The organism is Advenella sp. EE-W14 (assembly GCF_012923605.1).
GTDB classification, from domain to species: domain Bacteria; phylum Pseudomonadota; class Gammaproteobacteria; order Burkholderiales; family Burkholderiaceae_B; genus Advenella; species Advenella alkanexedens.
The window spans coordinates 17701-75371 of sequence record NZ_JAAVNG010000004.1 but is presented as its reverse complement, the minus strand read 5'-3'; the positions used below and the strand labels follow the sequence as shown (position 1 = coordinate 75371).

Annotated in this window: 56 protein-coding genes (1 of these 56 running past the window's edge); 16 read left to right on the top strand and 40 right to left on the bottom strand. The window is 50.9% G+C overall.

Annotation, left to right across the window (positions count from 1 at the left end; translation table 11 throughout):
- The 23 genes from HCX92_RS01285 to tssJ form a co-directional block, all read right to left on the bottom strand.
- Positions 1-296: the 5' portion of a pentapeptide repeat-containing protein gene (locus HCX92_RS01285; RefSeq protein ID WP_169293109.1), read on the bottom strand. Its footprint begins 772 nt before the window's first position; only the first 296 of its 1068 coding nucleotides appear in the window; its start codon is at positions 294-296; its stop codon lies off the left edge, out of view.
- A gap of 2 nt (positions 297-298) precedes the next feature.
- Positions 299-2974, bottom strand: coding sequence for a DUF2169 domain-containing protein (locus HCX92_RS01280; protein WP_169293108.1), 2676 nt, complete (start codon positions 2972-2974; stop codon positions 299-301).
- Positions 2975-3011: 37 nt separating this feature from the next.
- Complete coding sequence (locus HCX92_RS01275) at positions 3012-3494, bottom strand: hypothetical protein (protein ID WP_169293107.1); 483 nt, start codon at positions 3492-3494, stop codon at positions 3012-3014.
- A gap of 138 nt (positions 3495-3632) precedes the next feature.
- On the bottom strand, positions 3633-3836 hold the full coding sequence (locus HCX92_RS01270; protein ID WP_169293106.1) for a hypothetical protein: 204 nt from the start codon (positions 3834-3836) through the stop codon (positions 3633-3635).
- A gap of 36 nt (positions 3837-3872) precedes the next feature.
- Entirely contained in the window at positions 3873-4376 is a 504-nt protein-coding gene (locus HCX92_RS01265) for a hypothetical protein (RefSeq protein WP_169293105.1), read from the bottom strand.
- A 12-nt stretch (positions 4377-4388) separates the two neighbouring features.
- Complete coding sequence (locus HCX92_RS01260; protein WP_169293104.1) at positions 4389-4610, bottom strand: hypothetical protein; 222 nt, start codon at positions 4608-4610, stop codon at positions 4389-4391.
- A 205-nt stretch (positions 4611-4815) separates the two neighbouring features.
- Positions 4816-5313 carry a hypothetical protein gene (locus tag HCX92_RS01255; RefSeq protein WP_169293103.1) on the bottom strand — a complete coding sequence of 166 codons (498 nt, stop codon included), beginning with the start codon at positions 5311-5313 and terminating at the stop codon, positions 4816-4818.
- Positions 5314-5414: 101 nt separating this feature from the next.
- A complete protein-coding gene (locus tag HCX92_RS01250; protein WP_169293102.1) occupies positions 5415-5906 on the bottom strand; it encodes a hypothetical protein in 492 nt (163 codons plus the stop codon).
- A gap of 13 nt (positions 5907-5919) precedes the next feature.
- Positions 5920-8331 carry a type VI secretion system Vgr family protein gene (locus HCX92_RS01245; RefSeq protein ID WP_169293101.1) on the bottom strand — a complete coding sequence of 804 codons (2412 nt, stop codon included), beginning with the start codon at positions 8329-8331 and terminating at the stop codon, positions 5920-5922.
- Between the two features lie 119 nt (positions 8332-8450).
- On the bottom strand, positions 8451-9104 hold the full coding sequence (locus tag HCX92_RS01240) for a DUF3540 domain-containing protein (protein WP_169293100.1): 654 nt from the start codon (positions 9102-9104) through the stop codon (positions 8451-8453).
- 26 nt (positions 9105-9130) lie between these two features.
- On the bottom strand, positions 9131-11098 hold the full coding sequence (gene tssF, locus HCX92_RS01235) for a type VI secretion system baseplate subunit TssF (protein WP_169293099.1): 1968 nt from the start codon (positions 11096-11098) through the stop codon (positions 9131-9133).
- Positions 11098-11631: a type VI secretion system baseplate subunit TssE gene (tssE, locus tag HCX92_RS01230; protein ID WP_169293098.1), complete on the bottom strand. Its 534-nt coding sequence runs from the start codon at positions 11629-11631 to the stop codon at positions 11098-11100. Before tssE ends, tssF begins: the two co-directional genes overlap by 1 nt.
- A 27-nt stretch (positions 11632-11658) precedes the next feature.
- Entirely contained in the window at positions 11659-12492 is an 834-nt protein-coding gene (locus tag HCX92_RS01225; RefSeq protein WP_169293097.1) for a type VI secretion system accessory protein TagJ, read from the bottom strand.
- Positions 12493-12587: 95 nt separating this feature from the next.
- On the bottom strand, positions 12588-13073 hold the full coding sequence (locus tag HCX92_RS01220) for a type VI secretion system tube protein Hcp (RefSeq protein ID WP_169293096.1): 486 nt from the start codon (positions 13071-13073) through the stop codon (positions 12588-12590).
- 65 nt (positions 13074-13138) lie between these two features.
- Positions 13139-14638 (bottom strand): type VI secretion system contractile sheath large subunit, encoded by a 1500-nt coding sequence (tssC, locus tag HCX92_RS01215; RefSeq protein WP_169293095.1) that lies wholly within the window; start codon positions 14636-14638, stop codon positions 13139-13141.
- Between the two features lie 18 nt (positions 14639-14656).
- Positions 14657-15205: a type VI secretion system contractile sheath small subunit gene (tssB, locus tag HCX92_RS01210; RefSeq protein ID WP_169293094.1), complete on the bottom strand. Its 549-nt coding sequence runs from the start codon at positions 15203-15205 to the stop codon at positions 14657-14659.
- 54 nt (positions 15206-15259) lie between these two features.
- Positions 15260-16288, bottom strand: a complete 1029-nt coding sequence (gene tssA, locus HCX92_RS01205) for a type VI secretion system protein TssA (protein WP_169293093.1) — start codon at positions 16286-16288, stop codon at positions 15260-15262.
- A 177-nt stretch (positions 16289-16465) separates the two neighbouring features.
- Positions 16466-18268, bottom strand: a complete 1803-nt coding sequence (locus HCX92_RS01200; RefSeq protein ID WP_169293092.1) for a hypothetical protein — start codon at positions 18266-18268, stop codon at positions 16466-16468.
- Positions 18269-18280: 12 nt separating this feature from the next.
- Complete coding sequence (gene tagF, locus HCX92_RS01195; RefSeq protein WP_169293091.1) at positions 18281-19048, bottom strand: type VI secretion system-associated protein TagF; 768 nt, start codon at positions 19046-19048, stop codon at positions 18281-18283.
- Positions 19049-19054: 6 nt separating this feature from the next.
- Positions 19055-22663, bottom strand: coding sequence for a type VI secretion system membrane subunit TssM (gene tssM / locus HCX92_RS01190; RefSeq protein WP_169293090.1), 3609 nt, complete (start codon positions 22661-22663; stop codon positions 19055-19057).
- Entirely contained in the window at positions 22663-23961 is a 1299-nt protein-coding gene (locus HCX92_RS01185; RefSeq protein ID WP_169293089.1) for a DotU family type VI secretion system protein, read from the bottom strand. Before HCX92_RS01185 ends, tssM begins: the two co-directional genes overlap by 1 nt.
- A gap of 6 nt (positions 23962-23967) precedes the next feature.
- Positions 23968-25308 carry a type VI secretion system baseplate subunit TssK gene (gene tssK / locus HCX92_RS01180; RefSeq protein WP_169293088.1) on the bottom strand — a complete coding sequence of 447 codons (1341 nt, stop codon included), beginning with the start codon at positions 25306-25308 and terminating at the stop codon, positions 23968-23970.
- Positions 25309-25322: 14 nt separating this feature from the next.
- Positions 25323-25856 carry a type VI secretion system lipoprotein TssJ gene (gene tssJ, locus HCX92_RS01175; RefSeq protein WP_169293087.1) on the bottom strand — a complete coding sequence of 178 codons (534 nt, stop codon included), beginning with the start codon at positions 25854-25856 and terminating at the stop codon, positions 25323-25325.
- A gap of 213 nt (positions 25857-26069) precedes the next feature.
- Here tssJ and HCX92_RS01170 point away from each other — a divergent pair, with 213 nt between their 5' ends.
- Together HCX92_RS01170 and HCX92_RS01165 are read left to right on the top strand one after the other, a co-directional pair.
- Positions 26070-26519 carry a TssQ family T6SS-associated lipoprotein gene (locus tag HCX92_RS01170; RefSeq protein WP_169293086.1) on the top strand — a complete coding sequence of 150 codons (450 nt, stop codon included), beginning with the start codon at positions 26070-26072 and terminating at the stop codon, positions 26517-26519.
- A gap of 42 nt (positions 26520-26561) precedes the next feature.
- A complete protein-coding gene (locus HCX92_RS01165; protein WP_169293085.1) occupies positions 26562-27395 on the top strand; it encodes an FHA domain-containing protein in 834 nt (277 codons plus the stop codon).
- On the opposite strand, the gene tssH is transcribed toward HCX92_RS01165, so the two are convergent.
- The gene (gene tssH, locus HCX92_RS01160) at positions 27392-30058 is read right to left on the bottom strand and encodes a type VI secretion system ATPase TssH (protein ID WP_169293084.1); all 2667 of its coding nucleotides are present in this window, start codon (positions 30056-30058) and stop codon (positions 27392-27394) included. The two genes, HCX92_RS01165 and tssH, sit on opposite strands and share 4 nt — an antisense overlap.
- A 325-nt stretch (positions 30059-30383) precedes the next feature.
- Here tssH and tssG point away from each other — a divergent pair, with 325 nt between their 5' ends.
- Positions 30384-31490, top strand: a complete 1107-nt coding sequence (gene tssG, locus HCX92_RS01155; protein WP_169293083.1) for a type VI secretion system baseplate subunit TssG — start codon at positions 30384-30386, stop codon at positions 31488-31490.
- A gap of 23 nt (positions 31491-31513) precedes the next feature.
- Here the strand turns inward: tssG and ggt are convergent, their stop codons facing one another.
- The 3 genes from ggt to HCX92_RS01140 form a co-directional block, all read right to left on the bottom strand.
- Positions 31514-33277, bottom strand: a complete 1764-nt coding sequence (gene ggt / locus HCX92_RS01150) for a gamma-glutamyltransferase (protein ID WP_169293082.1) — start codon at positions 33275-33277, stop codon at positions 31514-31516.
- Positions 33278-33514: 237 nt separating this feature from the next.
- Positions 33515-33910, bottom strand: coding sequence for an RNA-binding S4 domain-containing protein (locus tag HCX92_RS01145; RefSeq protein ID WP_169293081.1), 396 nt, complete (start codon positions 33908-33910; stop codon positions 33515-33517).
- Positions 33897-35117 (bottom strand): MFS transporter, encoded by a 1221-nt coding sequence (locus tag HCX92_RS01140; RefSeq protein ID WP_169293080.1) that lies wholly within the window; start codon positions 35115-35117, stop codon positions 33897-33899. The genes HCX92_RS01145 and HCX92_RS01140 overlap by 14 nt, the downstream gene beginning before the upstream one ends.
- A 98-nt stretch (positions 35118-35215) precedes the next feature.
- On the opposite strand from HCX92_RS01140, the gene HCX92_RS01135 reads away from it, so the two are divergent.
- Entirely contained in the window at positions 35216-35707 is a 492-nt protein-coding gene (locus tag HCX92_RS01135) for a CreA family protein (RefSeq protein ID WP_169293079.1), read from the top strand.
- 77 nt (positions 35708-35784) lie between these two features.
- Positions 35785-36627 (top strand): DUF3025 domain-containing protein, encoded by an 843-nt coding sequence (locus tag HCX92_RS01130; protein WP_169293078.1) that lies wholly within the window; start codon positions 35785-35787, stop codon positions 36625-36627.
- Positions 36628-36739: 112 nt separating this feature from the next.
- On the opposite strand, the gene HCX92_RS01125 is transcribed toward HCX92_RS01130, so the two are convergent.
- The 5 genes from HCX92_RS01125 to HCX92_RS01105 form a co-directional block, all read right to left on the bottom strand.
- Positions 36740-37567: a sulfite exporter TauE/SafE family protein gene (locus HCX92_RS01125; protein ID WP_246587322.1), complete on the bottom strand. Its 828-nt coding sequence runs from the start codon at positions 37565-37567 to the stop codon at positions 36740-36742.
- On the bottom strand, positions 37567-38334 hold the full coding sequence (locus tag HCX92_RS01120; protein WP_169293077.1) for an ABC transporter ATP-binding protein: 768 nt from the start codon (positions 38332-38334) through the stop codon (positions 37567-37569). Before HCX92_RS01120 ends, HCX92_RS01125 begins: the two co-directional genes overlap by 1 nt.
- Before the next feature lie 7 nt (positions 38335-38341).
- On the bottom strand, positions 38342-39052 hold the full coding sequence (hisM, locus tag HCX92_RS01115; RefSeq protein ID WP_211182217.1) for a histidine ABC transporter permease HisM: 711 nt from the start codon (positions 39050-39052) through the stop codon (positions 38342-38344).
- Between the two features lie 20 nt (positions 39053-39072).
- Positions 39073-39762: an ABC transporter permease gene (locus HCX92_RS01110; RefSeq protein ID WP_169293076.1), complete on the bottom strand. Its 690-nt coding sequence runs from the start codon at positions 39760-39762 to the stop codon at positions 39073-39075.
- Positions 39763-39855: 93 nt separating this feature from the next.
- Complete coding sequence (locus HCX92_RS01105) at positions 39856-40659, bottom strand: ABC transporter substrate-binding protein (RefSeq protein ID WP_211182210.1); 804 nt, start codon at positions 40657-40659, stop codon at positions 39856-39858.
- 248 nt (positions 40660-40907) lie between these two features.
- On the opposite strand from HCX92_RS01105, the gene HCX92_RS01100 reads away from it, so the two are divergent.
- Together HCX92_RS01100 and HCX92_RS01095 are read left to right on the top strand one after the other, a co-directional pair.
- Positions 40908-41561 (top strand): GNAT family N-acetyltransferase, encoded by a 654-nt coding sequence (locus HCX92_RS01100; protein WP_169293075.1) that lies wholly within the window; start codon positions 40908-40910, stop codon positions 41559-41561.
- A 75-nt stretch (positions 41562-41636) separates the two neighbouring features.
- Positions 41637-42554 (top strand): lysine exporter LysO family protein, encoded by a 918-nt coding sequence (locus HCX92_RS01095; protein WP_169293074.1) that lies wholly within the window; start codon positions 41637-41639, stop codon positions 42552-42554.
- Here HCX92_RS01095 and HCX92_RS01090 read toward each other — a convergent pair.
- The 5 genes from HCX92_RS01090 to HCX92_RS01070 form a co-directional block, all read right to left on the bottom strand.
- On the bottom strand, positions 42551-43576 hold the full coding sequence (locus tag HCX92_RS01090) for an ABC transporter ATP-binding protein (RefSeq protein WP_169293073.1): 1026 nt from the start codon (positions 43574-43576) through the stop codon (positions 42551-42553). The two genes, HCX92_RS01095 and HCX92_RS01090, sit on opposite strands and share 4 nt — an antisense overlap.
- On the bottom strand, positions 43564-45267 hold the full coding sequence (locus tag HCX92_RS01085; RefSeq protein WP_169293072.1) for an iron ABC transporter permease: 1704 nt from the start codon (positions 45265-45267) through the stop codon (positions 43564-43566). The genes HCX92_RS01090 and HCX92_RS01085 overlap by 13 nt, the downstream gene beginning before the upstream one ends.
- 66 nt (positions 45268-45333) lie before the next feature.
- Positions 45334-46308: an ABC transporter substrate-binding protein gene (locus tag HCX92_RS01080; RefSeq protein WP_169293071.1), complete on the bottom strand. Its 975-nt coding sequence runs from the start codon at positions 46306-46308 to the stop codon at positions 45334-45336.
- 129 nt (positions 46309-46437) lie between these two features.
- On the bottom strand, positions 46438-46887 hold the full coding sequence (locus HCX92_RS01075; protein ID WP_169293070.1) for a hypothetical protein: 450 nt from the start codon (positions 46885-46887) through the stop codon (positions 46438-46440).
- Positions 46887-47591 carry a hypothetical protein gene (locus HCX92_RS01070; RefSeq protein ID WP_169293069.1) on the bottom strand — a complete coding sequence of 235 codons (705 nt, stop codon included), beginning with the start codon at positions 47589-47591 and terminating at the stop codon, positions 46887-46889. The genes HCX92_RS01075 and HCX92_RS01070 overlap by 1 nt, the downstream gene beginning before the upstream one ends.
- A 204-nt stretch (positions 47592-47795) precedes the next feature.
- On the opposite strand from HCX92_RS01070, the gene HCX92_RS01065 reads away from it, so the two are divergent.
- From HCX92_RS01065 to HCX92_RS01045, 5 genes are all read left to right on the top strand, one after another.
- Complete coding sequence (locus HCX92_RS01065) at positions 47796-48680, top strand: EamA family transporter (protein ID WP_169293068.1); 885 nt, start codon at positions 47796-47798, stop codon at positions 48678-48680.
- Positions 48681-48860: 180 nt separating this feature from the next.
- Positions 48861-49109, top strand: coding sequence for a GlsB/YeaQ/YmgE family stress response membrane protein (locus HCX92_RS01060; RefSeq protein ID WP_169293067.1), 249 nt, complete (start codon positions 48861-48863; stop codon positions 49107-49109).
- A gap of 118 nt (positions 49110-49227) precedes the next feature.
- On the top strand, positions 49228-49512 hold the full coding sequence (locus HCX92_RS01055; protein WP_211182216.1) for a YkvA family protein: 285 nt from the start codon (positions 49228-49230) through the stop codon (positions 49510-49512).
- 38 nt (positions 49513-49550) lie between these two features.
- Positions 49551-50927: a DUF2868 domain-containing protein gene (locus HCX92_RS01050; protein WP_169293065.1), complete on the top strand. Its 1377-nt coding sequence runs from the start codon at positions 49551-49553 to the stop codon at positions 50925-50927.
- Positions 50927-52318: a GTPase/DUF3482 domain-containing protein gene (locus tag HCX92_RS01045; RefSeq protein ID WP_248289969.1), complete on the top strand. Its 1392-nt coding sequence runs from the start codon at positions 50927-50929 to the stop codon at positions 52316-52318. Before HCX92_RS01050 ends, HCX92_RS01045 begins: the two co-directional genes overlap by 1 nt.
- A 169-nt stretch (positions 52319-52487) precedes the next feature.
- On the opposite strand, the gene HCX92_RS01040 is transcribed toward HCX92_RS01045, so the two are convergent.
- Genes HCX92_RS01040 through HCX92_RS01030 form a run of 3 tightly spaced genes read right to left on the bottom strand, consistent with a single transcriptional unit; the run spans position 52488 to position 54515 of the window.
- Positions 52488-52985 carry a TPM domain-containing protein gene (locus HCX92_RS01040; protein WP_343212400.1) on the bottom strand — a complete coding sequence of 166 codons (498 nt, stop codon included), beginning with the start codon at positions 52983-52985 and terminating at the stop codon, positions 52488-52490.
- Positions 52975-53889 (bottom strand): YgcG family protein, encoded by a 915-nt coding sequence (locus HCX92_RS01035; protein ID WP_248289968.1) that lies wholly within the window; start codon positions 53887-53889, stop codon positions 52975-52977. Before HCX92_RS01035 ends, HCX92_RS01040 begins: the two co-directional genes overlap by 11 nt.
- Positions 53889-54515 carry a LemA family protein gene (locus HCX92_RS01030; protein ID WP_169293064.1) on the bottom strand — a complete coding sequence of 209 codons (627 nt, stop codon included), beginning with the start codon at positions 54513-54515 and terminating at the stop codon, positions 53889-53891. Before HCX92_RS01030 ends, HCX92_RS01035 begins: the two co-directional genes overlap by 1 nt.
- A gap of 235 nt (positions 54516-54750) precedes the next feature.
- Here HCX92_RS01030 and HCX92_RS01025 point away from each other — a divergent pair, with 235 nt between their 5' ends.
- The 4 genes from HCX92_RS01025 to HCX92_RS14835 all read left to right on the top strand — a co-directional run bounded on the left by HCX92_RS01025 (position 54751) and on the right by HCX92_RS14835 (position 57595).
- Entirely contained in the window at positions 54751-55350 is a 600-nt protein-coding gene (locus tag HCX92_RS01025) for a tetratricopeptide repeat protein (protein ID WP_169293063.1), read from the top strand.
- 400 nt (positions 55351-55750) lie between these two features.
- The gene (locus tag HCX92_RS01020; RefSeq protein ID WP_169293062.1) at positions 55751-56230 is read left to right on the top strand and encodes a hypothetical protein; all 480 of its coding nucleotides are present in this window, start codon (positions 55751-55753) and stop codon (positions 56228-56230) included.
- A 113-nt stretch (positions 56231-56343) separates the two neighbouring features.
- Complete coding sequence (locus tag HCX92_RS01015; RefSeq protein WP_169293061.1) at positions 56344-56976, top strand: LysE family translocator; 633 nt, start codon at positions 56344-56346, stop codon at positions 56974-56976.
- 385 nt (positions 56977-57361) lie between these two features.
- The gene (locus HCX92_RS14835; RefSeq protein ID WP_248289967.1) at positions 57362-57595 is read left to right on the top strand and encodes a hypothetical protein; all 234 of its coding nucleotides are present in this window, start codon (positions 57362-57364) and stop codon (positions 57593-57595) included.
- Positions 57596-57671: the final 76 nt, after the last annotated feature.

The following is a 57671-nucleotide window of genomic DNA, read 5'->3' as shown; positions in this document are numbered from 1 at the left end:
ACCACCATGATTTCTTTGCAATCAGCCTGTACAAACCGGCATTCATCCAGCAGGGCACCCTGAAAGGTCGTCTTGTAAAGATTGCTGCCATTGAAGACCGCCCGCTCAAAATTACATTGAATGAAAACCGCTTCCTGCAAATTGGCCTGATTGAAAACAACCCCGGAAAAATCCACTTTCTCGAACATGCCCCCTGAAAGATCCTGTCCGGAAAAATCCATACCGGCAAAAGACACCTCCCTGAAAGCCTCTCCCTGCCGGATATCCTGCGCCACCTGTTGTGAATTAAAACTCATGTTCATGCTCCTTTCGCTTCAGGGAAACGCTTGACCTGTTCGGCATAAATGCCGTCAAAAACCGTTTCCCGATCGGCCATAAGTCCGGAAACATCAGCCCTGAACAGGTTGGCACGATACAGATTGACTTCTTTCATGACCGACTTTTGCAGATTGGCGCCAATCAAGCTGCTGTATTGCAAAGATACTTTCTCAAAAAAGGTTCTGACGAACAGGGTTTGCGGAAAGCGGGCATGCTCCATCATGCAAAGGGAAATTTCCGCCTCGGAAAAATCACAATTCTCGGCCAGAGCCTGTTTAAAATCACACTGTTCCATATGCGTCTGGCGAAAATTGCACGTCCTGATCTGGCTTTGCCTGAATGTGCAACAGTTCAGCTTTACCCCTTGGGTAAACACAATATTCTTGAGCCAGGCTTGATCAAAAGAAAGCTGCTCAAGACCGCACTGGTAAAAAACGCCCCCCTCCACCTCACTGCGTTCAAAACTGACATGGGAAAGCGGGCAATCGGAAAATGCCAACTGCTTTAATTGCGCCTCAATAAAGCCTACCCTGTCCAGCACAACCTCATGAAAAGCCACCTGTTCAAAACTGGCCCCGGTCAGGTCAACCTGTTGCAGTTTGCCCTGATAAAACTGGCAAGTCTTGAAACGCGCCCCCGTCATCTGTACCTGTTCAGCTTCAAGCCCAAACAAAATGGCGTGATCAAAGCAGGCCTGTTCAAATGTGCTGTGTTCAATCCGGGCCTGCGATAAATTACTGTTAGCCAGATTGGCGTCTTTGAAAGAGCTACCTGAGATTTTTGCCCGGGCCAGCACGGCATGCGTCAAATTGGCATGATCCAGCCTGACGTTGTGCAATATCGCCCCTTCCAGCATGGCCCCCTGCAAATTGGCGCCACGCAAATCCATATCAGACAGATCAATACCGGTCAGGTCCAGGCCGGCCAGGTTTTTATCTTTCAGGTAGGCATGACGCACGGCCTCTTGCATTTGTTCCATGCGGTGCGGGCCGGCTACCGGTGCCTCCCCCAGGAACTGCACCGAATACAGATAGAGTTTGTCCATTTTTTTTTGAGCATGCTTCATGAAATCATGATCCAGCAGGGGTGCCCCGGTAGATTTGCTTTCCAGCTTGCCGCCCTCACGTAAAACTTTGCGTTCCTGGTGCAATTTTTCAAGTGCCTGCGCCAGTTTTCCATCCCGATCGATCTTCAAAGGGCCATGATTTTCGGCTGTTATTGGCATGCCACCAATTTTCAGGGAATCCTCAAAATCAAGCGGACCTCCTGCCTGAATACGCCCTTCTTTTTTCAGTTTTGTCAGACTGGAAAGCGCCTCACCCCGAACCTGCTTTTCAATGGTTTCACGATCAGGGACATGCTGCTGCAAACGCTCAAATATTTCAGGCAATTCAGAAAAAGACAAAGGCTTGTTCGGCCCCACAAATTCCGGTGCCACGAAAACAGCAGGGTCATGGCCCAATTCACGCAAACGCTGACGTGCCTTTTCCCTTTCAGCCTCAGACCGGTTCTGCTGGTTGCGCACAAAGGCACTGGTCTGCAAAGGGTCGGGGATGTCCCCGAAAGACAGCAGCATGGTCTCTGGCACCTGAATCAATTGCTCATCTTTCAGGGCATATAAAGCTGCCTTTTTATGATCCATGCGAATGCCAAACACTGACCGGTAATAATCAAGGTCACGCTCATACCCGCCCAGTTCCAGCCCGGCCATCACACATTCCACATCCCATCCGTCTTCTTCGGCAATGGGGCAACTGCCATGAAACATCATGATGCATTGGGTTGTATGAGGCACAAACCAGACCGTACTGGCTTTCATGTCAATTTCCAACAGGTCCGCTTCAGCCATCTGCTTTAACCGGACAAAAGCCCTTGCCTGTAAGTCGGGCAAGATACCCGACCAGCAGGATAACTGAGGATGCATATTGTAAAAACTGAAGGGCATTGCCCGGGGCAGGCTGTCATGACCACGCCAGCGCTGGTCTGCCGAAGCTGCATTGAAGATGGCCGGATTCATGTCTGCAAAAAAACCCGGAAACTCGTGCTGGCGCCATTGCTCGGAATACGTGCCCACGAGGGAAAACCGCTGCGGCCATGTGATATTAATTGCGCCAAACCCTTCCGGTTCATACTGTTTGCGTGAATCACTGACCCGGTTACGCAAGCCTTCAATATTGGGCAAACGCTGTACCAGGGTGCCATTAAACGGCTCTGGTGCCGCTCCCTTGCCCTCGGGATTACGCTCAAAAGACGGGCCGCCAAACGCATTGGCCCAGTTGATACGCATGGACTCGAAGGGCTGGGGACGGCTTATTTCATTGTTAACCCAGAACCGGTCCCCAAACACCAGCAAGTCTTTTTCAAGCTCACCGACCCGTGCCTTGACAGCGCATTGCCGCTTTTCTTCCTGAAACGCGGTATAGGCCTGCCCGGACACCAGAAACTCGGGTTCAGGCTTGGGCATGGCCAGGTCAAGCACACCCCCTGCATCCAGCTCTTCCTGCACCAGTTTCCATAGATTTTGCTCGCTATCCAGCCGGACACTGCCCTGGCTGTAATCAAGCAGGGCATAAACACCCAGCCCCAAACGGGTTTGCCCGCGCCAGGCATACGGTCTGGGCATTACACTTAGCCGAATGGGTTTAATGATTTTCATGAAAATACGCTGGTTAATATATGCAATTGGACGGCACTCATTTCACCAGCCCTGCCATTTTCTTTTCTTTTTCCTGACGATATCTTTGCTGCAATTCATCAAAATTTTCCTCTTTTAATACCACTTTTTCAGGCTTCTCACGGCTTCTCACTACTTCAATTGTTTTTTCTGGTTGATATTTTGGCAAATCCGCCAAGTCTATGTAAACCTTAAGGGTTGCCTCACTGGAAGCACCACCTTGCCCATGAACCAGCAGACGCATACGAATTTCAGGCTTGTTATTAAGCCAATAACCCGTTGTTTCAACTGACCGTACAGTCGCCTGGCATAACTCACCATTCAAATTGACACTTATGCCGTTCCACATCCTATAAACAACACCCCCAAAAAGTCCTCCTAACAGCACGACTAAAAAAATAGCCGTCACGCCATAAATAACTGTTTTATCACTTCCTCCAAAATACGTAGCAACAACTCCCCAAAAAATCGCGAGTGCCAATGCCATAAAAAAAACTTTCATTGTTAATATCCTAATCCATTAATATTAAAGAATATCGTTTTAATTTTTTATCCATTTTGCCCTCAATTTTTTTTACAAAAAAATTTATGAAAATAATGATTTACACAAAATTTAAATTTGAGAGAAACAATAAAACCCTTATATTTTTAAATGTATTACAGCTGCAATTGAAATAGCAGCCACCGTTTTTTTCATATGCAATCCAGCATCATTAAATGAAATACCATTATTTTTTGAAACAATACCTGCATAATCACATTTAATCCCAGTGAATGAAGCACTAACGCCATAAGCATTAACCTGCGCTCCAACCGCTACTATTTTCAGACCATCCATGCTCATGGAAAAACCGAGTTAATATATGCAATTGGACGGCACTCATTTCACCTGCCCTGCCATTTTCTTTTCCTGCTTTGCCTGTTTTTTTGCCATATCCTTGCGGTGCTTTTCCTGCAATTCTTTAAAAAACCGATGTTTAAACACGACTTGTTCCCGATCTTCCCGATCCCGAACCACTTCAATTTTTTTACCCGGCTGGTAAGCTGCCAACTCAACCAATTTGACAGTACCCCTGATTACTGCCCTATAAGTCGAATCATCCGGCTCTTGTATCCGAACATCCACAATGACTTCTGGGTCAGGCCCATCAAAACAATTGGTTTGTTTAATGGACATCACGGTTGCCTGAATCAGCTCACCGGACTTATTGATACGGAGCATTTTATTTGTACTTTGAACCGTCACCCCGAAAGTCAACGTAATAACCGTCACCATAAAAAGAAGGATAAACATCCCGAGAAAACCTTCCCAGGCAACATCAAAAAAAACAATGCTGATGAATGCCACCAAAGCATAAATACAAACACCAATTATTATTTTCATAATTTAAAATCCTTAAATAGCAACATATAATCCACGGATGGCAGTTTTAAACATACCCAGTTGAATCGCTGCTACAAAATCCCCAAATTTATTCACTTCTTTTTTATGGACAATAGAAGCGTAATCAAATTTAACAACCGAATATTCTGCCTTCACGCCATAAGCCATCGTCTGTAACCCAACAGCACCAATCTTTGCACCATCGAATAGGAAACTAATACCAGAGACTTTCATATGTTTTGCAAAAAAATTGTCTGAGCTGGCCGGTCACTTCTGCAGGCACGAAACGGGATGTTATCGGGCAAGGCATAAACACCCAGCCCCAAACGGGTTTGCCCGCGCCAGGAATAAGGTCTGGGCATTACACTTAGCCGAATGGGTTTAATGATTTTCATGAAAACACGACAATTTAATTAAAAAAAGATGCAATTGGCAGCACTCACTTCACTTGCCCTGCCATTTTCTTGTCAAGCCTTGCTTTTTTAATTTCCCGAAGTTTCCGGTGCAATTCCTGTGTTTTTTCAAAGTCCGGGTCTTTCAAAACAACTTGATACCGGTCTTGCCGGTCTCGTACTACTTCAATTTGCTTGCCTGGTTGATAGGCAGGTATATCAACCAATTTAACAGTGCCCCGGACTGTTGCCTGATAAGAAGAACCGTTCACTTCCTGCACCCTGATTGCCATAATCACTTCAGGATCTTCGCCGTTGTAAATATTGGTCTGTTTAATGGAAAGCACGGTAGCCTGGACCAATTCACCTGTTTCATTCAGACGAATCGTTTTCATATCACTTTTAAAAGAATCCTTGAAACCATAATAAAAAATACTACCCATGAGTATAAGAAAGCTTATAACAGCAACAGCTAACCAATCAAAATTAAAAAAAATCAGGCAGGCAACAGAAAACAACAAATAAAAGACAACGAAAATTTTCATAAACTTTGCCTGTTTACCTATAAAAATGGATGGTAGTTGCTAATTCAGTCGATGCTACTATCGTTCGAATTTTGAAACCTGCTTGCTTGGCAGCACTCACTTCACCTGCCCTGCCATTTTTTTTCCTGCTTTGCCTGTTTTTTGGCCATATCTTTGCGGTGCTTTTCCTGCAATTGATCAAAGAATCTGGATTTGAGTACTATTTTCTCCAGGTTATCGCGATCCTGTACTACCTCAACCACGGATTGTGGCTGATAGACAGATAAATCATTCATGGGGATGTACTCCTTGATGCAAGCCTCTTGCGATAGGCCCTCAACCCGCATACGGATTCTTACCTCGGGATAGCTGTTTAACCATTTATTGGTCTGTTGAATAGAAAGGACTGTCGCTTTGCGAAGCTCCCCTGTCTTGTTAATTCGAAGCGACTCCCTTTCATTCGAAACATCGCCTTTAAAAACAAAAAAAAGTATTAAAGCAATACATAAAAAAATAACAAAAATGGTCACTATCGTTTCAAAAGAAATATTAAAAATGAAGAAACCACCCATCACAAATAAAAGCGCAATACCAGCTGCAATCAATATTTTCATTATCAAGTTTTCCTTATATCGCAACAAACAAACCTCTAATTGCCGTTTTGATCATGCCTAATTCAATTGCAGCTCCAATGTCCTTGAACTTGGCTCCTTCACCTTTTTTAACTACTGTCGCGAAATCACATTTAACAACCGAATATTCTGCCTTCACGCCATAAGCCATCGTCTGTAACCCAACAACACCAATCTTTGCACTATCAAATAAGAAACTAATACCAGAGACTTTCATATGCTTCGCAAAAAAATTGTCTGAGCTGGCCGAGTCTGTCTGGGTAAATTTTGGTGTATCAATCACCACCTCAGGTGCCGTCATGGTAATTTTGGTGCCCGACTTGAAATTCATGTCCATGGAAGAGTTCCGGTCTATCTGTCCCGTAATGTCCTCAGTCACATTGGCCTTATAAGTGTGCGTGGAAACGCCCCCTGCCTCATAAGTGACAGTGCCGGATACGGTTTCTTGCTTGGTGGCGTTGTAGGTTTGCGTCACGGCACCGTCCACGGTGTCATTCAGGGTTCCCGTGATGTAACGCTGCATCGTGCTGTTAACAGTCTGGTCATAAGCACTGTTATAGGTTTCACTTAACGTGCCATCCACGGTCATGTTCCGGCTACCGGTCACATGCTCGGTTTCCGGGCCATCCACCGTAACCTTGTTATCGCCCGTTAAATGGTAGGTATTGCCACCTGTCACGGTTGTATTCACCCCGTCGGCAATCGTATCTTTCAGGCCGGTTGAGGTAATGTTGCGGGTCACGCCGGTATTGAAGGTTTCATCTTCGGCACCATCAATAATCACGGTGCGGGTACTCAATACATGATGCTTTTCGGTGTTGTCCACCCTTGTATCCAGGTCATTGCCCACCCTTACCGTCAGGTTGCGGTTGGCCTCTATCAGCATGTCCAGCTGGGCCTTCATGTGCAACAGTTCCTGTCCCAGCTTGTCTTCAAAGATCAACATATTCGCCATATCGGGGTCACCGTACACCGAATGGCTCCTGAAACCGCTTTGGGTCGCCATGGCGGGCAGCTCTACGGGTGGCATGTTGGATGCGTTATAAACCCGCCCCAGCACCACTGGCCGGTCCGGGTTGCCGCCAATAAAATCCACCACTACTTCATCATTAATGCGTGGCAATTGCAAGCCGCCAAAACCGGTTCCCGCCCAAGGGCTGGACACCCGTACCCAGCTGGAACTGTTTTCATTATGCTGGCCATAACGGTCCCAATGAAATTGAACCTTGATACGCCCATATTGATCAGTCCAGATTTCCTGCCCGGCAGGGCCCACCACTTTGGCCGTTTGCGGACCATGCGTGCGCGGTACGGGCGTCAGCCTGCGGGCACGAAACGGGATGTTATCGGGCAAGGCACTAAAAACCACTTCAAAGCTGTCTTCCCGGTTTGTACCCGAGGTATAACCGGCAATACTCATCCGGTAATGGGCGGAAACAATCATGTAAGCACGGTTTTCTGCCATGCGCGGATGGTTTTTCAGGGTAAACAGATAACCGGGAGCCATCCCCCTTACATTGGTCACCCCCTGGATCTGTTCACGGCTGGCTTGCAATTCCTCAAGACGAATCCGTGAGTAACTTTCTCCGTGATCAATTTCCTGATAACCGCCCTGCCACTCATAGACTTCCAGTCCCATCGGCTGGCCACTGGATTCTCCCCTGGACATCGCGTCAAGACTGACCCTGGGTTTGCGAAAATCGTAATCAACGGTTGCATAACTGTCCGGTGTAATCTGGGCCTGTACATTCCAGTCAGACACATATTCACGGTTTGCGCCCAAATGGCGATTACCGTCAATATAAGGAATCGCACCATAGCCAGGCATATCGGAATGGGCTGAAACATCATCGCAAATAACCAGGGTATGCTGGCCGTTTTCATGACGGAACCAGTAATAAATGCCTTCATGCTCCATCAGACGACTGACAAAATCAAAATCGCTTTCCTGGTACTGGACGCAATACTCCCAGTTTCGGTAAGTATTCAATAATTTATACTCCACCGGAAAACCATACTCCCCAAGCACTTCCCGCAATACATCCGGAACGGTTTTATCCTGGAAAATCCTGTTGTCGGTCGTTTGGGTCAAATACCACATTGAAGGGCGCACCGTAGCCCGATAAACGAAATAATCGGAAGAGTGGTTTTCCCGGCCCACCAGCACGCATTTAACAATCTGGCCATTCAAAAACCGCGGAGCGCCAGAGGTTTCAATCTCCAGCGTCAGGGGCTGGCCCAGCAATGATTTGAGATCAAGGGAAATCGTGGTGGCAATCAGTTCTACATCAAACTCAAATAAATGTGATAACTGCTCATGCCCCGTCATGCTGGCAAAACCGAGAATACCCGGCAAGGGTGTATGGGCAACAATGGGACGTTCGTCAATCAGATCCAGCAAGTTCATTTCTCATCCTTTGGGTTCAAAGTAGAACACTTGTCGTCATTATCCAAAACGGATATATCAATAAAATTACACTTCATAAAGTGAGTAAATAAAATACTCCTTCCCTTTTACCTGCCCAATTACCCCATGTGGATCTGTTTGCCATCAACCTTGATCAGGTCCTCAGCCGTTACCACGGTATATTTGGAATGCACGCGGGCGGTTTTTTCCGCTTCATAATCAATCATGCCGGCCCGTACCTGCTCAACCCCTTCGGTTACCTTGAAAGAAGAGCGGGACATTTGGGAGAGCCGGTCAACAATGGATTCGTACACATTGCCAATGAAATGAAAAAAGCCAACAGTGGATTGCACTTGTTTACCTACGTATTCCATCTCATTGACCAGGCACATGCCTTTGTCAGACTGCACCCTCAGGTTTGCGCTGTTCAGGTCAAGCGCCTGCGCACTTGTCAGGCGGGTATTCTCACGGCTTTCAATGGCCACATTGGCTGCGGTTACGCGCAAATTGCCGGGCACCGCCAGCAAAGAAGCGGCCGGATCGGCCTGCTCAATAACAGCCAGCAAATACACCCGCTGATGATCAGGGCCGCTAAGCAATACCGTATCCCCCACCGCCGGCATAAGCATGCAGCTTGCCGCCCGCCGGCATGGCCAGACGTAACCGTCGCAACACACACTGTAACTGCCATCATCATGAATGGTTTCCACAGTGCCAAGCAGGTGAACCGGGTCATACACGGGGCTGTTTTGCATTCTTGAAGCCAAAGACATGGTTAAATTCCTTTAATATTCAAATACTATACAGAAGGCCGGGATCCCATCCTGGGTTTCCAGCGGGCAATTTCCCCACGCTGCAGGGAAGACAGCACCAACTCCGACATCATGTTGATGGAGACATGTCGCGCAAAAAACTGTTCAATCACGGCACCAAACAAATACGGACTGGCACCTGAAAATGCGGTTTCATCCACCTCCAGATGGATTCTGGCCCCCCGGCCAAACACAATCGGGCCGGGTACCGGCAGCCGGTGGTGCACCGGTTCAACACGCACATGGCGAACGCCGTCAATTTGCCGGGCAATGGCCGGGTCGGCAATATTGGCGTATATACGCAGCATTTCCCGCAAGGTTTGGGCACCCTTTTCCTGGTCAAGGTCCGTTAAGCCAAGGTAGTTCAGACCTAAATGACTGATCAGGTGCCAGGCCTGGGCATCTTTGGCCAAGGCCGGGCGAGGCCTGCTGGGGCCGCGCAGTATGCGGATACCGGCGACCGGTGCAGACACTTTCATGGCGAAGTCATGGCTGCTGCCAAAGGGGATTAGCATGGGCAAATCCCGGTTGGTGCACATGACTTCAGCCCCCAGGTGGCGGATATTTTCTGAATAAGGCGCCTGATGCTGGTCTACCAGTGACATGAACACTTCGCTGCCACCATAAGCAGTGCGGGTGCCATTCAGGCGCGCCACTTCAGATACAACCCGGGGCTCGCGGCGCAGGGAATAGTAGGCGCCATAATCACCCTGGTCCTGGCCCAGAGAGGCATAAAATGACCTAAATTCCTGTTCGCGGTGCTTTGCCGAGTCCGAATAGGCCAGCAGCCGGGTAATGCTGAATACTTCATAATCCATTGGCCGGGTACGGTCGACCACCAAGTGGTATTCATGCGTATTGGGCTGTACGGCAATGCGGTCCGCCGTTTTACGGAACAGGTTAATGGCAGGCACGCAATGCAGGGCCAGGTTCTCGCGGGTAATATTGCCTTCCAGCTCGGGGATGAGTTTGTCAAATAGAAAAGTCAGCTCAAACGATTGAACGGTTTTATTCTCTTCCTTGCCTTTTTCGACTGATGCTTTTTCTACCGTTCCTTTTGCTCCCCCATCTTTTGCTCCCGATAATGCCGCTGGCAATTTCAGGCCTTTTTTCAGGTTGTTCAGGCTGAAAAACAGGAACCGTGCCGGAAAGGCAAAGTATTCCTGAATAATGCGGTGCCCGTGGAACACGCGGGAATCGGCCGGCAGCAGGGCCTGTTCACTGTCAAAACCCTCATGGCGCAAACTGTCCGCATTCAGGCGGTTCAGCCAGCGCATGGGTTTTTGGGTGTCATGGCACAGTACGGCAACCGTATGCGCCATTAACAGTTCCAGCAAACGGTACATGTGGATATCCTGCCCGTTCAGGTAAAACATGAGCTGGTCCAGGTCCAGTTCATCCAGCGTTTGGCCGGCACGCACCTGAATTTTTACCCGCAAGGCGCTTTGCACAGGGCGTTGCGCCGTGTTCAGGTTAAGGCGTTTCAAGGGCAAATCGGGTGGAATACCGGTTAATTCTGCCGATGCCACTTCCAGCGGGTAAAGCGTTAGCGACTGGCCGGTCACAAATTCGCACGAGGTTTGTTCACCCTTGGGCACACGGCTGCGCAAGCCGGTTCCTTTGGGCAACACGTAGCCGTTCACCAGCCGCCCTTCACTAAGGTTGGGGGTAAATTGCACCACGGTCATGGCAGGGGTGGGTGCCACATAATTGGGGTACACCACTTCCAGCAAACGCTGGGTAAACTGGGGAAACTCGGCATCCATTTTCATGTGGATGCGGGCGGTCAGGAAGCTGAACCCTTCAAGCAGGCGCTCTACATAGGGGTCAGCCACATCTATCCCGTTCATGCCCAGGCGTCCGGCTATTTTCGGATACTGGGCTGAAAACTCTTTGCCCATTTCACGGATATAAACCAGTTCACGGTTGTAATAATCCAAAAACCGCGCTTGCATTATTGCCCCCCTGCCTGTTCCAGCAAATCAATATGGCCGCTTTCAAGGTCAATATCGGTACGAAACAAAAATTCGCGCGGATAAGGGTTGCACCATAATTTGCCGCGGATCAGCAGGCTTAGCACGTTGTGGTGCATCAGCATATCCATTTCCGTAATACTGCTTACTTCCAGGCTATCTGCCAGTATCCGGGGTTCAAAGTTCACAATCGCCCGGGTAACAGAGGCTTCGACATCTTCCCAGTCCACTTCGGACATGCGCTTGCCTGCCAGCGCGCCCACGCCAAAATTCAGGGTAGAGTTCCTGACTTGCGGCCATGCCTGTAAATCGTGATCGGCTTCCAGGCTCGTGGTGTTCAACACCCAGCGCAAATCACGCAATACGGCTTTGCGCAAAGACTCATAATCCATCATGCCGTGATCTTGCGACTCTTGCCTTTTGTCGGGCTCGTTATCGGTAAGCCGGTCTAGCAACGCGGGTTGCAAACGGTCTTTCTCACCCTTGCGGATAGCCCTTTCAGATGGCGGTTTCATGTGCATGTTCACAGTGCGATCCCGGCATTAACCGTTTTTTGCTTCATGATTGAAAACCACCCTCCGCACATCAAGAATGGCCTGTTCAGAATTGGCGGTCATCCACATTTTCTGGCCAATGCCAAAGTAAACCTGTTCAGAACAATACTGCCACTCGGTCCGGTGGCTTAAATTGGCGGCGTCATCAAGCCGGGCATAAGACGAACCCGCCGGTGCAGGGTAACGTACCGGCATCAAGCCGGTATATTGGCGCTTGTCTTGCATGTCTACTTCCACTTGTGCCCAGACCAGGTCGGTTAAGCCCTGGGGGGCAATAAAACGGATGCTGGCAATGGATTCGAACGGAACCCAGCCATAGCGTCCGTTAACAATCAATTCGCACACTGGCCCGATTCGGCCATCACCATCGCAGATCCATTCAAAAGACAAGGTATTGTCTTGCCCGTCAATGTCAAGCTGGCCAATACTGCCAGGGGCCGTTTCCATGGCAACCGCCCGAAGACCCGCGGCCTGTTCTTCATCGGGTGTTTTAAGGGCCTCAATCAACATGGCCATCCAGGCCGGTGGCCGGGCCAGCACGGCCGGTATTGTTTCACCGCGAAACACGGCTTCCCTTTCCTGTTCGGCTCTTATTGCTCCACCATAGGCAACGGCCAGTGGTTGGGCCTGCGCATTCATTTCAGCACTTAGCGTTAACTGGTCACACGCCTTGTCCCAGTCTCCTGTGATCACCAATAACTGAAACAGTTGCGCACGCAAATCGGCATCACCCGGATTTTTACGGATACTTGCCTTTACACGGTTTAGCAGCTCGCTGACAGGCTGTCCACCCAGTGCGCGCATGATTGATAAATAAGACATTAAAACCATCCCCCTGTAAAAAATAAGATGGGCCAACAGTCATCCTGACTCTGTTGACCCATAGGGAAATCAACCCCTACACTGCTTGCCAGATGTTAAGCAACGATTTTGTTTTGCTTGATATCGTAAGCAACAACAGATTCAGCGCCTTTGCCGCCTTGCTCTGTTTGCTCCCAGTACTGCTGCTTGACTTTGGCAGCCTGGAAGGAGTAGCTAACCATCATGGCGTCGCCGTCCTGTGAGCCTGTGTACTGGACTGACGTCACCAATACGTCTTCCAGCGTGATGCGTGAGTATTCAATTTGGCTGCCGCCTGCCTTGCACACAGACACTTCCACCTTGCCCAGGTGTTTGCCAGTTGCACAATGTTTCATGACGGCAGGTGCGGCACGGTCAATGCGTGCAACTACGTTCAGGTCATTGAAACTGGCTTTGCCGGTACCACCACCACCGCCGGTAGACATGGAACCGGGTTGGGTTGCACCCCATGCAAATGACTGGATGTCGGTCCAGTCTTTGTGGTTTGAATCTTTGGATTCACCGTTTGCACCTTCAATTTTCATAAACATATCAACAGCCACAACTATCTCCCTTCAAGATAAAAATGAACAACAAAATACGGGGACTTACCCCGGTAAATGAGTGCTTAGCCATCATTCTGTTTTAATGACGGCAGCTTCGATACCAGCCGCAGGGATACGGTCAAGCCCTCCAGCTGATAATGCGGACGCAAGAAAAAACGGGCCGAATAATAGCCGGGGTTATCTTCAATTTCCTGCACCTGGACTTCGGCCGCAGCCAGCGGCTTGCGGGCCTTGGTTTCCTGGGATGAATTAACCGGATCACCGTCAACATAGTTCATCACCCAATCGTTAAGCCAGCGCTCCATATCATCCCGCTCGTTGAATGAGCCGATTTTGTCGCGCACAATACACTTGAGATAATGGGCAAAACGGCAGCAGGCGAACAGGTAAGGAAGACGGGCCGACAAGCGGGCATTGGCAGTGGCATCGGGGTCGTTGTATTCGGCCGGTTTTTGTAGCGACTGGGCCCCAATAAACGCGGCAAAATCCGAATTCTTGCGATGCACCAGTGGCATAAAACCGTTTTTGGCCAATTCAGCCTCGCGACGGTCACTAATGGCAATTTCCGTCGGACACTTCATGTCCACGCCACCATCATCGGTAGGGAAGGTATGGCAAGGCAGGTTGGCTACCGCACCACCCGACTCAACCCCGCGAATGGAAGTGCACCAGCCATACTCCTTGAATGAACGGTTGATATTGGCCGCCATGGCATAGGCCGAGTTGGCCCAGGCATAACGCTCGTGGTTGGCACCGTCGGTTTCCTCTTCAAAATCAAATTCATCAACCGGGTTGGTGCGTGAGCCGTAAGGCAGACGGGCCAGAAACCGGGGCATTGCCAGGCCAATATAGCGGGCGTCTTCAGACTCGCGCAGACTGCGCCAGGCAGCATATTCGGTATTGGTGAAGATCTTGGTCAGGTCGCGCGGATTCGACAATTCCTGCCATGACTCCATCTGCATGACGGCAGGATCGGCACCGGCAATGAACGGACAATGCGCGGCAGCACTAATACGGGCAATCTCACCCAGCATTTCCACATCGGGAGGACTATGATCAAAATAATAGTCTCCTACCAGGCAGCCAATGGGTTCACCGCCAAACTGACCATATTCTTCTTCGTACACCCGCTTGAAGATCGGGCTTTGGTCCCAGCCCACCCCTTTGTATCTTTTCAGGGTACGGCCCAACTCTTTCTTGCTGATACACATGACACGGATCTTCAGCAATTCATCGGTTTCGGTGTTATTAACCAGATAGTGCAACCCGCGCCACGCGCCCTCAAGCTGCTGGAACTCGGCATGATGCATGATCTGGTTGATTTGTTCGGTCAGCTTGCCATCAATTTCGGCAATAATGGCCTGAATGGTTGAATAGGCATCGGCAGAAATCGTCACCGCATTTTCAAGTGCCTGGCGAGCCAGCGTCTTGACGGCATTTTCAACCGCCTCACGGGCCTGATCTGTTTTAGGCTTGAACTCTTTTTGCAGAAGTGATGTCAATTCATCACCAGCCAGTGTTTCCTGCAAATCCACCTGTTGATTGGTACTGGTTGTATACATGAATAATCCCGTTAACGGTTACTGTTCGGTGTGGTCGGCATTGGCAGACTCACCCGCCTGCTCTTGCGGTTTGGGTGCCGTTGCCAGGGCTGACAGCAATGCCGGGTTTTGCAGAACCTGGTTAATCAGCTCTTCGGCACCGGTCTTGCCATCCATATAAGTCAACAGGTTGGCCAATTGGGTACGGGCCTCCAGCAAAGCGTTCAGGGGTTCAACCTTGCGGGCAATATTGGCCGGGGTGAAGTCATCCATGCTGTCAAAGGTCAAGTCCACGCTCAATACACCGTCCCCGCCCAGGGTATTGGGCACATGAAAAGCAACACGGGGTTTAATGCCTTTCATGCGTTCATCAAAGTTGTCAATATCAATATCCAGGAACTTGCGCTCGGCAACATCGGCCTGCGGCTCGATGGACTTACCGGCCAGATCCGCCATGACGCCCATCACAAAGGGCAACTGGATCGTACGTTCTGCACCGTAAATTTCCACGTCGTATTCAATCTGCACACGTGGCGCACGATTGCGGGCAATAAATTTTTGTCCGCTGTTATATTTTGTTGTGCTCATTATTTCTCCTGTGAGCTGATACAGGCATGACCTGGCGTCAGCCGTTTAATATGATTAATCATCTTTGGGCATCCATGCCTCAAACTGCTCTGCACCGGATGGCATCAGGTTTTGCAAAATCTCATGGAAATTCATCGGGATGGTTTGCTGCACCCGCCTGAGAAGAAAAGGTGCTGGATGGCTTGGCTCATTGACAGTGAAGTAACTGCATACTTTTTCCAGCGCCAGAATGGCTTCATCGCGGGTTTTGATCTGCACCTGCTTCCAGGAAACCGCACGCTCCCCGGATGACAGACCGGTTTCCTGAAGCGCAGCCGGCGCTTTTTCACCAGCCATCGTCTCTTGCGAGTCGTGGTCTTGAGTATCGTCATCAGCAGCCACTTCTTGCATGGCCTGAATAACCTGCTCCAGACTACGCAGCAACGCTGAAAAATCAGGTGTCCACTCATTCCCCAGATGGGAAGCAACCACATCACGTATACCCTGCAAGCTGTTGCGGGCACTTAGCAATGCCAGTATTTCAGGCGCTTCATTCATCCGGGCCTGGTTAAGGACTTCCTGCAAGCGCAAACGCCCGCCAGGGTACAAATCGGGCTTGGAACCATCCAGTACTGCTTCCACATCCCTAAGTGTCATCTGTCCGTGTGGTCCCGTCAGCAGCAAAGAAGATCGCAAGCTTCTGGCCATGCCCTGCATGTCTGCCAGGGCCACCAGTGCATTCATCCGGGGCAAGGGGTCTTCATAGCCGTCTTCCACCAACAAGGGAAATACGCCTTCCCAATGCGCTTGCAGGACCGCCTCTACCAGCCCTACACCCTGTGCGTAACCAACAATTCCCCGTCGCTCTGTCCATGCCCAGGCAAGGGCCGCCAGCACACGGAGATCGCAGGTTCGCTCGCAAAGTCCACCGGCTTTTTTTTCAACCTGCGTCCAATCAGGGGTCTGGGCCTGAATAATGGTGTCACCAAACTGCTGCTCGGGTTTTTCAATAACGGACTGCTGTAAATCCAGAAAGTCTGCGTCATACTCCAGATTGCTTCCGCACTGGTGCTGACTGAATAAATTAATAAACGACTGTTTCATAATGCCGTTTATCGTATACATCAAGTATTAAAGATTCATGACGTTTCAATGAAAAAAAATACGACAAACCTCAACAATTGAACATTGAAAACCATTTATTCACCCAATCAGCATTTTTTACCTGAAACATTTATACATTTTTTATGAACCCGTTGTTTTCAATAGTTTTAATTTCAATTAAAACTGATGACTGACTGTTGTGTTTTGCTGACTTTTCAGCTCTACAGTCACAACATGTGAAGGCAAATTACCATTACGGATTTCAATTGTATGGGTTCCGGGAGAGAGCCTGAGTGAACGCAATGGAGGACTGGCACCACGCCTGCGCCCATCAACATACACATCTCCCCATGGCTGGATAGACAAGTTGACGACCGCCATACTGGCCGCCCGTTCCTGCTCTTTCCTGCGTTCCTCTTGTGCAAGCCTTTCTGCTTCAAGACGTTTTTGTTCCTGAAGCGCCAGCTGTTCCTGATTAATCCGCTCCTGCTCCTGACGTTCCTGTTCCTGGCGTTCCTGTTCCTGCCGTTCCTGCTCCTGCCGTTCCTGCTCCTGACGTTCCTGTTCCTGACGTTCCTGTTCCTGACGTTCCTGTTCCTGACGTTCCTGTTCCTGGCGTTCAATTGTTTCAGTGGCAGGGGCAGGCTGTTCTGCAAGAGTAACAGGGGCTTCCTGTGTGCGACCGGATGGTTGCCAGGTAATGCCTGCTATTTCCTGACTGTTATTTGATACTTCACTGATAATACCTGATGTATCCCCAGCAGGCATCTGCGCCTGTTGGCCTGCCTCAGAAACCGGCTCAGGCAATGGCTCAGGCAATGTATTGTCAGTAGCCGTTATCATTGCCGCCACTTCGTCCACGTTATTTTCAGCCATGGGACGGGCACTGCTCACTGCGTCATTGACAGACTGGTTGACCACCTCGTTGACTGCCTTATCCAGCGTCTCGCTTGCCGTTCCGGCAATGGTGTTGGCCATCGTTTCGGCTTGAGTCAGGGCTTTGACCACAGCTTCCTCTTGCGTTTTCCACAGCGGTTGCGGTGGCCTGTTTCCTTCACCAGGGTCTTTGGGCTGCACCATATTGGCAGAGGCTGTGCGGGTTTGCTCTGATTCTTTTCCGGTTTCCATACCCGCTATTGCAGACTGTTCAGCTTCCTGACCGGTATAAAGATAAACACCTGCTGCCGCAGCTGCCAACACCAGTGCAATAAGGCCCCACGCCGGCCCGCGCTTACGTTCTTGCAAGACGATCTTTCTTGCAGGCGGATCCTGGTTTTCCTGTTCTGTTGCTGCGACAGAAGATGGTACAGGTGCCGGTTCCGGGTTTTGCGGCCCGGCAACTGCTTGCGTTGGCGATACGCTAACGGGCGGTGCCACAGGCATAACCTTTTCAGGGGTAGCGGCACGTATTTCAGAAACATCCGCCAAACCCATGGCCACCACCAGCTCATTCATAGACCGGGTGCGAACCTCGGGTTCCAGTATGGTGGCGCAATCAATGGCCCGTAGAAAACGCCGGCTAAAAACGCCACCATGCACATGGCCAGACAAGGGCGGCAAATCATCCTTGACCATCCGCTTTATGGCAGACTCCGGGGCCTGCTTCAATATCATGCTTCTAAGCACCATGCCCAGTCCATAGACATCAGTCCAGGGGCCAATTGGCCAGCCCGGATCAGCGGCGTGCTGTTCAAAAGCGGCATAACCGGCAATGAACTCATTCTTGGCCTGCAATTGCTGCAATTGCCCTTCGGAAAGAGGCAGCAAATGGGCACGTCCTGCTCGATCCAGCAAAATGGCTTCCAGTGAAAAAAGACCATACACCCGGTTTTGATCATGCAACCCCTGTAATACAGGCCATATGTCCAGCAACAGGTTTTCAAGATCAACCTGGGTAACCTCACCCTGCCACCACCCTGATTGCGCCAGGGTTTGGTAATCAGGACTAATTTTTTCGATCAATTCAGAAAGGGACGTCATATAAATTACCTGTTACAGACTGGCGTCTGCCGATGAACGTTTAATATTGGAAGGATTCGCAAACAAGGTGTTGAACAGGGTATTATTCAGGCTGCCCCCATGAACCAGGGTACGCTGGCCCGAGCCGCCTGCCTGATTGGCCCACCAATAACTGTTGTGTGAATACGGATTGAAATAATCGCTTAAGCCGGGCCATGAACACACCTCGTCATCCATTTTTTCAAGTGGTGGTACCTCATGACCGGCATTCAGGATAGCCAGGATATCCCCGCCCCGGCTGGCCGGTCCGGTTTGCCTGCCCGCCCCACGCTGCAGCATAGGTGTCAGGCAAACCCTGGCATGCTGGATATCCTGCTCAAACTGTGCAATAGAAAGCCCCTGGCTGACCGCCCTGAAGAGTTGCCTGCCCAGATACTCATAAAACCGTGCCGAACCCTCTATCATTTGCCGGTTGAAACTGGCAACCGGTATTTGCAAAACGGCTACCAGGGGATATTCGCGGCCCACCCTGTCACGGCTGGGCGCAATACTGCCCATTTGTATGACGCCCCCATCCTGCCAGGCGGGCAATAAAAAATTCCAGACTGGGGCTTGCCGGTATTCCCGTACCGCTTCAGGCAAGGTTGAGCCATGCATGCAAACCAGCCCCTGACTTAACCAGCGATGCCAGCCGTTAATTAATGATGGCTCGCAACGCCGATGCACAAAGTCACCCGAGGAAGGCATTTTTCCATACCATCCCAGCAATGAAGCCAACTGGTCAATACCCATTTCCATCATCGTTAGCTACCCTTTTCCCGGGCACGTAAAACCCCGCATTTCAGGTAACCTGAATGGGCTTTTGGCCGAATAAGCGGTGAACTCCAGCGTAACGCTGCGCCCGCCAATATTAAAAGTGGCTATCGTCACTTCAGGCGACTTGCCCCGCCGTATGCTGGCTTGATCCAGCATGCGGTTCAGGGCCCATGGACCCGTTGATGACAGCCCCGAAGTGCCCGTCTGGGGCATCAGACTGATGCTGACCTGATTGCTCCCTCTTTTACCGGGCCACTCTACGGTTGTTCCTATTTGTGGACCATGTGAATAAGTCACCAGCTGGCCGTCCACATCCATCATGAACTGCGTGATCTCAGGGTCCATTTCCAAAGGCCGTATGGCCACCCTGAAAGAGGGATCGGCCCTGCCAGCCGCAAAATAAACGTCACGAATAACCGCGCCATTTTCAAAAGCGCCCAAATAGCGGGCCACATCGCCTTTGCTTCCATCTATCCCGGGTTTGAAACGTAACCGGGTTCCCGATACATCAACAAGGTGCTGTAAATTCTGCTGAAAAAACTGTTCCAGCATCTGCTGGGGGCCAAAAAACCGGGCGAAGTCATTGGGTGCCACATCTTTGGCCGAATTGGCAAACGGATAACGCCCCGCAATGGCACGACGGCAAAAATTACCCAGGGTAGCATTCACGTCCTCTCCCATTTTTTCTTGCCGGAGACTGTTCAACTCGCTGGCCGACTGCACCGACAGGGCGCTCAGCATGGCTCCCACCTCTTCCGGCAAGCGCCCTGATTCTGCCTGCAGCTTGGACAGGACATCTGCCGGGGGCAAGGGACTTTGGCTACGCAAGGCTGCATCTGCCGCTGTCAGGTAAGTATAAAGTTCGTTCAGCAAGGCAACCGTGCCTTCAATGGGTGCAGGCTCACCCTGGCCAAGGCTGGTAGCCAGTTCCCTGTATTTAACAAAATGGCGATCCACCATTTCTTCCAGCCGCTCGGGGGTGGCGTCCTGCCGGATGGCATTTTCCAGCCCCACCGGACCAAACATTTGTTCCAGTGACTGGGTGGAACTGCTCACCCGTTCCCTGGCCTTGTCAATCAAAGAACGCTGGTTACGCTCATCTTCACGCAACAATGTGGTTTCATAAGCAACCGCTTTCACATATTTAACCAGCGGTGAATTGCTGGAAGAAAGGCTGCGCGCCAACTCTATGCCTTCAATGAGCGAAGATGGTTTGCGCAAGGCGACATCGGCCAGATAATGATCCCATTGGCTGACATAATCACTGAAATACAGCCGCTTGACGTCCTCAATCACCTTGTTGCGCCAGTCATCCTCACGGCCCGCCGCAATCTCAAGCACCCACTCATCATCCTGGCGCAGTTTCATGGCCACTTCATCAAGACGCTTGCTGAAAATATTCCAGTATCCATTGTAGGAATACAGGCCCGGAATACCCTCGTTCAATGGCTTGCCGCTGGCGCGTACAAAAACAGAGGTCGCTTCGGCCCCGCCCAGTGAAACCAGCGTACCGGGTTTGAGCTCTGCATTGGCCAACAAACGCTGCATCCGGCTATATACCCTGACCGGCAGGGAATGACGGTCCAGATTGGCCCTGACACGCTCTACCAGGGCTTCATTTTTGGGAAACGGTGAGGTCACTACGCCCTGATCAAGCAGGTTCCCCACATGACTGGACAAACGCTCATATTCCGCACGGGTGTAATTAACGGGCAAAGCGTCTTGCATCAGGCCCAGCACCCAGGTTTTCAGGAAAACCGGATCATAACGCGCCGTGTCATACAGCATCAGGTAGGCCCGCAAGGCTTCATACGAACGCTCAAGATCATTCGGGTCGGCCTGTTCCAGCGCCCATTCTATTTTTTGTGAAATTTGCGGCAGCAGCACTTGTTTCAGGGTGTCATCATAAACACTGCCCGCCGCTGCCTGGATTTTATAACCCTGGTAAAGTCCAAAACCATAGCCTAGCGGGGCATCGTCTGGCTTGAAACCGGGACCGTCAGGCAAATCAACCGCTGCATTCATGAAAGGCATCAGGCCCAATACATCGCCGGCACGGGTGATTTTTATATCCTGGCTTAGCTGGCGGAAATCAGGCAGTTTATTGTTAACATACGCCAGATAGCCACTGTTGTTGCGATAACTCATCAACCAGACCAGCAGGCACACCACTGTCACGGTGGCCATCACGCCATAGCCTGTCCATTGCAGGGCACGGTAGCGTTTTTCCCATTTCAGGTTCAGCCCGGCAAGCCCCGATTCACGAAAAACCACGTCTTTAAGCAGCTTATGCAGGAAATAACTCTTGCCCGCTTCTTTTGGCAGACCAGACTGCGGGGCCTGGCCACCCTCTATTTTCAGGTGTTTTTTAAGCGGATCGCTCACCTGGTCAAACGTCTGTCCGCCCTGGGTGCCACTGGTAAAATACACGCCCCGTGGTAATACCCGGGATTCAAAACGTGCGGTAGAAAACACATCACTTAAGAAATAACCCAGTATTGACTGCAGACTGGCAAATTGCTGCGGCAGCAGATAGGCCTTGGCTCGTGCCTGTTCATCAGGCTCATTGCCCATAATCGTTGGCATGGCATCAAACAGGCGTTTTTTCAGCCATTCATATTCAGTGTTATAGGCATCCAGCAGCGTGAAACCAGCCTCTTGGGATTTTTCATAAGAAAAAGTAAAACCCCATACCTGCTCAAGTTCCTGACGGCTGCAGCTATTGAAATACGCCTCAAAACCAGACAACAAGTCCATCTTGGTAACCATGACATACACGGGAAACTGGATACCAAGCTGCTCACGCAGGTCTTGCAGGCGCCGGCGCAAAACGGCGGCATGCTGTGCCCGGTCGGTGTCATTGCTACTTAGCAAATCGGCAATGCTAATGGTCATCATAACGCCATTAATAGGCTGACGGCCCCGGTATTTAACCAGCAAATCCAGAAACCCGTTCCATTCTTCCTCGTCATTAACGGGATCACTTTCATGGGTTGTGTAGCGCCCGGCCGTATCCAGCAAAACCGCATCATCGGTAAACCACCAGTCACAATTGCGGGTTCCGCCCACCCCTTTCAGGGCGACCTTGCCAAACTTGTCTGCCAGCGGGAAATTCAGGCCCGAATTAACCAATGCGGTGGTTTTTCCCGAACCGGGTGCGCCAATAAAAACATACCAGGGCAATTGATACAAATGCGACTTTGAAAACAGCGCCAGTGATGACGGGTTTTTCGTTCCTTCAAAACGGATGTTTTTTAATAAATCGATGGCTTCATCAAACCGTTCAGTCAACACCCGCAACTCGGCCGTTTCTTTTTCAGGCAGGTTTTCTGACTGCCTGTTTTTGGACGGTTTGCGCAATTGCCCCAGCAACTGGGCATTCAAACGGCCTTCACGCCATTTTCTCCATAAAATGCGCAGCAGCCAAATGGCGAAAATGGCCACAATCACATAAACACGCACATCCGGTTCTTCCAGCGGATACCACTGGTTAATGGACAGCGAAGAACCCAAAACCCAGATCAAATAACACAGCACAACCAGACCCAGAAACGTCCACAGGGCTGTACTGAATAAAAAACTGAAAAAACGGCTAAACATTATTCATTCTCCTGCCTGGCAGGTACGACCGGTGAAACCAGCAAGGTAATTTCAACCCGGCGGTTACGGGCCCGGTTGGCAGGTGTATCATTGGGAGCAACCGGATCGGCTTCCGCTTTGCCTTCAGCACGAACCCTGAGTTTGTTATCAAGCCGGGCATCCAGTATTTTCTTGACGGCATCCGCCCGTGCCTGTGACAGCTCCCAGTTGGACGGAAAACGCACCGTCTTGATGGGCACATTGTCGCTATAACCACTGACCAGAATATTGCCCTGGGTCTGATTCAGGGCATCAGCCACCCGGGACAAGACCGGCAGATACCGGGATCGCACCGCATCCGAACCTGACTCGAACAGGCCATCGCCCCGCAACACCACCACGCTGCGGTCTGCCTCGTCACGCACGGTCAAGAGGTCTTCCCTTATTTCAGGTGCCAAAAACCTGGCCAGACGTGCCGGTGTATCCAGCTGAACCGGCATGGCCGTTTCGGGACGGATGGGAGCAACAATCTGCAAGACAGGAGGCTTCACGCCAATGATGCCGGCAAACAAACGGTCTGACTGGTCGCCCAGCGTCCAGGCAAAACCCAAATATGAAAACAGCCCCAAGGCGACCGCCAACACGGCCACTACCCAAAGGGGAACCGGAAGACGCTTGAGCTGATTCTGTACTGGCGTATCCTGCCAGTGTTCCGAAAGGGCCTGCGGATACTCGCCACGTGCCTTGTGCAAGATAAGCAGCAGGCGCTGGCGCAGTGTTTCCAGTTGCGAACGGCCGTTATCGGCCACCCGGTAACGCCCCTCAAAACCCAAAGCCAAACAGTAATACAGCAGCTCAAGCAAATCGATATAGGGGGCAGGATTTTGCGACAGCTTGGCCAGCAACTGGAAAAACTTCTCTCCACCCCAGGTTTCATTGTGAAAAGTCACCAGCAGGCTGTTGGCCGACCAGGCACCACCACCTCCCCATGGGGTAAGCGCAGCCGCTTCATCCAGGGCGGTACACAGGCAATAGCGGGCACCCAGAATGGTTTCATTGCTTATTCCTGCCTGTTGGGCACGCAATTCGAACAGTCGGATTTCATCAATCAGCCTGAGCCGCAACTCAGACGGTGAGGCATGTGAACGGGCATTGCGTATTTGAGGTATGAGCACCAGCAAGGGGTTTGCGGCCGCCACCAAAGGGTTTGAACCGCTAATAACATAATCTCCGGGACTCAGGCTTTCCGGCACGGCTTCCAGCCCTGGCTGCCACCCCCACTGTCCCGTTACTCCATCGGTATAATTTCCGGCTTGCATGCTGAATTACCTTTTATCTTGCCTGATGGCCCAGAACTCCATGGTCAGACCCGGGAACTCACCCGCCAGATGCAAAGCAAGCGCACCGGTTTTTTCCAATTGCTTCCACATCTCGCCATTTTTTTCCAGTGAAAAGTAAAGATGGCCGGCACTATAGGGCAACTGTCGCGGTACATTGGGTAACTGCCTGATGGAAATACCTGGCAATTGCAAATGAACCAGGTCACGTATCCGCTCAACCGGCCCCAGCTTGGCCTGTGTGGGAAAATGCATACGCACGGTTTCTGCAGGCATATCGGCATGCACCGCCAGAATCAGATCGGCCGTCTGCATCAGGTGCAAATCGGGAATCTGCCCAAGCACCAGACCTTGCCCCTTGTCCTGTAAAGGAATACGAATGGCCTGTTCATCAAGAATTGCCGTCAGGGCACTGTGCAAGACTTCCATAAGAGGGGCAAAACTTAGCAAAAGATTGTCATGCACATAAGCCGGAAAACTGCTCATGCGTTTGCCAGGCTGGGTAAACGTGGCCAAGTCGCTGGCCAGCATCAGGAAATCATGAAAAATCCGCTCGGGGTGCAAATATTCCAGCGACAGCATGTGCCAAAACGCACCCCTATAGCGATTAATGGTTTCCAGGGTCATGAACTCGGCCACTTCGGCCACGCCGCTGCGGCCAGGCTGCTGCAGGCGGTTCACCAGCAGCTCACTGCGGGTTTCAAGCAACCCTGCAATCTCCTTGACGAAATTGCCCAGCACCGGGCTGGTGGAATAGGAAACGACCGGTGGTATATATTTATCATCAAGAATAATTTTACGGTCTTCACTCTTTTCCTTGATAACCGCCAGTGGCATGCCGATCCACTCATCCCCAAAATCCTTTTCAAGCATCAGGCGCAAACGTAATTTACCGGTTTGTATAACCGTTGTCCCCATGGAAACATCGCAGGAATCAAAGACCTCCTCTTCCACCACGCTATAACGCGCCAACGAGTTTTCCTGCTCATCAAATATGACTTCTTCAGACTCTTCACGGTAACGTGGCAAGGCCAGGTAAACCCGCTGCCCGAAAGTACCCGCAGGCACTTGCAGGGCGGCAGGACCGGCAGAGCCATGAAAGCTGAAGGCGGTGCCATCAGGCAGGATCCCCTTGGCTGCGGCAATCACAACCTTTCCCAAGGCCAGCGAATCCGTATCCAGCGCCAGTTCACGAAATCCCCAAAACAATCCACTGCTGCTTTCCTGGCGAATCCGGGCATTGCTGTCCAGAAAATGTTCAAACTGCTGAAAATGATGCGGCCGAAGAAACATGCCTTCGGACCAGACTATTTTATTTTTACTGTTCATGAAAATGTCTGCAATTAATTATTATCCGCCTGACGGCTCAGGCGGATGGACTGTCCGTCTACATCAATAATGACGCGTGCCTCGTCGGGAGAGAATTGCCAGAATTTGTATAGATTGGTGGTTTTGGCTGCGGGCAGTGGAACCAGCAAGCGCCATTGGCTATTGTTCAGGTCACGGAAAGCGGCCACGACCCCCAGGAATTTTGCATGGATATTACCCATGGCCGTCATGACCTCCTTCTGGCCGGGTTGAAGCATGACCGAGCTGATTTCCAGCATCTGGTCGCCCAGGGCCTGCTGCGGGTTTTGCTGCAGGCTGAAAAAATCCGAGGTTTCAAAGGCAGTGCTGGATTTAAGTTCGTAAACCGTTATTTTGACCGGGGCCGATCTGCCTTCAGGGTTAGGGTTAATGACATGTGCCCCCCTTAATTCAACCGCATACGGCACGGCCATTTTATTTTCGCTGGCCGCACACCCCGCCAAGGCCATTACCATTGCCAGAACGCCAATTTTCAATAGCCCTGACCGCAGCAATCGAAAAGCAAACATAAAACCCTCTTATTTTAACTATAACTGATTCAGGCTTGACTTAAAATATTTCAATAATGAACAAACAAAGCCAATTTAATAAAACAACATATTTCTGTCATGTTTCACATGTACCATGCTTGGTGATGGCGCATGAAATAAGGCATGAAGCATGTCCGCCCCTGATAATTTTTTTAATTATCAAACATATTTATTACATCAACATTTCTTAACATGAAATACTCAAGCAAAAAATCATTTTCCCTCCTGAGCGGCTCCATTTTGATCAGTCTGGCATTAAGTGCGTGCACCACTGCCCCCAAAGAACCGCCCAGCCCCTACTCTCCTGAAGAAGAAGTGGTACTGGAAACCATCAAGACCGAATTTGCCAATGGCAACTACAAAACCCTGATTACACAGATCAAGGCTGAACCCTTGATGCTTACCGGTTCCCTGGCTTTCAGGACCGAAGCCCTTAAATTCCAGGCTTTTAGCGAATGTGTTTCCAAAAGAAGAACCGCCTGCGGAAAAACCTTCAATAAAATGCTATCGGGTAACCCCGACTACACGCTAGATCCGGCAGAAAGCACCCACCCCACCTGGGGACCGGTCTTTGAGCGGGAAAACAAAAAAGTCCAGGCTTCACGCCTGCGTGTTGAAAAACAGCTTTCCAGCCAAAAATAAAGCGCTGCGCCCATCACCCTGAGTCAAGACCAAACGCCATTTATGTTGAAACTGTCTATTATCAATACCGCAGATCCTGCCAAACTTATTACTAGCCAACTGCAAGTACCGGGGGGAACCATTGGCAGCGGCCCTGAAAATGATATTGTGCTTGCCGATGAAAAACACACCATTGGCAAAGTACAGGCGGCATTACGCATGAACGCACAGGGTGATGCCGTGCTTGTCAATCTTTGCAGCACCAGCCCCATTTACCTTAACGGGCTTATCCTGGCTTTCAAACAACAGGCCGCTTTTGGAGAAAAGGACCGGATAACGCTGGGGTCTTATGTTTTGCAGGCACTAACAGAAACGGCAACAGCCAGCCAGACCACTGCGGCCACGGTGAGCACCGCAACCACCGTTTCAGCCATGCCAGCATCAACGCCAGCCCAAGTCCCGCAAACCGTACTGGTACCCGCCTTTACAGAGCCGGCCGCTCCGGTTTCTGTTGAAGAACCCGCTCCGGCAGCACCACCCCCTCCTCCCCCTGCGGAAGATATTTTCACCGATCTGCTTAATAGCCCAGGCACGCTTCCTGTTGGCGCCCCCATCCAGACAGAGGCCCATCCATTTGAAATACCCAGTGCCAGCGATCGCAATCATGCCGACCCAGTGTCTCTTCTATCGCCACAGGGCGTGCGTCAGCCCCTGCACCACCATGACCCTTTGTTGATGTTAAGCCGCGATGGCACCGAACAGCACCGGGCCACCATCTTTACAGACAACAGCCCAGGCACACTCAGGCAAACACGGGAACTGGCTGAACACCAGGAGGACAGAATCCTGCAAACCCTGCAGCAAGCGGCTTATAACAACAATCATGAAAACCGCTAAGACCAGGAATAAACAAATTCGCCCTCGGCACACCCCAGCTCCAGCCTGGTAAGGGTTTCTGCCTGAAGCGTTGCGGCCAATACCTTGCGGCTGACTTCAGGCAATACCGTATTGGTCAAAATGGCATCCACCATGCGACCGCCCGATTCCACCTCGGTACAACGCTCAATAATCAGCTTCACCGCATCATCCCCAACGCTGAAATCAATGCCATGATTTTCGTTAATCCGTTTACCAATCCGGCCAAGCTGCAAACGCACGATATTACCCAGCATGTCGTCTGACAAGGGATAATATGGCACCACCACCAACCGCCCCAGCAAGGCGGGCGGGAATATGTTCAGCAAAGGATCACGCATGGCTGTGGCCAGTGCCTCAGGTTCGGGCATCAGGTCAGGGTCTTTGCATAAATCCATCATCAAGTCCGTTCCCGTATTAGAGGTCAGGATAATGACGGTATTACGGAAATCAATTTGCCGGCCCTCACCGTCTTCCATCCAGCCCTTGTCAAAGACCTGGAAAAAGATCTCATGCACATCAGGGTGTGCTTTTTCCACTTCATCAAGCAAAATGACACTGTAAGGACAACGCCGCACCGCCTCGGTCAGGCGTCCCCCTTCACCATAACCAACGTACCCCGGTGGCGCACCTTTAAGGGTGGACACGGTATGCGCTTCCTGAAACTCGCTCATATTGATGGTGATCAGGTTTTGCTCACCCCCATACAGGGACTCGGCCAGTGCCAGCGCGGTTTCCGTCTTTCCCACGCCACTGGGGCCGCACAGCATGAATACACCTACCGGCTTGTTGGGATCCGTCAGACGCGCACGGGAAGTCAGCACCCGGCGGGCAATCATGTCCAGCCCGTGGCGCTGGCCAATGACCCGTTTTTCAAGCGTATCGGCCAAGCCCAGCACTGACACCAACTGGTCTTTTACCATGCGACCCACCGGAATACCGGTCCAGTCGGCTACTACGGCCGCCACCGCACTGGCATCCACCGAAGGGAAGATCAGGGGGTTTTCACCCTGGCACGCCATCAATTCGGCCTGGACTTCCTGCAATTGGGTACGAATCCGTTCGATTTCAGCCTCTTCGATGCCATCCTGTTCAATCTTAAACGATTCACGCTCCAGCTCTTCCTGCAATTGCGCCCGAAACGCCAGCAAACGCGTAACCAGTGACTGCTCCAGCTGCCAGGCCGCTTCGAGTTTTTCCAGGCGTTCACGGGCAACAGCCAAGGATTCATCAATTTTTTCCAGACGCCCGGGTTTCTCAATGCCAAGCTGGCGCTCACGAATGGCAATGCCCCGCTCAATACCCAGATGCTCAATTTCACGGCGGACATTTTCAAGTGCACCAGGCTGCGCATGCTGGCTAATCGCCACGCGGGCGCAAGCCGTATCCAGCAGGGCCACGGCCTTGTCAGGCAACTGGCGGGCAGGAATATAGCGATGGGAAAGGCGCACGGCGGCATCTATCGCCTCATCCAACAACAAGACCTGATGATGGGCCTCAAGATTGCCTGCCAGGCCACGCAGCATGACCAGCGCTTTTGCCTCATCGGGCTCATGAACCTGCACTACCTGAAAACGACGGGTCAGGGCCGGATCTTTTTCAATATACTTTTTATACTCTGCCCACGTGGTGGCGCCAATCGTCCGCAGCTGCCCGCGTGCCAGTGCAGGCTTAAGCAGGTTGGCGGCATCACCGGTGCCCGCCGCCCCGCCAGCCCCAATCAGGGTATGGATTTCATCAATAAACAAAACAATTGGCTTTTCGCTGGCCTGTACTTCATCGATGACCTGGCGCAAGCGCGACTCAAACTCCCCTTTCATGCTGGCACCTGCCTGCAGCAGGCCAATATCCAGCAAATACAACTGAACCTGCCGCAACGCCGGTGGCACATCACCCTTGGCCAGGCGAATGGCCAACCCTTCGACCACGGCCGTTTTACCCACACCGGCCTCACCGGTTAGCAGGGGGTTATTCTGACGCCGGCGCATCAGGATATCCACAATCTGGCGGATTTCCTCATCACGCCCGGAGACCGGATCTATTTCATTATTGCGGGCACGGGCGGTCATGTCCACCGCATACTGTGCCAGTGCCGATTTGCCCTTGCCACCGGCACCTGCCATGGAATCGGAGTTGCCACCGGAGGCAAAAAGCGTCTCGTTCCTGTCTTCTGCTGACCCCTTAACGATGGCAGAAAATTGTCCGGCCAGCACATCGGGCACGATTTTACGAAACTCGGGAGAAATGCCATACAGCACGTTGCGCAGCGAATGTGTCTTCAAAATACCCAGCAACAAATGCCCGCTACGGATTTTGGCGGCTCCGTATTTAAGGGAACCGTAAATCCAGGCCCGTTCTGTTGCGCTGTCCAGGTGCTCGGACAAATCGGAAATTGAAGAAGCACCACCGGGGAGTTCGGCCAAGGCCGCCACAATACCCCTTTCGAGGTCATCTGCTTTCAGCTCAAAATATTTAATGATTTTCTGGAAATCACTGTCGTGCTCATGCATGATTTGATGCAGCCAGTGCACCAGTTCTACATAGGGATGGCCCCTTAATTTACAAAAAGCCGTAGCGCCTTCCAAAGAACGGTAAAGCAGTGAATTCAGTTTTCCGAACAGTTCTGTCCGATTGATTTCCGACATATTATTGATACTAAAATTGATGGGCGTTCCCACGCAGGAGCATGGGAACGAGACGAGGAACAAGGAATTAGCCATACAACACAACTCGACCTGTTCACCTTCCCACGCGCAGAGTATGAGAACAAGGAGCATTCCCACACAGAGTGGGAATGAGACGAATTCTCCGGTTGCCGTTCCCACGCAGAACGTGGGAACGAGTGGAATTAATTAGCCGTAAAACTAACAAAACAATATGACGGGATCATGAAGAAACGGACGCTTCAATTTAATATTACGTTCATATTGCAAGATTAGAATAAATCTTTTGTCCGCACTTTTCCTCCTAATGGAAGTTTCTCCTTCTCCTGCTGTCAAACAGGCTTCCCGGCTTCCGCCCGGATTTTGGCAAGCCCTGGAACAAGAACCCTACAAACACAGCTTTTATCATGTCATGCGCTGGCTGGATGCCTGTACCGGCATGCGCCAACCATTGGGCAAGGAAAGTTTGCCGTCCCATGAATCTGTACGCCTGCGACAGGAACCCTCGCTGGCTTTTGCTGCATCAACACTTGGCAAGGTTAACCTCGACAAAGACGGCCCACCGGTTATTTCAACGCTGGGCTTTGGGCTGTTTGGCCCCAATGGCCCCTTGCCACTGCACCTGACCGAATATGTCAGGGAACGCATTTTCCACCACCGGGACCATACGCTTTCCGCGTTTGCCGATATTTTCCACCACCGGCTTATTACCCTGTTTTACCGGGCCTGGGCCGATGCACAAAGCACCGTCAGCCTGGATCGCAAGGAAAACCGCTTTACCCGTTATGTAGCCAGCCTGATCAACCAGGGTGAAGAATCCCTGCAGAATCGTGATTCGGTCATGGATCACGCCAAGTATTTCTTTGCCGGGCACTTGGTAAGACAAACCCGAAATCCCGAAGGGCTGACCCAAATTCTGTCCACTTTCTTTAACATTCAGGTCAATATCCAGGAATTCGTACCTCAATGGATCAAACTTGAACCAAATCAGCAGCTGCAACTGGGTGGTTCATTGGGTCTGGGCCAGGACACTATTCTGGGTATTGCGGTTCGCGATGCGCAACATAAATTCAGGCTTAAACTTGGTCCCTTAAACAGACACCAGTTCGAGTCCTTCCTGCCCGGCACAAAAAATGCCCGCCAGCTTATGGATTGGTTACGGCAATATATTGGTATTGAATTAAGCTGGGATGCCTTGCTTGAACTTGATAAAAATGAGGTAAACGGCATCAGACTGGGGCAGGCCGTCCCTTTGGGCCTGGGCACATGGATGGGCAAACGTGCCCCCAGTCTTGGTCATGCCCGTGATGTGATTATTGATTATGAACAACGCTTTCGAAAAAGCCACCAAAACAGGTGTTCCCACGCAGGAGCATGGGAACAAGATACATTTGGGGGTCACTTCAGAGCATGAGAGCAAACTAACTTGCCAACGAATCAATACCCAATCGTGACCCCATCGGGGTTGCGCGGGTCGGAATAGCCGTACAGCACATTGTCACGCACCTGAATGGTTTGCGTGCGCCCCATGGCAGGTTTCAGGGCAATGTCATAACCCTTTTCCTTTAACAATGCCAGGGTATCGGGACTGAAACCCTTTTCCACACGCAACTCATCAGGCAACCACTGATGGTGGAAACGGGGAGTGGACGCCGCTTCGGCCGGGTTCATGCCAAAATCAATACTGTTCAGGATGGTTTGCAGCACGGTCGTGATAATGCGTGCGCCACCCGGACTGCCGGTAACCAGCCAGGGCTTGCCATCTTTCAATACCAAAGTGGGCGTCATGGAAGACAGCGGCCGTTTTGCCGGTTCAACCGCGTTGGCATCGCCGCCAATCAGGCCAAAAGCATTGGGCACACCTGGTTTGGCAGAAAAGTCATCCATTTCATTATTCAGCAGAATACCGCTTTCACCAGCCACAATACCACTGCCAAAATTCAGGTTAAGGGTATAGGTAACGGCTACCGCATTACCGTCTTTGTCCACCACCGAATAATGGGTGGTCTGGTCACTTTCGTAGGGTTGCGGCTTACCCGGCAGAATCTCTTTGGATGGCGTTACCTTATCAAAAGAAATGGTATTGGCCAGACTGTTGGCATACGCTTTTGAGGTAAGCCCTTTTTGTGGCACCTGGGAAAAATCAGGGTCACCCAGATACTCGGAACGATCGGCATAGGCCCGTTTCATGATTTCAGCCACCAGGGTAACGGTTTTTGAACTGTTCAACCCTAAAACATTAAGATCGTGCGGTTCCAGCATATTCAGCATCTGGATGACATGAATACCGCCAGAACTGGGCGGCGGCATGGAAACCACTTCATACCCGCGGTAAGTGCCTTTAACCGGTTCTCGTTCGACCACCTTGTAATTGGCCAGGTCCTCTTTAGTAATAAGGCCGTCATGTTTGCCCATTTCCGCTACAATCTGATCGGCAATTTTCCCCTTGTAGAAAGCGTCGGCACCTTCTTTGGCAATCAAACGCATCGATTCAGCCAGGTCTTTCTGCACCAGCAAATCACCCGCTTTCAACGGTTCGCCATCCCTGAAGAAGATGGCTTTGGTGGTGTCCCACTTACCCAGGCTTTCTTTGGTGGCCGCCAGGTTTTCTGCCAGTGAGTTACTCACAATATAACCGTTTTCCGCCAGCTCAATGGCCGGTTGGATAACCTGTTCCAAAGGCATGCTGCCCCATTTTTTCAGGGCATGTTCCATACCGGCCACCGTACCCGGTACCCCAACCGCCAGGTGAGTATAAAGCGATCTGCCGGCAACCACATCCCCCTTTTCGTCCAGATACATGTCACGGCTTGCCTTGGCAGGGGCCATTTCCCTGAAATCAAGCGCAATGGTTTGGCCGCTGTCCTTGTCATGCACCATCATGAAACCACCGCCCCCCAGGTTGCCGGCATTGGGCAGGGCAACCGCCAGCGCAAAGCCGATTGCCACGGCCGCATCAACGGCATTGCCCCCTTTTTTAAGGATGTCCAGCCCTATGGCAGAAGCCAGGTGCTGCTCGGTTGCCACCATCCCGTTATGGGCAATGACCGGATGGAAAATATCCATATCATAGTCATACTGCACCTGGGGTGGTGCCACCGGGGCGGGTGTTTTGGCCTGTAAGGGTGCAACAGAAACCCCAGCCAATAATGCCAGACCAAGGAATGTAACAACCGTACTTCGCTTGAATTGAATAGACATAATGCCTCCTTTGTGGGTGTTTTTTATATTTTTATTTGAATACAAAACATACCATTTATTTGGCTTTATGTCTTGCCCCATTCCCACGCAGGATCATGGGAACCAGGAACAGAATATCAATATATTCCATAATCCTGGACTACAATTTGACCCATTCATATATATTTAAAATAATTTACTATAAATAATTTTATGGAAAAAAATATTACATAATTATTACATCAGATGTGGTTGTCTTCAATAACGCCGTTTCAAGTCATCCAGGTAACGCCGGTCACGTTTGGTGGGGCGACCATGCAAGATGGTATCGGCAGGCTCATTGGCCAGCCTTCTTCTTTCTTTTTCCGCTTCCCGGGCCTGGATGCTTTCAGGGGTTTCTTCGTACAGCAACTGCGCCACCGGTGCCGGGCCGCGTACCGCACTTAAGGCCTTGATTTCCACCACCCGATTCATACGCTCCTGCCGGATAGTGAGCCTGTCGCCCACCTTGACTTCCCGGGCAGGCTTGGTGCAAGGCTGCCCATTCACATCAATCCTGCCCTTGCCAACTTCGGTTGCTGCAAGCGAACGGGTTTTGTAAAAGCGGGCGGCCCAAAGCCATTTATCAATACGCAATTTTTCAAGCGTGCTCATTCCTGACACCAAAATAATAAATACTTAACAATGATACTATAGCCGTCAGCAGCAGTCCTGTTGTGAATATAAGAGAATACGCGCCCCATTGCGCCAGCAGAAACGCAAACACCAAAGGGGAAAATGACTGCACGATACGGGCTGGCATGGCGATCAAACCCAACCTTTGTCCATAATTGGTGGGGCCAAACAAAGCCAACGGCACGGTTCCCATGGCAATTGTCAACATGCCATTACCCGCCCCATGCAAAATGGCAAACAAATTGGGACTGCCATTAAAAAACAAAAACAGCACCGCCCCCACAGGATGCAGCGATGCGGCAAAAACGGCCACCAGAACCGGATGCACCTTCCCCAGAAAAAAGAACTCAAACAAACGGGCACCCACCTGGGCCGGACCAATCAGGGCTCCGGCCATGACCGCCACAGACAAGCCATACCCGGCCAGTACGATCAATTCAGGAAAATGTGCCGCCAATGAAGTGGAAATAAACCAGGCTACGGCAAAAACATAGGACAGTAACATCATTTGCCATAGAATCCGCTTTGACCCCTGTGACCTGCCTGCCTGATTTTCAGCCTGCAACGGTTCTGTTCCGGTTTCCTGCAGAACACCGGTTTCGACTTGGGTTTCATGATTGATGGATGGCACCAGCAGATGAAGCGGCATTCCCAGAATCATATGCAACAATGCCCACATCAGGCAAACCTGCTGCCAACCCCAGTAATGTAATACCCAACTCATTAAGGGCCAGCCGACCGTACTGGCCAGTCCACCCAGTAAAGTCACGCCCATAATGGCCGAACGGGCCTGTTTGCCATAAAACCGGGTCAGGGTTGCAAAAGCGGAGTCGTACATGCCATGTCCCATCCCCAGGCCAATCAGCCCAAATCCCAATCCCACAACCATGATGCCCTTCGCGGATGACAACAGCAGCAAACCCGTCATAAAGAACAGGCTGGACTGCAACAGCACCGGCCTTCCTCCCACCCGGTCTATTCTTCGACCCGTAATGGGAGTCACAAAAGCGGACAGCAAAAGGGCTAGGGAAAACGCGGCAAATACCCATGCTACCGGGATACCCAACTCACTGGCCATTGGCTGGGCAATCATGGCCGGCAAATAATAAGTAGAGGCCCAGGCCAGCATTTGGGTAATACCCAGTACAATAGTCAATAATGTTTTATGGTTGGTTTGAACAGTCATGGTGTTTAGCTGGTTATATTTGGCTGGCTTTGAATTTTAGTGATTGAACCCCATATTGCAGTTTGACATACTATCACTACACCACAAAGACGCTTAGCATGAAAAAAATACTTTTGGCCGCCCTTGCCCTGTCCGGTTTTTTCTTTCAACCCGCCGCTCAGGCCGACGAGGTTGGCTGCGTCAGTACCACCTGGCGCGTTGTCAATAATGACAAGGTTTGCGTTCAATCATTTAATGACCCCGATATTGAAGGCGTGGTGTGCCACTTGTCACACGCCCAAACCGGTGGTATTTCAGGCGCCCTGGGCCTGGCAGAAAACCCCTCCCGCTTTGCCATTTCCTGCCGCCAGGTTGGTCCCCTCAAGGCCACAAAAGCCATCCCTGACAAAAAAGAAAATATCTTCACCCAGCGCATGAGCCTGTTATTCAAAGACCTTAACGTGACCCGTCTGCTGGACAAACCCAATAATACGCTGGTTTATCTGGTGGTGAGTGAGCGGGTTATTGAAGGCTCACCTTACAACAGCATATCAGGCGTTCCGCTCATGCCCTGGGGCGATAAAATGCCTGAAGTAACATTCAGGAAATAGTCCCTCCACGCCCGTTATAACCCGGCTTTACCCTTTCCGCCCTTGCCACAGGAGCGGCTTAACTTTTTTGCAATGCCATGCCCATCTCTGTCCTGAACCGGATCCATCTTGACGCCCCCTACTGGTCCCCCTGGAAATCCCGTTTCCCTGCCCCGCAGCAGATGGTCTCCAGCGTTCACGCATTCCTGAACAGGCATCGTCCTGCCCACCCACCGGTTAAGTTCGTTCCGCAAGAAACCCTGCCCGACGGCATGGCCTATGAAACCTATATTTATGAAACCGGCAATGTGCCTACCCGTGACGGCCTGCATGATTATTTCAATGCCCTGTGCTGGTTTACCTTCCCGAACACCAAAATCCGCCTTAACCGGTTACAGGCGGCGCAAATAAGACAGGCCGGTGTGGGTGATACCCGGGGAAAAATACGGGATGCGATTACGATTATTGATGAAAACGGTTTCTTCATCCAATGCCCGGACGAGCTTTGGCAGGCCCTGCAAGCCAAACAATGGCAAACCGCCTTTCAGACCTTACGCCCCCTGTGGCGCCAAACCCGGGTTATCGCCTTCGGCCATGCCCTGCTGGAAAAACTGGTGACCCCTTATAAAGCCATTACCGCCCATGCCATCCGCATACCCGATTTCATTGGGCCATGCCGCCAAAAGACTGACCCGGATGAGCGGGTAGCCGAGGTAACCGCTAAAGACCAAACCGATCCCGACACGCCTGAGATATTTTCAGAAGCGGCCATCCAGCAAGTGGACGATTATCTAGCCGGGTTCCTGACAGAACAAACCCTGCAAACCAAGCCTTTCATCCCGCTGCAGATTTTTGGTATTCCGGGCTGGCATGAAGAACAGTCACAGGTCGGCTTTTACGATGACAACAAGGTTTTCAGGACACCAAAAAGGCCTGGTTAAGGCTACCCAGTTTGCTCCGACGCCCCTTCGGGCCGAAGTCGCTGCACTGGTAGCCTTAATCAGGCCCGGATACGTATAGCCTTGCAAAAAACGGCAATCTTAACTGAATTGCCTAAATGATTCCAAACGCAGTCAGCGACTTATACAACATATATGCACTAATCGAAAACAACAACAAGGCAAAAATCCGCTTCAGCCTGTCAACCGGCCAATTATGCGCACACTTTGCCCCTACAGGCGCCATCAGCACACTCATGGTAATCAGTACCAGCAAACCAGGCCAATACACATAACCCAGCATCCCATCCTGGATACCAATTTTTTCAATCCCGGAAGTGATATACCCGATACTGTTGCCCACCGCAATCGGAAAACCCAATGCCGCCGACGTGGCCACCGCATTGCGGATAGGCACATTACACCAGACCATGAACGGCACTGACAAAAATCCGCCACCGGCGCCCACCAGGCCGGAAATAAACCCGATCCCGGTACCCACGGCCGTGCGGCCGGCCACACCCGGCAGCTGGCGTGACGCCTTGGGCTTTTTGTTTTTTAACATGTTCAGCCCTGAATAGCCCACAAAAACCGCAAAAAACAAGGCCAGCCAAGCCATGCTGATAAATCTGAAGGCCACGCCACCGGCCAGCAATCCGCCTAAAATAATGCCCGGCACCAGTGAAAAAACAACCGGCCACAACACCGCGCCTTTTTTATGATGCGCCCGCATGCTTGATAGCGAGGTGAACATAATCATGCTCATGGACGTTGCGATGGCTGCATGCACCGCAATATCACCCGACATTTGCTGCCAGGTAAACAGCATGGTAAGAAATGGCACCAGCACCATTCCCCCACCAACACCCAGCAAACCGGCCATAAAACCACCAAACGCCCCCAGTACAAGCAAGGCGACAACCATTCCAAAACTTAATATCATTATTTCAGGTTACCTGATAAAAATTGCTGCAAACGGACGCTCTTGGTATTGCCAAAAACCTCGGCAGGCGTCCCTTGTTCTTCCACACTGCCCTGGTGTAAAAACATGACCTGCGAAGCCAGGTTACGGGCAAACCCCATTTCATGGGTCACGACAAGCATGGTTCGACCTTCTTCAGCCAGATGCTGCATGACTTTCAATACATCGCCCACCAGCTCCGGGTCGAGGGCCGAAGTAGGTTCATCAAACAGCATCACCTCGGGCTCCATGGCCAGCGCCCGGGCAATGGCCACGCGCTGCTGCTGCCCGCCTGACATTTGCGAGGGATATTGTTTTTCCACCGCTTGCGCCAGACCTACCTTGTTCAGATAATGACGGGCCCGTTCAAGCGCTTCGTTTTTTTTCACACCCAGAACATGCATGGGTGCCTCTATCACGTTTTCCAACGCCGTCATGTGTGCCCATAAATTGAAATGCTGGAACACCATGGCCAATTTGGTCCTGAACAATTGCAGGCGTTTTTCATCAGACACACGCAAACGGCCTTTTTTATCCTGGACAACCGTCAGCTCTTCACCATTGAGAAAAACACTGCCGCTGTTGGGTTGCTCCAGAAAATTGATACACCGTAAAAAAGTGCTTTTACCAGAGCCGCTTGAGCCAATCAAGGCAATCACGTCTCCGGCACTGGCCTGCAACGAAACGCCTTTCAGGACTTCGTTTTGGCCATACGATTTATGTATGTTTCTAACATCCAGTTTATACATGGCTTTCCTAATTTTTTTCGTATGCCAGAAAGGCCAGTGCACGGCGTTCAATCCGCCTGAATGCCCAAACCAGTACAAACGAAATTGACATATACAACAACGCCGCCGTGCCATACGAGGCAAACGTTAAATAAGTGGCCGCATTGGCATCCCGGGCCACTTTAAGGATATCCGGCACCGTGGCCGTAAAGGCCAGAGAAGTGGCATGCAGCATCAAGATGACTTCATTGCTGTAAGCAGGCAAGGCCCGGCGCAGGGCGGAAGGCAGAATGATGCGGGTATACATTTTCCAGCGTGACATGCCATAGGCACGGGCGGCATCCAACTCGGCATAGGGCGTCGCTTTTATATAACCGGCAAAAATCTCTATGGTGTAGGCCAGGGTATTAAGCAGCAGTGCCAGCACCACACAGTTATAACCACTCACGAAAAAAGCGTATAGCAGGGGCGTTTCACGAACAAACTCAAGCCCCACGATACCACTGTAAATCAGCAACAGCTGTACATAAAACGGTGTACCCCGAAAAACCCAGCTAAAGAACCAGATCGGGCCGCTGATAAATTTGTTTTTGGACACCCGCATGACTGACAGCGGCAAAGCCAGTACAAAACCCAGAACCACCGACAGGGTTAAAATCCATAAAGTGACAGCCAGACCTGAAAAATGGGTACCATCCCAGAACAAAAACGGTTCCCAATACTCATTGATGATGAGCATAAAATGTTCAAATGACTCGATCATAAATGAGCCTCACGCACGCCAGCAGAATACTTCTTCTCGAGCCACCACAACACAATACTGGAAACAGTGGTAAGCCCCAGATAAATCAGGCCGGCCACTAAAATAAACAGGAACATGCTGGCTGTGGCACGACCTGCCGTTTGTGTAACCTGAACCAGATCAGACAGCCCGATAATGGACACCAGGGCAGTCGCCTTCAACAATACCAGCCAGTTGTTGCCAATGCCCGGCAAGGCAAAGCGCATCATCTGCGGGAAAAGAATTCGGCTGAAAACCTGCCGATCACTCATGCCAAATGCCTTGCCCGCCTCCAGCTGCCCTTTAGGCACCGCCAAAAAGGCGCCACGGAAGGTTTCTGCAAAATAGGCCCCGTAAATAAACCCGATGGTAAGAACCCCCGCAATAAACGGATCAATTTCCAGCATGGGCAAACCCAAGGCATCGGTAATATTGTTAAGGCCCATTTGAATGCTAAAGAAAATAAGCAGCATCAGGACCAGGTCGGGTACGCTGCGCACCAGCGTTGTGTAAGCCTGGGCAAGCCCTTTGAACAGGAAATTGCCAAACAGTTTTGCGCTTGCCCCGATCAGGCCCAGCAAAAAGGCCACCAGCAGCGACAACAATGCCAGCGTGATGGTTTCCCAAGTGCCGTCGAGAATCTGGCCGCCATAGCCATGCAAAAACATGAATGCCCCTTAAAAACAAAAAATGATTGAGCAACCCGCGATTGCTCAATCAAGCGATGACTTCAATTGATTGTATGCCACTCGGGCTGATACTTACTTGGCCTGCATCAGACCAATTTCACCAGGCTGAAAATACTTGCCGGCAATTTCTGCAATTGTACCTTCTGTAACCAGCTCATTGATGGCTTTATTAATGGCGTCTTTCAATTTCACATCGGATTTGCGCAATCCCATGGCAATTTCATTGGTCAGGATAGGGTCACCAGACAACACTTCTCCAACAAACTCAAAGTCCCTGCCCTCTGGGGTGACCAGAAAGCCGGCAATCGCATTGGGTTTTTCAAGCAGGGCGGCATCAAGACGGCCTGCCCGCAAATCGGCATAGGTTTGTGACTGGTCCTGGTAAGACACGATTTGCACGCCTCCCTTGCCCCAGGCTTTTTTGGCATAGGTTTCCTGGGTGGTGCCCTGCAGCACACCCAGGCGTTTTCCTTTCAGGGATTCAGCAGTAGGCAAAGTGCCACTGCCTTTTTTGGCAATCAGCTGGGTGGGAATGGCATACAGGGGATCGGTAAAGTTAATGACCTTTGCCCGCGCCTCGGTGGCGGTCATACTCGAATGGATAACGTCAAACTTGCGGGCCTGAAGGGCGGGAATCAGGCCATCAAAGGATTGTTCCACCCACACGCATTTGGCGTTCAGTTTACCGCAAATGGCATTGGCCACATCCACGTCAAATCCTTCCATGTCACCTTGGGCATTTCTGTATTCAAAAGGCGGATAGGTCGCTTCCACACCAATACGTATTTCTTTCCACTCATTGGCAGTGGCAAGATTACCCATTCCAAGAACTGAACATGCCAATCCTGCTGCAATCAATATTTTTCTGATTTTCATGCCTGCGTTTCCTATGCAAATTAATCAAAAACGAAAGATAAGACTAATACTTTCCATTCAATACGGAAAGTTTTCCTATCCGACATAAGCCGATAATAACCGCAAGGCCTGTTTATTGCCACTAGGGAACACCTTTATTTTGGGCCATCCGGGGCAAGGCCAAAAAGCGGCGTGCTGACCGCAATCTGATACACTATGTTTTTTGCGGATTTTCAACTCTGATTGCTTTTTCTTTATAGTCTTGTACCATGACCCTTTCTTCAGAATCCGGCCAGCCAGCAGTCTGCCCCTTTGTCACCCCCTTCCACCCGATCCAGTTAGAAGGTTTTGGCGTTATTCTCCAACCCATGCGACTGGCGCATGCTGAAGGCCTTAAAAACGCCGCCAGTGATGGTGAACTCTGGAATCTGGTGTATACCTCGGTGCCCGAACCGGGCCAGGAAAAGGCCTATATTGAAGCCGCCCTAAAGGGTCAACAAGACGGCCACATGCTGCCGTTTACCGTCCTTGACGCCAAAACCAAAAAAATAATCGGCACCACCCGCTATCACGATATTGTCGCCGATGTTGCCCGGCTTGAAATTGGCTATACCTGGTATGCCAAATCCTGGCAACGCACCCATGTGAATACCGCCTGCAAATACCTGTTGCTGTTTTATGCTTTCCAAAGCCTGCAGGCCAATGTTGTGGGCTGGCGCACAGACATCATCAACCACACCTCACAAAAAGCCATTGAACGGTTGGGCGCAAAAAAAGACGGCGTGTTACGCGGCCATGCCAAGCGTCGTGACGGCTCTGTCAGGGATACGGTCATGTACAGCGCCACCCGTGAAGAGTGGCCGGCCATCAAAAAAGCACTGAAAGAAAAACTGGCCGCTTTCAATAAAAACAATCCTGCCTGAATCCCATTATTGGCCTCATGCCTGTCACCCATCCATACACGACTAAACCCATGAGGCCCCAAAAAGGCGTCCACCTTGAAAGACCTGCTACTCTCATTATTGCCCATTTGCCTGTATCTGGTTCTTGGCTTGCTCATTGGCAAAATACTGCCTGCCACCCAGTCAGCCCGTTTGGCTCGCCTGATTACACCTTTTGTCTGGCTGCTGCTGTTTGCGATTGGCTATAAATTTGGCCTGCAACTGGAAAACCTGCAAAACGTCACGCAAATTCTGGGGATTGCCACAGCCTATGCCCTGGGGACAAGCGTTTTTTCTTTTGCGGGCTTGTGGCTGCTTTTGCCAAAAAGCCAAAAAAGCACTACCGAAACCACTTCGGACTTTGGTATCTGGCATGTGATTCGGGAATGCGGTATTGCCTTTGCCTTTTTACTGGCCGGTATTGGCCTGGCCAAACTGCTGCTAATGTCGCACATGAATACCGAACTGCTTCCTTCGGTTGAAACCCTTCTGTATATATTGCTGGTGCTCATTGGCGTAGACCTGGTCAATGCCCCGATTTCCCTGAAGTTCCTGCAATTCAGAATCATAGCCACACCCGTGGTGGTCATCCTGTTTTCCCTGCTGGGCGGGGCTGTCGTGGCCTGGTTAATGGGCATGGATATCCGTAATGGCCTGGTCTTGTCCGCCGGCTTTGGCTGGTTCTCACTGTCGGGCGTGATGGTTACGGCCCGTCTGGGTGAATTCTACGGTGCGGCTTCCCTCATGACCGACCTGTTCAGGGAATTGCTGTCCATTGTGGTACTGTTTTTTCTGGGCGCCCGCCATCCGGTTCCTGCCATTGGCACATCGGGGGCAACCGCCATGGATACCACCCTGCCCATTATCAAGAAAATAACCGGTAACCATTACATTGCCACCGCCATTTTCAGCGGGGCGGTACTTAGCCTTGCCGCCCCCTTCCTGCTGGCCTGGCTGCTAACCCTGTTCAGTTAATCCAGCAGGGCCCAGGCCTGTTGCACCTGTACGCAAACTTTGCGTTCAAGCTCCAGACGCGCCGGGTGAAAAAAACCAAGCTCCTGCCCATCTTGCAGGCGAGCGGTGTATTTATAACGCTCGCCTTTGAAAACCCGGCTTAATACCTGCACCTCAAGCCCGTTTTCCACCACCCTGACGTGCTCGGGCCTAACCAGGATGGCCTGCCGGGTTGATCCCAGTGAAGAAGACAGCAATTGCATGACCTCCGGGCCCGACAAAAGACGGTTATCGGTATGGCGGTGCACATGCAGAATCGAACCCTGCCCAATGAAACGGGCCACCCAGGTATTTTGCGGATACTGATACAGCTGCTCGGGCGTATCCCACTGCTCCAGCCGACCGTGGTTCATCACGGCTATCCGGTCGGCCAGTGCCATGGCTTCCGCCTGGTCATGCGTGACATACACAAACGTTGCCCCGGTTCGGCGGTGAAACTCTCGAAAAGTCTCTTCCATGGAAGCCCGCAAATGCTGGTCCAGGTTGGCCAGTGGCTCGTCCAGTAGCACGACGTCGGGATGTGATACCAGACAGCGGGCCAAGGCAACACGCTGGCGCTGGCCCCCGCTAAGATCTTGCGGTGCCCGTTCAGCCAGATGGGACAGATTAACCGTGTCCAGTGCCTGCATGACCTGCTGCCGGTAGTCTTCTCCTTTGACCCCTTTCAGTTTCAGGGCGTAACCGGCGTTGTCCATCACGTTCATGTGAGGCCATAATGCGTACGACTGAAACACCATGCTCATGTTGCGCTGTTCTGGCGGCACGTGCAGATTGTTTCCGGCCAGTTGCCTGCCATCAACCTGAATCGTTCCCTGGTCTACCTGCTCAAAGCCGGCCAGCATGCGTAACAAGGTTGTCTTGCCGCATCCGCTTGGACCCAGCAATGCCACAAAAGAACCTGTAGGCACCTCAAGGCTGAACGCATTCACCACCGGGGTCGTGCCAAACGATTTTCCCACCCTGTCCAATACTAGCTGCGCCATGGAATAACCCCTTTTGGCAGATTGCGGCCCACTATGCCCAACGCCAGCATTAACAACGCAATCATCATAATAATCAAAACGGAAATGGCCGAAGCCAGCACCGTTTCCCCACCATCTTCAAGATTAAAAACCAGCACGCCCAGTGTTTCATTGCCAGCACTCCATAACAGTGCCGAAACGGTCAGCTCATTAACCGCAATCATGAAGACCAGCAGAAAGCCGGCAAAAGCCGCAGGTGCCAGCAAGGGGAATACGATGTCGCGCCATCTGCGTACCATGGAAGCACCACATAACCGGGCGGCCTCTTCAAGCGCACCGTCAAGCTGTAGCATACCCGCATGCACGGGCTTAAAACTAACGGTGAGAAAACGCGACAAATAGGCAAACAGGATAATGCCCAGACTGCCATACAAGCTGATTTGCAAAATAGGAATAGGCTTGGCAAACAGCAAAATACAGGCAATGGCCAGCACCACGCCGGGCAAGGCATAGGGCACATCCACCAGCATCAGGAGAAATGAATACAAACGGCGCGGACGCCTGACGATAACATAAGCCAGTGGCAACGCCAGGCAAGCCAGAATAAATGCGGCACTGAGTGACAGAAACATACTATTTTCAAACGCGCGCCAGGTTACCCCCTGTCCGGCAAGCATATGCGCATAAGCGGAAAAACTGATATTGTCATGACGCAGGGGAACACCAATGGCGGGAACCAGGGAGCTGGCCACCAAAGCCAAGACAGGCAGGACCAGAATGAGTGTAATAATAAGACCCAGGCCAATTTCACAGCCAAGCCGCGATGCGCCCAAATCAAAGGACAGCGGCTTGCCCGGCATGCCAAGCAAAGGCATTTTTGACTGAAACCGATGCTGGACCCACACACCCATCATGGCAATAACCCCCACAATCACAGACAGGCTTGAGACTTCATTAAGCATCAGCGGCCCGAAATCAGCCATTTTCTGGTAGATAAGCGTGGGAAGCACATAATAAGAGGCAGGAATACCCAGCATGGCCGGTATGCCAAAATTACCCAGTGCCGATACAAAAGCAATGGCGGCACCGGCCAGGATGCCGTTTTTGCACAATGGGAAAATCATATCCAGCATAATGCGAAGCTGGGAAGCACCACTTAGGCGAGCCGCTTCAACCAGCTCTTTGGGTAGCACCAGCAAATTGGTTCTGACTGACAAAAAAACCAAAGGGGCATGCTGGATCCCCATGAGCAGGGCAATACCCCAATCGGAATACAGGGGCTGCCGGCTACCCAGCGCCGGGGCGATCCCCAGCAGCTGCAACAGGGCACTGCCCGGCCCCATCAGCTGCAACCAGCTTAACGCCGTTACCTGGGGCGGTATCATCATGGGCAGCATGAACATGAACACCCAGAACGACTTGCCACGGATATTGGTCAAGGCAATGAAAAAAGCCAGCCCTGCCCCCAGCACCAGCGCCAGCAAGGTTGCCAGCACACTGGTATACAAACTGTGCCAGGTTGCCTGCCAAGTGGCCGAAGACCGCAACACTTTCCAGAAACTGGATTTTTCACCCGCCACGATATCGGCTAATGCCTCGCCCAGCAATCGCAGGCTTGGCAAGACATTAACCAGGAAAATAATAAACAGCAGACCCAATACCCACCCATGCCGGGTTGGATTCCTGAAAGAAGAGAGTTGCGGATGTGACATGAAAAAGAAAGGTACAGGCGCTTATGCTGACACACAAGCGCCTGATTTTAAACCACCGTTAGAAAATCAGTTGAACAGTTTACTAAAACCTTCCTTGTCTGTTTCCGAATTTTCCAGTGCCTTGGCTGCATCAAAAGGCAATAGCTTGATCTGGCTGCGTTCAGGGAAACCCGCCGGTGTTTTCATACCGTTGCGGGCAGGCAAATAGCCTTGCTCCAGGACCAGCTGCTGGCCTGGCTCAGACAAGACAAAGTCAACAAACTTGCGGGCCAGTTCAGGCTGCTTGCTGTCTTTCATGATGGCAACCGGTTCGGTCACCAGGCTGACGCCTTCTGTTGGAAACACAAACTCAATCGGCGCACCCTTGGCTTTTTCACGTATGGCCATATAGTCGGCCAGCACGCCATAGGGGCTGGTACCGGAAGCCACGGCTGTCAGGACGCTGCCATTGCCTTTGAGTGCGGAAGCCCCATTTTCCTTGAGGTTTTCATAAAATTGCCAGGAAAAATCAGGGTTGGTGGTCATCGTGGACAGGTGAATTAAGGCAGCACCCGAATACAGCGGACTTGGCATGGCCACCTGATTTTTATATTCGGGTTTGAGCAAATCCTTCCATGAGGCCGGTTTTTGCTTGGCATCGGCATGATGGGCAATGCCGGTGGTAATTAGCTTGGTACCGTAATAATAACCATCCTTGTCAAACAGCGCGGGGTCATATTCTTTGCTTTGCGCAGACAGGTAGGCTGCCAGAATACCTTCTTTTTTAAGCTGCTCCAAAGTAACGCTGTCTGCAATCAGCAACACATCGGGCTTGACCACCCCTGCCGCCATTTCAGCACGCAGCTTGGTGATGAGTTTGGTGGTGCCATCACGCACCCATTCAACCTTAGTACCCGGGTTGGCCTTTTCAAAGGCATCCACCGTCATTTGTGCATCCTGGGCAGGCTGGCTGGTATACAAAACCAGGGTTTCAGCCTGAAGGGAACCACTAAAAACAACACCAGCCAGCAGGGCTGACACAGACAATACACGGAAACTCATATAACCCTCAGAACAATGGAGTCAAACAGGACAGATTTTACATTTTCAGCAAGCTTACGGCAGCCTGTTTACATGATTGTGACAATTAACCTTGTACAGAAAAAGGCCATGCACTTGCCAAACAGCTATTTATTTATTTAGCTTCAGCCAGCATTTAATGTAAAAAGGCATTTTTCTTTTAACAGGGTGTCGCCTGTCAAAAAAAGCATATTCCGGCTTAGGCAATATTTTCAATGTCCAGCATTCGTTCTTTTCAAAAAAAGAAAACCGGATCGTATCATCGTTGTCCACAGCAAGATCACCAAGCATGCCAGCGGTGTATACCGCCGAAAGCTCCAAAGCATCCAGGACGTCCAGTTGCGGACTTAAATAATAGATATGCAATGCTTCTTCAAAGGGACAATCTTCTGTGGTGAACAGCAAAAAATGATCATCAACGCTATATTGTGCCTCTAGGATTTTTCCTGAAACCTCTATACTCCTGTTTAATCCTGTGTTTTCCAGTTGAAGTCCAGGTGTTTCATCAGGATTCTTAATAATATTTTTTATCTTGAACTCATCGGTTTGCCTGATAGACATCAAAAAACCCATCCGAATGTAAAGTCTGCCCCCATCGCCCCCAAAGCCCCACCAATAAACACCCCCATTACCGAACAAACAGGTGCCCCCGGACCACATGCCAAACCTGCAAGAACTCCTCCTGCAGCACTACCAACAAAACCACCACTAATGACTGCCCCTTCCCGTGCTATCGCTTTTTCCTTATTGTCAGCTGAAGTGATGTTATAAATGGCAACCCCAACGGTAACAACCAAAAGACTTTTTCCTAAATTACTGAATCTATTTGCTGCCGTATTTACAGAGGGTCTGGCTCTACCTGAGCTTTCAATAATTTCCAGATATACTTGATTTTGATGAGAAGGAGACAATTTTAAAAAAGATGCTCCGAATTTTCTCTGTGCATATTTTTCGGTCAATTCTGAAAGATCCAAACCGGTATGTTTCAAGTTTACTGCCTTGGCTCTACCTATATCACTTGTGCGCAAGCGTTGAGCTTCCATAATCTGATTCCGCAACTCGTACACTTGCAATGCAGCCTCCCTAGGTTGCATTGCACCTGATGCAACCTTTTTTCTATACTCCTGAGCCAGCATTTTAGTTTGATTAATGTAACTTATTCTTACATTGCCATCCTTAATAAACCGGTAAGCAAAATTTAGCGCCTCTGACTCCATTACAGTCAAAGCAACTTCTAATTCATTTCTGTCATCTATATTATTCATTTTCTTTTCCTTTATTAATATTTTTTTATATAAGCCAAAAGCTGACATCTGTACAATAAAGCGTACAACTTCAATTATTTTTATAATGCACGCATGTTACAGAACCGTGACAAGTAAAGCCCATAAAGAACTTGGCAACGCATGTTATGATTACAGACTCTTTCATGTAAAACCTCAGTACAGCCCCTTTCCCAGGACTCCATCATGCCTTTGATCGACTGGTTTTCCGCCTTGCTTGTCATTGTGGTTTGGGGCATCAATTTCATTGCGATCAAATTCGGGCTGGTTGATTTTCCACCTTTATTGCTGGGCGCACTGCGTTTCATGGCGGTTGTATTTCCAGCCATATTTTTTATCAAGCGCCCCAACATTTCATTCAAGCTGCTGCTTGTCTATGGTTTAACCATCAGTTTCGGGCAGTTTGCTTTCCTGTTTACCTCGCTGGCGGTTGGTATGCCAGCCGGACTGGCTTCCCTGCTTTTACAGGTACAGGCTTTTTTCACGGTCCTGCTGGCCGCCCTGGTGCAGCATGAAAAAATCAGGCCCCATAACCTGCTGGCGATTGCCATTTCCCTGCTTGGCCTGTTCATTATTAACGCCAATGCCGATGCCGGACACCCCATTCCCTTCCTGGGGCTGGTGTTTATTTTTCTGGCCGCCTTTAGCTGGTCTACCGGCAATATTGTCATCAAGCAGGCCAAAAATGTAAACATGCTAAGTCTGGTGGTCTGGGGCGCTACCATTCCCATTATCCCCTTCCTGCTTTGCTCATGGATTTTTGAAGGTGGCAACCTTATGGTAACCAGCCTGCAATCGGCCACCTTTACCGGCATTGCTTCTATCATGTACCTGTCTTATGGCGCAACGCTGGTGGGTTACGTATTGTGGGGACGCCTGCTTGGCAAGCACCCTGTAGGCCTTATTGCCCCTTTAACCCTGCTGGTGCCGGTGGTTGGCCTGCTGTCTGCCACATGGGTTCTGGACGAAAAATTGTCCACCCTGCAATGGCTGGGCGGTGCTGTCGTCATGCTGGGCCTGATTGTAAACGTTTTTGGCCCCAGGTTGCGCAAACTGGTTCTCTCCCATTGAGCCCCTGGCAAATACATTTATAATCAAAGGTGAACAATTTATTACCTTATAGATAAAGATATAAACAACAATTACCCTTAAACTTTCAAGTCCACATCCTGAAACATTTACGGCCTTGATTACAGGTAAACAAGCCTTACATTGTAAACATTAAGGCCTCATCCACTTGGAGCGTCATGAATGGATATTATCTGGGAAATTGTCATTGGTTTTCTGGTTGGTCTGGTGGCTCGTGCCCTAATGCCCGGCTCCCAATCATTGGGATTAATCATGACGACCCTGCTGGGTATTGTTGGCTCAGTCGTTGCCACCCATTTAGGTGTTGCTGTAGGTATTTACGAAGCCGGCAGCAGCGCGCGCTTTATTGGTTCGGTTGTTGGTGCCATGATTGTCCTGTTTGTTTATGGTGTAATCGCCAAAAAGAGATAGTGGCACGCCTGATCAATAGCGCATTCCAACACCCACAATTTTTTAAGGAAAAATAATGATTCAGTCCCGTTTCGGTGACCAATCAAGCTCTCGCAATCCTTCAGGCGTCATCAGCAAAATGGCACGCCTGGCAAAAAAGGCCGGCCGGCCTGTCATTGAAAAAGCCCTTTTCCTGTTTTTTGCCGTACACAACCCTAAAACACCGGCTTGGGCAAAACGCGTTATTTACGGTGCACTGGCCTATCTTGTCTTGCCGGTTGATGCCATTCCCGACCTGATGCCGATTGCCGGTTTTACCGATGACCTGGGTATTATTACCGCGGCCCTGGCAACGGTCTCTTTATATATTACCGCCGATGTTAAACAACAGGCACGACAAACATTAGACAAGTGGTTTGAATAAAGGCAATAATCGTTTATTTGCATTACTCACGATTATTTATGCCGCAGCACTCACTCAAGGATTACTGGATTACCGAAACCCTAAGGCTTAGGGAAGAACACTGGGGGCCCATTGAAGATACCACCCTGCTCCACCAGATCCGCCACAGCCAGGAACCTGTCAGCCAAAAAATCATCCAGCGCGCCACCCTGATCGCCAAGCGGGACGGGCTGGCGGCCACCATCGACAAATGGCGTGGCAACGCACGCCTGGCTTTTTGGGCCATGGCATTGCTGGCCATGCTTACAGGTATCGGCATGGCGGCCAGCGCCCTGGGAACAGCGCATGTCAACCTGCTACTGGCACTGGTTGCCTTGCTGGGCCTGCACGCCATTACCTACTTATTCTGGCTGCTGTCTTTTCTAGCCCCTTACCATGGCGGCACCTTGCTGGGCCAGGCCTGGCTTTGGCTGGGTAAAAAGCTGGCCCGTGGGCCCGATGCCACCCTGGCCCCACAGGCATTTATTAATATCCTTAACCAGAACAACGGCCTGCGCTGGCTGTTGTCGGCCATCAGCCATGGAATCTGGGTTGTGATCATGGCGACTGGCATTATCACTCTGCTGGCTCTGCTGGCGGCCCGGCAATATACCTTCGGCTGGGAAACCACCATCCTGCCCGCCTCTTCCTTTGTGTCCATCACCCAGGGTATTGGTTTTTTGCCGCATTTACTGGGTTTTTCCATTCCTTCGGCTGATATCATCCAGCAAAGCAGTGGCCTGCAAACTGCCGGTCCCGCATCACAGGCCATCTGGTCTTCCTGGCTGATTGGTGCAGTCATGGTGTACGGTTTGCTGCTGCGCCTGGCCAGCCTGCTGCTGTGCCTTTGGAAAACCCGACAAGCCATCCACCAAATACAGATTGATGAAACCCTGCCCGCCTATGCCGGCCTGGTCGACCGCCTGTCCGCGCACAGTGAGCATATCGGGGTGGATGCCCCCGCCCCGGCCTTGCAAACCGCCCGGCGCAACACCCATCCTGCACTGGCACCGGCAGGCAGCCCGCTGGTGGTGGGGCTGGAGTTAAGCCCACGCGCGCCATGGCCGCCCTTTACCCTGCCCGCCACCGTGCATGACCAGGGCAAGCTCGAAAGCCGGGAACAGCGCCATCAGCTGCTGGCACATATGAGTCGCCAAACCGTACCCGCCCTGCTGATTGTGTGTGATGCCGCGCAAACCCCCGATCGCGGCACCCTGCATCTCATTACCGACCTGTCCAATCTGGCTTCGCGTACCGATATCTACCTGCAAACCGGTCACGACACAGCGGAAAACCGCCTGGAATTATGGAAAGAGCGCCTGCAGCAGGCAGGCTTTGGCATTGAACAGTTGCATGACACACAAAAAACACTGCCACAATGGATTCAGGCAAGTTGATGAATATGGAACCAAATAAAATATTGCATCTGGCGGTCGTTGGCCACACCAACACCGGCAAAACCTCATTATTAAGAACCCTTACCCATGATACCGGGTTTGGAGAGGTTGCCGACTTTCCCGGCACCACCCGCCATGTGGAAGGTGCCCGCCTGTTCCTGAATGGACAGGCAGCGGTTGAACTGTTTGACACCCCGGGGCTGGAAGACGGCATTGCCCTGCTGGATTACCTGGACCAGCTTAAAGCGCAGACCCGGCAAGATTCATCCCGTTTTGATGGCCCGGAAAGCATTCAGCAGTTTCTGGACACCCCGGAAAGCAGGCAGCGTTTTGAACAGGAAGCCCGGGTTTTACGCAAACTGCTGGAATGTGATGCCGGTTTGTATGTCATTGATATTCGCGACCCCGTACTGGCCAAGCACCGGGATGAACTGGCCATTTTAAGCCGGTGCGGACGACCGCTGGTGCCCATTCTTAATTTCATGCACAGCAGTCCCAATTACCTTGCTGACTGGAAAGAATCCCTAAGCCGCCTGGGCCTGCATTTAAGCATTGAGTTTGACTCGGTTGCCCCGGCCCTGGATGGTGAAGAACAGCTTTACCAGAAGCTGGCCCTGGTCCTGGACGGCCATGCCGCTACCCTGAAAGCGCTATCTGAAGACATCCACCGGCAGCGCAAACTGCGACGGGACATTGCCTACAACATGATTGCCGAGCTCCTGATTGATGTGGCCGCTTTTCGCTATACCTGCGCGGGTGATGAAGAAAGCATCAAAAGCGCCACGGCCCTGTTACAGGACGTGATCCGCCAGCGGGAGCAGGAAAGCATCCAGGCCCTGCTAACGCATTACCGTTTCAGGCAGGAAGACTATCCCGACCAGACCCTGCCCATTGAAGGTGGGCGCTGGGGCATGGACCTGTTCCAACCGCAAGCATTGATGGAAATGGGCATCCAGGTGAGTAAAGGGTTTGTGGCCGGGGCCATGGCCGGCGCAGCGGTCGATGTCATGTCAGCCGGACTAAGTCTGGGCACCGCCACCCTGATTGGTGGCGTGATTGGCAGCGTATGGCAAGGTGTGGACAAGTTTGGCAAGCGCATTCTGGGCAAGCTGCAGGGCTACCGCGAAATTACCCTTGATGACGCGATTATCCGCCTGCTGGGCATCCGCAGCCTGCAATTGCTTAATGCCCTGGAAATGCGTGGCCACGCAGACCAGCGCCCCATTATGCTGAACACGGAAACCGTTACCGGCCAATTCAAGGACGGTGACCTGCCGGAGGAGATCCTGGAAGCACGCACCCTGCCCCAGTGGTCCAAAATGAGTGAACATTTTGAAACCGGTGCCCGCCGTAATGCGGCCATCAAGTCGCTGGCCAGCAAGCTTCGTTGAGTTCCTGGCTCCCACGCAGGAGCATGGGAGCGAGAAAGGTGTCCAACGCCTGGAGGTCAGACCAGGAACATTCCTGGTTCCCATGCTCCTGCGTGGGAACCGCTACATGATATGTCTGGCTTCCGTTCTCCGCGTGGGAACGCTCCGCGTCGTACGGAAACGCCTGCCCTTAAAGCATCACCGGCGCATCAGGCAGGAAATTGGGGCCATTTTCACCCGCTTCCTGAGCGCAATATTGGGCCAGAATGGCCTCTAGCCCCATCACCGCTTCGGTCAGGCCTTCCTGGTATTGGTCTTCGGCAAAACGCAGTTCCAGCCCGGTGCAAATCGCCTTCCATTCATGCTCTGCCGCTTTCAGACCCTTATCGGCAACAATTTCAATCTTGTGCCGGTCTAGCGCGATATACAGCAACACCCCCGTATTATGGGGCGTATCCCATACCCGCAGGCGGCCAAATACTTCCAGGGCCCGTTCGGCACTGCTTTTTACATGCGAAGGCATGGCCGCTTCTATGGCGACAACCAGCTCGCCATGATGATGGGTTTCTTCACTTAAGCGGATCTGCTCGGTAATGTCCTTCATGAAACCGGCGTGAAAATGCTTGCGTCGCAGCCACCAGCCATGCATAGAATCCAGATCGAGCCATTTTAACCATTTACCAGCCACCGGATGCTCCTCCTCCGCCACTGCTTCCGCCACCACCGCCGCCGAAGCCACCGCCCCCACCAAAACCGCTGCCACCGCCACCAAAGCCGCCGCTCCCAAAACCACCACCAAAACCGTCACGTCTGCCACGGCCACGGCTGGCACTGCTGATCTTGCGTGCAGGCATGAATTTATGGGCAATAAAACTGATTAAAAACCCGCCCACGGCACCCAGCAGGGCAAAACCGAAGCTGCCGGTGACACCAAAAATAACCACCCCGGCAATGACCGCTGCCAGAATGGCCGGCCACATGGAAATAAAAAACACCAGGAAAATGAAAAACGGCCAGTCACCTTCATCAAAATCGGATGACTGCTGCCAATCATTAACGGGTGGGGGCAGTTCTTCGGTTTCAATCAGGTCCACCAGCGCATCAACGCCGGCCTGTACGCCACCGGCATAGTCGTCCATCTTGAAATGCGGTGCCACATGATCATTGATAATCCGCGAGGCAAGGACATCGGGCACTGCACCTTCCAGGCCATAGCCCACTTCCAGCCGCATGCGGCGGTCATCCTTGGCAATCAAGAAAAGAATGCCATCATCCACCTTGGCCCGGCCCACTTTCCATTCATCAAAAACCCGGCGCGAATAGGTTTCAACCGTATCGGGCCCCACCGTGGGCACCATTAGCACAAACACCTGGGCACCCTTGCTTTTTTCAAGGGCCTCCAGTTTTTGTTCGATGTCAGCCTGCTGCGTAACAGAAAGCGTACCTGTCAGATCGCTTACCCGCGCCTGCAGGTTGGGTACGGGCACCCGTTCCTGGGCGCTGGCCTGCCACCCGGCCAATGCCAGCAGCATGAAAAGCAATGACAGGACATAGCGTGTCATAGCGGGGCAACGGAAAGCTGAGGCAGACATTACTGTACCGTTGCGGGTTGATTGGCCCGTGGCGAAGTATCAAATTTCACTTCGGGAACGCGCATGATTTCCGCCTGGTTTTCCACCCCGAAATTGGGTTTGACATCGTAGCCAAAGATTTTGGCGGTAATCAAGGTGGGGAACGTACGGATCAGCGTATTGTAGCCTTGCACTTCTTTAATATAACGGCCGCGAGCAGTGGCAATGCGGTTTTCAGTGCCTTCCAGCTGTACGTTCAGGTCGCGGAACAGGGCATCTGCCTTGAGTTGCGGGTAGTTTTCTGACACCGCAATCAAACGGGACAATGCTGAAGTAAGCTGCCCCTGGGCGGCCTGGAACTGGGCCAACTCTTCGCCGGTAGGCAGTTTATCTGCCGAGACCTGCACCGACCCTACCCGGGAACGGGCATTGGTCACTTCGATCAATACCTCGCGCTCATTAACCATATAGGCATTCACACTGGACACCAGCTGGGGTACCAGGTCGGCACGACGCTGGTACTGGTTAAGCGTCTCGGACCAGGCAGCCTTGACGCTTTCATCCAGTGTCTGGATTTGGTTATAGCCGCAACCTGACAGCAGCGTTGAAAGCAAAAAAACACTAATGAGGGATAGGATTCGTTTCATAGTTTCTCTTTAAAACTTGGATAGGCAGGTTCAAGGTCTAAACAAGCCTGCTCAGTGGGATTATATCCTGCCTATCCGGGCAAGCCGTTGTAAAAAAACGGCGTAACAGGGTAATCGGGTTAATTAATGCAAAAAACCAAGACAAACAAGCCAAGCCTGGTCTGATCGTTACAAAACAAATAAACTTAAAATATAAGTTACAATATGAAACTATTAAAAATGGGAGTTATTCAGCATGTTACGCCAATTTATTATTGTTTTAACACTCGGTTTATATGCCACACTGGGAAACAGCTTTGCTGCGCAAACTAATCAAAATATTCAAACAATTATTCAAAAAGCAGAACAAGGTAATACAGAGGCCCAGTTTATGCTGGGCTTCATGTACGCCCAAGGACAAGGTGTCCGTCAAAATTATGCCCAAGCCCGACAATGGTATCAAAAAGCGGCAAAACAAGGCTTTGCGGCTGCCCAGTCTAGTCTGGGCTTCATGTACGCACACGGCCAAGGCGTTCATCAAAATTATGCCCAAGCCCGACAATGGTTTGAACAAGCAGCAGAACAAGGCTATGCAGAGGCACAGTATAACCTGGGCGTCATGTACGACCAAGGTTTAGGTGTCCGTCAAAATTATATCCAAGCCCGACAGTGGTATCAAAAAGCAGCGAAACAAAGCTATGCAAAGGCTCAGTTTAATCTGGGCTTCATGTATGCCCAAGGCCAAGGTGTCCGTCAAGATTATGCCCAAGCAAAAGACTGGTATGGCAAGGCATGCGACGAAGGTGAGCAGAAAGGTTGTGATGCATACAGAGAATTAAATCAAAATAAGTATTGAAGTATTTCTGACAATTGTAAATAAAACTGCGTAAAACCGTAAATGGTAAACAGTAAAAAATGCACTGGACGCCTCACCCAGAGACAGCATAAATAAGCGAACGTGAAGGTGTTATACAATCACTTCAACCGATTGGAACTTATTGTCGTTTTTTCGACGAGAAAATTCAAAATGGTACAGAGTGGAGCATTACAGATCAGAGGTAAATCAGCTCAAACGAAAATATATTTCAAAAAGTAATTTTTGAAATATATTGTAAATTATTAATTTATGCGTTATGCTTCTTCAGCAAAATCAACCCTATCGGGCTATACCGCCTATACGATGATCAAATCCATAGGGGGTCAATATATGTTATGCCTTGTTCCCAGTTTCATCCTTACATTCTCTTGGAGAAGTTATGAAGTATTTTATAGGCGCTCTTGTCCTGTCGCTTGTCACGACCCCAACATTTGCTAATAATTCTAAATACGTTAAATTTGCCCTAGATATGGCGCATGATCGAGGTTATTTTGGCTGCGATAAAGCAATTAAGGATGCATTTTCAATTGCTGGCGGTGATGACATGAGGGTCGTGACAGATAAATTTGATGATCTAAGCGATTCACTGAAGATGACGGTAGCATACGGTAAAGAAGGTGACTCTATATTGATGGAGGCTGAATTTAGGAAATCACAAGGGCACTGTTATTCAACCATTTCAGCATTGACATCAGCTACTAAATCATGCGCTGCCTATCTATCAGAAATGAGCGCGTTCAAATACGAAACGGAAACCTTAGACTACATCTGGGCCAAAAATGCCGGTGGAGTGAATATGATTCTTCGCCCCTTAGGAGCAAATTGTATAGCTATATTTCAGAGGACAGCAAAATTCTGAGTCATTATCCCACTAGGATTAGGTAAATACAGAGACGGTAAATTTCAACGCTGGAGTCATGGTAAAATTCAAGGTTCTGCCTTATTTTCCAACTCTCAGCGCCCACCCTCACCATGTCTCTTTCCGTCTGGCTTACCCTTTTTGCCGCTTCCTGGGCTATTTCAATCTCACCCGGGCCGGGTGCCGTGGCGTCCATGTCGTCGGGTTTGCGCTTTGGATTCAAACGCGGGTACTGGAATGCCATTGGCCTGGCTATTGGCCTGGCCATCCAGTTTGTAATTAGCGTGATTGGTGTGGGTGCCCTGCTGGCCACCTCTGAAATGGCATTTAATATCGTTAAATGGGCGGGCGTACTTTATCTTATTTACCTGGGCTATAAACAATACCGCTCACCGGTGGCCATGATCCGGCTTGAACAGGATTCCGTACAAAATACGCCTACACACAAACTGGTATTGCAGGGTATCCTGGTGAATATCATGAACCCCAAAGGGGCCATTTTCCTGCTGGCGGTCATTCCGCAATTTCTTGACCTGTCCAAGCCGCTGCTTATCCAATATGCGTTAATTGCCACTACCCTGTGCGCTGTAGACCTGGCCGTTATGGCCGTTTATACCGGGCTGGCTGCCAAGGTCATGCACCTGATGCGCAACCCGCATCATGCGGCCAGAATGAATAAATTCTTTGGAGTTTTATTTATTCTGGCCGCCCTGTTTATGGCAGGCATGGGGCAGAAATTGGGCTAAGAGGTGTTCCTGTACAGGAAGCTGGCTGTATGCGTTTCCACGCAGAGCGTCACTGCCATTAAGTTAAGGAAAATCCATTTAAAAACAATGTTTTTTTCTGTCGTTTATGAAAGCTGAACAGTCCCCTTGATGATGTTTTTTTACGGGGCGGATTACGGTAGCGCCGTTCCAGACAAGGATTGGTCAGTAACGATTCCAGCCCGGACAGATACACGGTGGCATGGAAGTCTTGCCGGACGGCTTCTTTTTGAGAGTATTAGAGGTGAGTTTGCATTGATTTAACTTGTTGATCAAGCTTATTAAGCCTATAAAATTCATAAGAATGAAACAATTGATCACATAAAATGATCGTTGTAATTATTTACATGATTAAAGGGTTTAGTTAATGGAAGAAGGCCTGAGTATTGCATTATCGCCCGTTCAATTGGCAGCAATTTTAACAAATTCATCAATTAGTGAGGGAGAGACTTTTTCTAATCGCCTGTGGGGTGGAGTAGGGGTTGTCGGAGGGCTGCTTGAAATGGGCCTGGCCGGAGGAATGTGTCTTTTGCCTGAACCAACAACTTTAAGTAAAGTGGGTTGTGTAGTTGTTGGAACACATGGGGTAGATGTTTTGTAACGCTCCGCCCAGTGCCGTCTTGAATTTCCTCGTAGAAAAACGACAATAGGTTCCAATCTATTTTTAGGTTGGAACT

What these genes read in the sequence shown, in the direction of transcription:
- HCX92_RS01280 (WP_169293108.1), bottom strand. Translation starts at nt 2,974, where the DNA reads ATGAAAATCATTAAACCCATTCGGCTAAGTGTAATGCCCAGACCGTAT.
- HCX92_RS01275 (WP_169293107.1), bottom strand. Translation starts at nt 3,494, where the DNA reads ATGAAAGTTTTTTTTATGGCATTGGCACTCGCGATTTTTTGGGGAGTT.
- HCX92_RS01270 (WP_169293106.1), bottom strand. Translation starts at nt 3,836, where the DNA reads ATGAGCATGGATGGTCTGAAAATAGTAGCGGTTGGAGCGCAGGTTAAT.
- HCX92_RS01265 (WP_169293105.1), bottom strand. Translation starts at nt 4,376, where the DNA reads ATGAAAATAATAATTGGTGTTTGTATTTATGCTTTGGTGGCATTCATC.
- HCX92_RS01260 (WP_169293104.1), bottom strand. Translation starts at nt 4,610, where the DNA reads ATGAAAGTCTCTGGTATTAGTTTCCTATTCGATGGTGCAAAGATTGGT.
- HCX92_RS01255 (WP_169293103.1), bottom strand. Translation starts at nt 5,313, where the DNA reads ATGAAAATTTTCGTTGTCTTTTATTTGTTGTTTTCTGTTGCCTGCCTG.
- HCX92_RS01250 (WP_169293102.1), bottom strand. Translation starts at nt 5,906, where the DNA reads ATGAAAATATTGATTGCAGCTGGTATTGCGCTTTTATTTGTGATGGGT.
- HCX92_RS01245 (WP_169293101.1), bottom strand. Translation starts at nt 8,331, where the DNA reads ATGAACTTGCTGGATCTGATTGACGAACGTCCCATTGTTGCCCATACA.
- HCX92_RS01240 (WP_169293100.1), bottom strand. Translation starts at nt 9,104, where the DNA reads ATGTCTTTGGCTTCAAGAATGCAAAACAGCCCCGTGTATGACCCGGTT.
- tssF (WP_169293099.1), bottom strand. Translation starts at nt 11,098, where the DNA reads ATGCAAGCGCGGTTTTTGGATTATTACAACCGTGAACTGGTTTATATC.
- tssE (WP_169293098.1), bottom strand. Translation starts at nt 11,631, where the DNA reads ATGAAACCGCCATCTGAAAGGGCTATCCGCAAGGGTGAGAAAGACCGT.
- HCX92_RS01225 (WP_169293097.1), bottom strand. Translation starts at nt 12,492, where the DNA reads ATGTCTTATTTATCAATCATGCGCGCACTGGGTGGACAGCCTGTCAGC.
- tssC (WP_169293095.1), bottom strand. Translation starts at nt 14,638, where the DNA reads ATGTATACAACCAGTACCAATCAACAGGTGGATTTGCAGGAAACACTG.
- tssB (WP_169293094.1), bottom strand. Translation starts at nt 15,205, where the DNA reads ATGAGCACAACAAAATATAACAGCGGACAAAAATTTATTGCCCGCAAT.
- tssA (WP_169293093.1), bottom strand. Translation starts at nt 16,288, where the DNA reads ATGAAACAGTCGTTTATTAATTTATTCAGTCAGCACCAGTGCGGAAGC.
- HCX92_RS01200 (WP_169293092.1), bottom strand. Translation starts at nt 18,268, where the DNA reads ATGACGTCCCTTTCTGAATTGATCGAAAAAATTAGTCCTGATTACCAA.
- tagF (WP_169293091.1), bottom strand. Translation starts at nt 19,048, where the DNA reads ATGATGGAAATGGGTATTGACCAGTTGGCTTCATTGCTGGGATGGTAT.
- tssM (WP_169293090.1), bottom strand. Translation starts at nt 22,663, where the DNA reads ATGTTTAGCCGTTTTTTCAGTTTTTTATTCAGTACAGCCCTGTGGACG.
- HCX92_RS01185 (WP_169293089.1), bottom strand. Translation starts at nt 23,961, where the DNA reads ATGCAAGCCGGAAATTATACCGATGGAGTAACGGGACAGTGGGGGTGG.
- tssK (WP_169293088.1), bottom strand. Translation starts at nt 25,308, where the DNA reads ATGAACAGTAAAAATAAAATAGTCTGGTCCGAAGGCATGTTTCTTCGG.
- tssJ (WP_169293087.1), bottom strand. Translation starts at nt 25,856, where the DNA reads ATGTTTGCTTTTCGATTGCTGCGGTCAGGGCTATTGAAAATTGGCGTT.
- HCX92_RS01170 (WP_169293086.1), top strand. Translation starts at nt 26,070, where the DNA reads ATGAAATACTCAAGCAAAAAATCATTTTCCCTCCTGAGCGGCTCCATT.
- HCX92_RS01165 (WP_169293085.1), top strand. Translation starts at nt 26,562, where the DNA reads ATGTTGAAACTGTCTATTATCAATACCGCAGATCCTGCCAAACTTATT.
- tssH (WP_169293084.1), bottom strand. Translation starts at nt 30,058, where the DNA reads ATGTCGGAAATCAATCGGACAGAACTGTTCGGAAAACTGAATTCACTG.
- tssG (WP_169293083.1), top strand. Translation starts at nt 30,384, where the DNA reads ATGGAAGTTTCTCCTTCTCCTGCTGTCAAACAGGCTTCCCGGCTTCCG.
- ggt (WP_169293082.1), bottom strand. Translation starts at nt 33,277, where the DNA reads ATGTCTATTCAATTCAAGCGAAGTACGGTTGTTACATTCCTTGGTCTG.
- HCX92_RS01145 (WP_169293081.1), bottom strand. Translation starts at nt 33,910, where the DNA reads ATGAGCACGCTTGAAAAATTGCGTATTGATAAATGGCTTTGGGCCGCC.
- HCX92_RS01140 (WP_169293080.1), bottom strand. Translation starts at nt 35,117, where the DNA reads ATGACTGTTCAAACCAACCATAAAACATTATTGACTATTGTACTGGGT.
- HCX92_RS01135 (WP_169293079.1), top strand. Translation starts at nt 35,216, where the DNA reads ATGAAAAAAATACTTTTGGCCGCCCTTGCCCTGTCCGGTTTTTTCTTT.
- HCX92_RS01130 (WP_169293078.1), top strand. Translation starts at nt 35,785, where the DNA reads ATGCCCATCTCTGTCCTGAACCGGATCCATCTTGACGCCCCCTACTGG.
- HCX92_RS01125 (WP_246587322.1), bottom strand. Translation starts at nt 37,567, where the DNA reads ATGATATTAAGTTTTGGAATGGTTGTCGCCTTGCTTGTACTGGGGGCG.
- HCX92_RS01120 (WP_169293077.1), bottom strand. Translation starts at nt 38,334, where the DNA reads ATGTATAAACTGGATGTTAGAAACATACATAAATCGTATGGCCAAAAC.
- hisM (WP_211182217.1), bottom strand. Translation starts at nt 39,052, where the DNA reads ATGCTCATCATCAATGAGTATTGGGAACCGTTTTTGTTCTGGGATGGT.
- HCX92_RS01110 (WP_169293076.1), bottom strand. Translation starts at nt 39,762, where the DNA reads ATGTTTTTGCATGGCTATGGCGGCCAGATTCTCGACGGCACTTGGGAA.
- HCX92_RS01105 (WP_211182210.1), bottom strand. Translation starts at nt 40,659, where the DNA reads ATGAAAATCAGAAAAATATTGATTGCAGCAGGATTGGCATGTTCAGTT.
- HCX92_RS01100 (WP_169293075.1), top strand. Translation starts at nt 40,908, where the DNA reads ATGACCCTTTCTTCAGAATCCGGCCAGCCAGCAGTCTGCCCCTTTGTC.
- HCX92_RS01090 (WP_169293073.1), bottom strand. Translation starts at nt 43,576, where the DNA reads ATGGCGCAGCTAGTATTGGACAGGGTGGGAAAATCGTTTGGCACGACC.
- HCX92_RS01085 (WP_169293072.1), bottom strand. Translation starts at nt 45,267, where the DNA reads ATGTCACATCCGCAACTCTCTTCTTTCAGGAATCCAACCCGGCATGGG.
- HCX92_RS01080 (WP_169293071.1), bottom strand. Translation starts at nt 46,308, where the DNA reads ATGAGTTTCCGTGTATTGTCTGTGTCAGCCCTGCTGGCTGGTGTTGTT.
- HCX92_RS01075 (WP_169293070.1), bottom strand. Translation starts at nt 46,887, where the DNA reads ATGTCTATCAGGCAAACCGATGAGTTCAAGATAAAAAATATTATTAAG.
- HCX92_RS01070 (WP_169293069.1), bottom strand. Translation starts at nt 47,591, where the DNA reads ATGAATAATATAGATGACAGAAATGAATTAGAAGTTGCTTTGACTGTA.
- HCX92_RS01065 (WP_169293068.1), top strand. Translation starts at nt 47,796, where the DNA reads ATGCCTTTGATCGACTGGTTTTCCGCCTTGCTTGTCATTGTGGTTTGG.
- HCX92_RS01060 (WP_169293067.1), top strand. Translation starts at nt 48,861, where the DNA reads ATGGATATTATCTGGGAAATTGTCATTGGTTTTCTGGTTGGTCTGGTG.
- HCX92_RS01055 (WP_211182216.1), top strand. Translation starts at nt 49,228, where the DNA reads ATGGCACGCCTGGCAAAAAAGGCCGGCCGGCCTGTCATTGAAAAAGCC.
- HCX92_RS01050 (WP_169293065.1), top strand. Translation starts at nt 49,551, where the DNA reads ATGCCGCAGCACTCACTCAAGGATTACTGGATTACCGAAACCCTAAGG.
- HCX92_RS01045 (WP_248289969.1), top strand. Translation starts at nt 50,927, where the DNA reads ATGAATATGGAACCAAATAAAATATTGCATCTGGCGGTCGTTGGCCAC.
- HCX92_RS01035 (WP_248289968.1), bottom strand. Translation starts at nt 53,889, where the DNA reads ATGTCTGCCTCAGCTTTCCGTTGCCCCGCTATGACACGCTATGTCCTG.
- HCX92_RS01030 (WP_169293064.1), bottom strand. Translation starts at nt 54,515, where the DNA reads ATGAAACGAATCCTATCCCTCATTAGTGTTTTTTTGCTTTCAACGCTG.
- HCX92_RS01025 (WP_169293063.1), top strand. Translation starts at nt 54,751, where the DNA reads ATGTTACGCCAATTTATTATTGTTTTAACACTCGGTTTATATGCCACA.
- HCX92_RS01020 (WP_169293062.1), top strand. Translation starts at nt 55,751, where the DNA reads ATGAAGTATTTTATAGGCGCTCTTGTCCTGTCGCTTGTCACGACCCCA.
- HCX92_RS01015 (WP_169293061.1), top strand. Translation starts at nt 56,344, where the DNA reads ATGTCTCTTTCCGTCTGGCTTACCCTTTTTGCCGCTTCCTGGGCTATT.
- HCX92_RS14835 (WP_248289967.1), top strand. Translation starts at nt 57,362, where the DNA reads ATGGAAGAAGGCCTGAGTATTGCATTATCGCCCGTTCAATTGGCAGCA.